This window comes from Plantactinospora sp. KLBMP9567, from assembly GCF_033446045.1.
Taxonomy (GTDB): Bacteria; Actinomycetota; Actinomycetes; order Mycobacteriales; family Micromonosporaceae; genus Plantactinospora.
In genome coordinates this window covers 113861-169239 of sequence record NZ_JAWQRR010000021.1, presented here as the reverse complement: position 1 = coordinate 169239, position 55379 = coordinate 113861, and the positions used below count along the sequence as shown (strand labels likewise).

Genomic DNA, 55379 nt, shown 5'->3' with positions numbered 1-55379 from the left:
CGACCCGGACATGGCCAAGGTGGTCGCCGAGGCGGGCTGCCCGTGGATCCTGATGCACTGGCGCGCGCACGCCAAGCGGATGCAGGAACTCGCCCACTACACCGACGTGGTCACCGACGTACGGGCCGAGCTCGCGCAGCGAATCGAGGACGCCCTCGCCGCCGGGGTCGCCGCCGACCGCATCGTGATCGACCCGGGTCTCGGCTTCGCCAAGCGGCCGGCCGACAACTGGCAGCTCACCGCCCGGCTGCCGGAGCTGCTGGCGCTCGGCTATCCGCTGCTCTTCGGAGCCAGCCGCAAGTCGTACCTGGGCACGCTGCTGGCCGAGCCGGACGGCACGCCACGGCCGACCGATGGGCGTACCGCCGCCACGGTCGCCACCAGCGTGCTGGCGGTCGCGGCCGGTGCCTGGGGGGTACGGGTACACGACGTGCGGGAGACCGTGGACGCGCTCGCGGTCTGGGCCGCCAGTGGCCGGCCCCGGCTGGCGACCGGGGAGGTGGCCCGATGACCGGGCCAGCCGGCGAGGGCGGTCGGCCGGGCGAGCCCGCCGGGCCACTCGGGCCGGGGACCGACCGGATCGTGCTGACCGGGTTGCGGGCGCGTGGCCGGCACGGCGTCTACGACTTCGAGCGCGCCCAGGGGCAGGACTTCGTCGTCGACGTGGTGCTGGAACTCGACCTCACGATGGCGGGCCGCTCCGACGACGTGGCCGACACCGTGCACTACGGCGAACTCGCCGGGCGGCTGGTCGCGATCGTGACCGGCGAGCCGGTCAACCTGATCGAGACGCTGGCCGAGCGGCTCGCCGCCGCCTGTCTCGCCGATCCACGGGTACTGGTCACCTCGGTCACCGTGCACAAGCCGCAGGCGCCGATCCCGCACGACTTCGCCGACGTGGCGGTGACCGTGACCCGGCGGAGGTGGACATGACCCGGGCCCTGCTCTCGCTCGGCAGCAACCTCGGCGACCGGCTCGGACACCTGCGCACGGCGGTGACCGGGCTGCGCGACGTACTCCTGGTGGCCTCCGGGGTCTACGAGACGCCGCCGTGGGGCGACCCGGACCAGCCGGCGTACCTGAACGCCGTCCTGCTGGTCGCGGACGACGCGGCCGGCCCGCGCGACTGGTTGGACCGGGCCCGGGCCGCCGAGACGGCCGCCGGACGGGTCCGTGACCCGGAGCGCCGGTTCGGGCCGCGCAGCCTCGACGTGGACGTGATCGCGGTCTGGTCGGCCGACGACGAGCCGGTGCGCAGCGACGACCCGGAGCTGACCCTGCCGCACCCCCGGGCCCACCTGCGGGCGTTCGTGCTCCGGCCGTGGATCGACATCCAGCCGTACGGGCGGCTGCCCGGCCACGGCTGGCTGACCGACCTGATGTCGACCGAGCCGGTCGCCACCGACGTGCTGGACGTGCGCCCCCGTCCGGATCTGCGGATAGAGTCGGATTGACGGTGGCCGCGGTGCGGACCGGACGGTCCGCCGACCTGCGGGTTCCGGTGCCGACGAGCGGAGTGAGGAAGAGTTGTGACCGAGCGCAGACCCCCGACGCGCGGCCCGGCCCCCGAACCCGGGCGGATGGGTCCGACCAGACCCGCCTCCCTGGTGGTGGCCGGACTCGCCTCGGCGGCCCTGGCCTGGTTGCTGGTCAGCAGCTTCTACAGCCACATTCCGCCGCTGCCCTGGCTGCCCATCGTCACCCTGCTCGCGCTCGCCGCCCTGGAGGGGTACGCCGCCGCGAACACCAGGGCCCGGATCGAGCGCAAGCCCGGCCGGGATCCGGTCGACCCGCTGGCGGTGGCCCGGTTCGTCGTACTGGCCAAGGCGTCGGCGCTGGCCGGGGCGATCTTCGCCGGCTTCTACGCCGGGCTGGACGTCTGGCTGCTGATCGAGCGGACCCGGGCAGCCGCCAACGACGTACCGGCGGCCAGTGCGGGACTGGGCGCGTCGCTCGCCCTGGTCGGCGCGGCGCTCTGGTTGGAGCGCTCCTGCCGGGTGCCCGATCGTGATGATCAAGATTCGCAGAGTGATGATCTGGGTCGGCGCGACGAGCGCTGAGCAGGTCGCGCACCGAATCGACGCGCACCGGGGGTGACGGCCGGGCGTGCGCGCGGGTACGGTGCCTCCGACCGGGCCAGATCCGTCCGCTTCGCTGGATCAGGCCCAGTCCGACCGCTCCGGTCCCGGACGCCGCCCCGGGTCGGAGCCTGTTCGGCGGGACGGAACAGGAGGCGCGCGCAAATGGCGTACGACGATTCGATCTATCGGCGACGGGACCCCGGAACGGATCCGGTGGGTACCAGCGAGCGGGAGGATCCCCGGTACGGCGGTGACCCCGGATACGACGCCGACACCCGTACGTCATCCAGCCCGCTGACCGGACGGTTCATGGGTGGTGAGCCCGGTGTCGGGGCCGACCCGGAGCCGGTCGAGCCGACCCGGCGGCGGAACGTCTCGCCGGCCGCGTTGGAGAACGTCTTCGACGATCCCGCGCACGGCGAGCCCGGCCGGGACCGGATCGCCGTGCACCTGCTGTGGGAGCTGGTGCTGCTGGTCGTGGTGGCGGCGCTGCTCTTTCTGTGCAACCGCGACTATCCCGACCTGCTCCGTGGCGCACAGCGGGAGAGCCTGCTGGTCTTCGGTACCGCGATCGGGCTGCTCACCCTCGGCGCCGGGCTGACCCTGCGGATCGCCGCGCCCAACCTCGCGCTGGGTCCGGTCGCGGTCGCCACCGCGCTGCACTTCGCGGAGAACTCCGACCGGGGTGTCGTCCAGACGATGCTGCCGGCGCTGGTCGCCGGGGTGGCCGTCGGGCTGGTGATCGCCGTACTGGTGGTGGGCTTCCACGTGCCGGGCTGGGCGGCCAGCCTCGCCGCCGGACTCGCGGTGATCGTCTTCATCGAGCGGCGGAGCGCCCCGGTCGACGTGCAGGGCGAGTACGACCCGACCCAGCACGCGGTCTACCTCTTCGCCGGCTTCGCCGCCGTCGCCGTGCTGGCCGGTCTCTTCGGCACCGTCAAGACGGTACGCCGGGCCGTCGGCCGGTTCCGGCCGGTGGGCGACCCGGCGCTGCGCCGGGGCGGGGGCGCCGGAGTCGTCGTCACGCTCGGTCTGGTGCTGTCGACCGTCTTCGCGGCCGCCGCGGGGATGCTGCTCGCGGCCGGCGGTACCGGGCCGGTGGCGCCGACCACCGGCATCGAGTGGACCGGTCTGGCCATGGGTGCCGCGCTGCTCGGCGGTGCCAGTGCCTTCGGGCGGCGGGGCGGGATCGCCGGCGGGCTGCTCGCGACCGTCGCGCTGGCCCTGTTCATCCGGTACGCCGACGAGCGCAACCTGGACATCGCGCCGACCGCCCTCGCCGCCGTGCTGGTGGCCGCCGGTCTGGTGGTGACCCGGCTGATCGAGGCGAACGGCCGCCCCCGGGCACACGCCGAGCGGGAGCGCGACTGGGTGGAGGAGCCGGCGAGGACGAGCTGGGACACCACCCAGGCCCAGCCGCCGGAGCCGTGGACCTCCTCGCTGCCCGGCCAGCCGACCGACCGCTGGGGCGGCGACCGCTGGGACGCTCCGGACCGGTGACCCGGCCGGCTGCCGGTCGGGAGCCGTCGTCCGACTGACCGCTGGGACGCTCCGGACCGGTGGTCCGGCCGGGGCGGGCGGTGCGGCTTGCGGCGGTTCGGGCGGATAGGCTCGGCGTTATGACGGAATCCGGTCCCGAGTCTCGCACCACGCCGACCTTTGCCGACCTGGACGCGCTGTCCACGGAGGAGTTGCGCGAGCGGGCCTTCGCGCTGGCCCGGGAACGGCGGGACATCGGCTTCTTCTGGTCGGTGATCCGGCACCTGCCGAACGCGGACGAGGCGGCGGCGCTGGACGGCTCGCCGAACGCGGCCGGACCGACCGTGGACGAGGCGGTCGCGCTCTGGCGGGAGTTCACCGGTCACGGCTACGAGGAGACCGCGCCGCTGCTCCGGGCCGCGTTCATCGACTATCTACAGAAGCACTGACCGGGATGCCGGCCGGGCGGATCCGCCGGCCGGAACGAGTCCGGTAAATCGCGCTATCGGTACGCCAATGGCGTGCATCGGGTTGAAGTAAAGCGCATTCCGGGAAATCCGGCACCGGGTTTCGCGATCAGATTCCGCTGGGAACTACCCCCGGCATGGCTCTCAGCAACAGGTACAAGACGGCCACGGGTGCGGGTACGCTCGCCGCACTCGTGCTGGTCCTGGTCTTCGGCGGCCCCTGGTACGCCGACTGGGCCCGGGACGAGACCGACCCCGCCACGGCGGGTGGCTGGTTTCTCCGGCTGCTCGCCTGGCCGGCCTGGCGGTTCGACTCGGACGAGACGGTCCAGAACGTCATCGCCGCCGATCTCAAGGCCATCCTGGTGGTGGTGCTCACCTGGGTCTTCCTCTACCTGCTGCCCGGCTCGCAACTGGCCCGGGCCCGGGGCACCCTCAGCCAGTTCCTCGCGGGCTGGTCGGCGTACGTCTTCGCCGGTGCGTTCGCGGCGCTGTTCGCCACGCTGATCGGCAGCAACCCGTCACTGCTGGGCGCATTCCAGGCCGCCGGCAGTGGTGCCGCGTACGGCTTCTTCGTCGGCTGGATCATCGGCCTGGCCACCCTGGGCGGCTGGCGCGGCCGGCACTGAGTTCGCGGCAGTACCCGGGCACGACCTAGGCCCCTCCCCGAGCGGGCGAACGGCCCCGCTCGACGGCGCCCGGAGTGACCGTTCGCTCCCTCCCGTGACCGGCTCACTCCGGGTGTCGTGCCGCGTGTTGGCGATGCCGGTGGTGTGCGCGCCGGTCGACCGGGGATGCCCTCGGCGGGCGATGTCGGCCTGCCCGCCGCCGTGCAGAGGTGGGCCGGGCCGAGCCATCCGCGCGGGGCGCCGCGGCGCGGCTATCCGCCGACCGGGTCGGCCGGGTAGTCGATGCTGAGGATCTGGTGCCGGCTCACCGTGCCGACCGGCTCGCCGCGCTCGTCGGTCACCCGGGCGTCGTCCGAGTTGGTCCGCAGCAGCACCGCCAGCGCGTCGTAGAGCGACGACCCGAGTGGCACGGTCGGCAGCCCGGCGGTGGCGGCCGGGTCGACCGGCAGCGGACGCAGCAGGTCCTGGGTGACCGGGGTGACCGCGAGGCGCCGGATCGCCCGGTCGGTCCCGACGAACTCCCGGACGAAGGCCGAGGCGGGCTCGCCGAGCATCGTCGACGGGTTGGCGTACTGCTCCAGCCTGCCGCCCTGGGAGAGCACCACGATCCGGTCACCGAGCCGGACCGCCTCGTCCAGGTCGTGGGTGACCAGCACGATCGTCTTGCGTACCTCCGCCTGGAGCCGCAGGAACTCTTCCTGGAGCCGGGCCCGCGCGATCGGGTCGACGGCGGAGAACGGCTCGTCCATCAGCAGCACCACCGGATCGGCGGCCAGGGCCCGGGCCACCCCGACCCGCTGCCGCTGGCCACCGGAGAGCTCGTGCGGATAGCGCGGGCCGAAGGTGGCCGGGTCGAGACCGACCAGGTCCAGCAGTTCCGCGGCGCGTTGCGCGATCCGGGCCTTCGGCCAGCCGAGTAGTCTCGGCACGGTGCCGACATTCGTGGTGATGGTCTGGTGCGGGAAGAGCCCGACGTTCTGGATCACGTAGCCGATCCGCCGCCGGAGCCGCACCGGATCGGCCCGGGTGACGTCCTCGTCGCCGAGCAGGATCCGCCCGGAGGTCGGCTCGATCAGCCGGTTGATCATGCGGAGCACGGTCGACTTGCCGCAGCCGGACGGCCCGATCAGCACGACCAACTCGCCGGCCTTGACCTCCAGACTCAGCTCGCCGACCGCCACCGTGCCGTCGGGATACTGCTTGCGTACCTGGTCGAGGGTTATCGCGGCGGCACCCGTGGTGCCGGCGGGCCCGGTGGAGCCGGCCTCCGGGGTAACGTCCACGTATGTCCTTCCGGGTGATCGACCGGGCTGACCCGGGTAATCCGTGGTTCTCCTGGGACTATGTGCAGGGCAATTCGGAGACGATCCTCGCCGCACTGCGGGAGCACGCCTCCCTCACCGCCCAGGCCGTGCTGATCGCCGCCCTGGTGGCGATCCCGCTCGCCGTGCTGGCGTACTGGTTCCGGCCGCTCACCGGCCCGATTCTCGCACTCTCCGGTGTGCTGTACACGATCCCGTCGCTGGCGCTCTTCGCCTTCGTCGCACCGTACCTCGGGACGGGGACGGCGACGGTGCTGCTCGGGCTGGTCCTCTACGCCCTGCTGCTGATCATCCGAAACGCGCTCGCCGCCCTGAACCAGGTGCCGGAGGAGGTCCGGGACGCGGCCCAGGGCATGGGGTACGGCCGGTTCGCCCGACTGCTCCGGATCGATCTTCCGCTGGCGTTGCCGGGCATCTTCACCGGCCTGCGCCTGGCGACCGTCTCCACGGTGGCGCTGGTCACCGTCGGGGTACTGGTCGGGCATGGCGGGCTCGGACAGCTCATCCTCGGCGGGTTCCGGAACAACTTATTCAAGGCCGAGATCATGACCGGAACGCTACTCTGCGTACTTCTGGCCCTGGTGCTGGATCTGGTCCTCGCCGGCCTCGGTCGGCTGCTCACCCCGTGGGCACGACGTCGGGGAGCGGCGGGGTGAGCGCGAGGAGTGAGCCGGTGTTGCGAGCCCCGCAGTCGCGAACCGGAGGGGGGCAGGGGTGAGCGCGAGGAGTGAGCCGGTGTTGCGAGCCCCGCAGTCGCGAACCGGAGGGGGGTGGGGATGAATCCGATCGAGCAGGCCGTCGTCTGGCTCAACGACCCGCTGAACTGGACCAACCCCGGTGGTGTGCTCGACCGGCTGGTCGAGCATCTGGGCATCTCCGCCGCCGCCGTCGCGCTCGGCTGCCTGGTCGCCTGGCCGCTCGGGCTCTTTCTCGGACACACCGGCCGGGGCGGTGGCATCGTGGTGCTGGTCTCCAACGTCACGCTGGCCATCCCGACCATCGCGCTGCTGACCATCCTGCCGCTGACCGCGCTCCGCTTCGGCAAGCCGCCGGTGATCATCGCGTTGGCGGTCTTCGCGGTGCCGCCGCTGCTGGCGAACGCGTACACCGGGATCCGGCAGGTCGATCCGGAGGTGCGGGACGCCGCACGCGGGATGGGGCTCTCCGGCGGGCAGTTGCTGCGCCGGGTGGAGCTGCCGCTCGCGGTGCCCTACCTCGCGGCCGGGTTCCGTACCGCCGCCGTGCAGGTGGTGGCGACCGCTGCGCTCGCCTCCTTCGTGAACGGGGGTGGGCTGGGCCAGATCATCAGCGCCGGGTTCGGGCTGGGCATCTCGGTCGGCGGGGGTCAGATCCTGGCCGGCGGGCTGCTCGTCGCCCTGCTCGCGCTGCTGGTCGAGCTGGTCTTCGCGCTGGTGGAACGGCTGGTCACGCCTCGGCCGCTGCGCCGCGCCCGACGCCGGATCAACCGGCGGGCCGACCAGCGGGCAGCGGCGGCGATCACCGGCTCCTGACCGCTCGGCGGGTGTGGGTTCAATCACCTGCCGCTGGCCCGATCCGGCCGCCCCGCACGCGTGACTGTCACACACAGTGGTCACCTCTGCGCGAATCGTGCCTCTTTGCGTGACGATCCGGTGACGAAGCGCGCCGCAGATTGTCGTACCTGACGAGAGGATGTTTCGTGAGAGGTCGCGGGCGACCGTCCTGACACGTCGCCCGTCGGACACGCGGCCGGCCCACCCCGGGCCGCGCCGGGACACAGGAGGCGGGCGTTTTCATGCGTACACGTTCACGTCTGGCAGTCGGCGCCGTCGGTGCCGTCGTCGCGGCCGGTTTTCTCGCCGGCTGCGGTGGGGCCGGCTCCTCCGGCACCCAGGCCCCGGCCACCGGGGCGCAGGGCGCCGGTTGCGCACCGGTGGCCGGGTCGAGCCTGGTCGTGCTCGACGACGACAAGAAGCTCCAGAACACCGACAACATCATTCCGGCGATCAACAGCAAGGCGGCCCAGCCGCAGTTGGTCGCGGCCCTGGACAAGGTCTCGGACAGCCTCGACACCAGCAAGCTGATCGGCCTGAACAAGGCGGTCGACGTCGAGCGCAAGACCCCGAAGGTGGCCGCCGAGGAGTTCGCCTCGGCCAACAACCTCACCGCGGGCATCCCGACCGGCGGCACCGGCAACATCACGGTCGGCGCGGCCAACTTCAGCGAGAACCAGACCCTGGGCGAGCTGTACCGGATCGCCCTCACCGCCGCCGGCTACCAGGTCAAGGTCCAGCAGATCGGCAACCGCGAGCTCTACGAGCCGGCGCTGGAGAAGGGCGACATCCAGGTCGTTCCGGAGTACGCCGCGACGATGGCGGACTTCCTGAACAACAAGGTGAACGCGAAGTCCGGGGCCACCCCGCCGCCGATCTCCTCGCCGGATCTCAACCAGACGGTGACCGGGCTGAAGGCGGCCGGTGAGAAGGTCGGCATCACCTTCGGCAAGCCGTCGGCCGCCCAGGACCAGAACGCGTTCGCGGTCACCCGGGAGTTCGCCGACAAGTACGGCGTGCGGACGCTCAGCGAGCTGGCGGCGAAGTGCTCCGGCTCGGCGACCGTGCTCGGCGGACCGCCGGAGTGCCCCCAGCGGCCGAAGTGCCAGGCCGGGCTGGTGCAGGTCTACAACTTCAACGCGGGTCGGTTCGACTCGCTCGACGCCGGTGGCCCGCAGACCAAGTCGGCGCTGACCACCGGCACGATCAGCGTCGGGCTGGTCTTCTCGTCGGACGGCGCGCTGGCCGCGAGCTGACCATCGGCGCGGGGCGAAACCTTCCGCGCGAGGAGCGGAGCTGACCGAGGGGTCGGTGGACGTCACCGTACGTGGCGTCGACCGGCCCCGCTTTGCCGGCCGCCGCCATTTCGGTCCCCGGTAAGTGTGGGTAGGCTCGACTGCCATGTCAGCCCGCGAGGCCCCTGAGGAAACCCGCCGTAGGCCGCTGCTGACCATCCTCTTCTGGGTCGGGGTGGGGCTGGCTCCGCTGGCCGCCCTGTTACTCCTGGTCGGACAGGGCAACGGGCCGCTCCGGATCGCGGCGGTGCTCGCCGTGCTGGCGGTCGTACTCATCGGACTGTCGATCACGTTGCGTGGCGACTCGGAGGGTGTCCGGCTGGACCTGGAGGAGACCCTCATCGAGGAACTCGACGACCTAAGGGGTGAGCTGCGCAACGACATTGCCACCGCCGCCCGGGCCACCCACAAGGCGTTCGGTGAGAAGCTGGAGGTCGTACGGGGCGACGTCGAAGCGTTGCGTGGCCAGCTCGACGCGGTCCGGGCCGGCGCGGCGGCGCCGGTCACCTCCGCTTCCGCCGCGCCGGCCGCCACGACCGGTCCGGTCGGTGCCGCGGCGGTGGTCGGCGGCGCGGCGGTGGTCGGCGGCGCGGCGGTGGTCGGCGGCGCGGCGGTGGTCGGCGGCGTGCCCGCCGGACGGGCGTCGGCCGAGCCGGGCCAGAGCGGCTGGGCACCAGCCACGGATCCGGGCCGGGCCGCCCGGGGGCCGGAGGAGCCGGCCCCGGCGGGCTGGGCGCCGCCGGGCGGACCGGTTCGGGACGGCTCCGGCTCCCGCCCGGACGGGCCACGCCGGGCTGGCGGGGGCGCGGCCCCGGCGCACGCTTCGGCTCCGGCGCACGCTGCGGACCAGGGCGACACCGGCGAATTCCACGGCCGGTCCGGCGGCGCCTACCAGGGCGGCAGCTACCAGGCGAGCGGCCATTCCGACGGCGGCCGGGCCGGGGCGGGCCGGGGACGGTACGGCCGTGACGACGGTACAGCGGGTGAGCCCGGGCAGTACGGCCACTCGTGGGCGCAGGGCGCCCGGCCGCATCGGGGCGGGCCGGCGGGAATGCCGGGCAGTCCCGGAGGCGTGTCCGGGCCACCGCTCGGCCGGGGCATCGTCCGGCACACCGAGACCGTGCAGGTGACCACCCGGCAGACCATCGTCGGCGGCCACGAGGACGACGACCACGGCGCCGGTTACGGCGGCGGGACGTACGGCAGCGGGACCTACGGCGGCGGCGTCTACGGCGGCGCCCATTCGGGCGGCTACGGCAACGGCACCTACGGCGCCGGTGGCCAGGCCGGCGGCACCTACGGCGCCGGTGGCCAGGCCGGCGGCACCTACGGCGGCGGGGGTACGTACGGCGGGGGCGGCTACGGCGGTGCCGAGGAGCGGGCTGGCGGTCCGGGCCGGGGCCCCGATGAGCGCCGGTCCGCTGGCGGTTACGGCGGTGACGAGCGTGGCGCAGGCGGTTACGGCGGTGGCGACGAGCGTGGCGCAGGCGGCTACGGCGGGGAGCGCCGTGGCCCCGGCGGCGACGGTGGGACCGGTCACGGCGGCGACGACGGGGCTGGTTACGGCCGCGGCGACGATCGTGCCGGCTACGGCGGTGGTGAGCGTCGCGGTTACGGAGCCGGCGACCAGGGCGGGGGCCACGGCGGCGGTACGTACGGCGGTGGCAGCTACGGGGGCGGCGGTCGCGAGCGGGACGGGCGCGACGAGGACCTGGCCGACCCGCAGGCGGCGCGGGGTCGGCGGTCCGCCGAGCCCGCCGACGAGGGGCGGGACGCCCGGTCCGGCGGCGGCTGGCGTGGCCGCGCGGCCGACCCGGAGCCGGAGACCGGCGACCCGGCCGACGACTCGTACTGGGCCGAGCTGCGGGCCGGCGACCGCTGGGCCTCGGTACGCAGCGACGACCGGGGCCGGGAGGTCCGGATGGGCGAACGGCGGGCGTCGATGCGGTCCGACGAGTCGGGTACGGAACTCCGGGTCGAGGACCGCTGGGCGGAGATGCGCCGGGAGGAGCCGAGGCCGGACGAGGGCCGGCGGGCCGGCCGCCAGTGGTCGGAGTCCCGGAGCGACGACCGGCGGTCCGACGGTCAGTACGACTCCGGCGGTTGGTCCGGCGGCGACGCTGCCCGACGCGGCGGTGGCGGCGACCCGGGCGACGGCCGGGACTGGGAGCCGTCCGGCGGTGCTCCGGCGCTGCCCGCCGGAGGTGTGGACCCGGCCTCCGTCTGGGGTCCGCCCCGGCAGGAGCCGGAGCCGGAGCCGGCCCGGCGGGGGCGGCGGCACCGGGAGGACGAGGAGTACGGCTACCCGCCGCTGGACGAGTCGCCCCGGGCCGGCGGCACCCGGCGGTCGGAGTACGGCGGCTACCCCGCCGACGGCGACTGGCGCTGACCACCGGCCCCGCGCCACCCTGTCCGGGCCTATCCGTTCGCGCCACCGATCCGCGGTCGGTTGTCCGCGGCTACTCGTCGGCAGGCACCTGGCGGCGCTATTTGTCGATGTCCCCGACGACGAAGAACATCGAGCCGAGGATCGCGATCAGGTCCGGCACCAGGCAGCCGGGGAGCAGCGTGGCCAGGGCCTGGACGTTGGCGTACGAGGCGGTGCGCAGCTTCATCCGCCACGGGGTCTTGTCGCCCCGGGACACCAGGTAGTAGCCGTTGATCCCGAGCGGGTTCTCGGTCCAGGCGTAGGTGTGCCCCTCCGGGGCCTTCACCACCTTGGGCAGCCGCACGTTCACCGGACCGCTGATCCGGTCGACCTGGTCCAGGCAGCGTTCCGCGAGGTCGAGTGAGACGTACACCTGGTCGAGCAGGACCTCGAACCGGGAGTGGCAGTCACCGGCGCTCCGGGTGACCACCGGCACCTCCAGCGACCCGTACGCCAGGTACGGCTCGTCGCGGCGCAGGTCGAGGTCGAGTCCGGAGGCCCGGGCGACCGGGCCGGAGGCGCCGTACGCGGCCGCGTCGGCGGCGGAGAGCACCCCGACCCCGACGGTACGGGCCAGGAAGATGTCGTTGCGCCGGATCAGGTTGTCCAGGTCCGGCAGGCGGCGGCGTACCTCGCCGATCGCCGCCCGGGCCCGCCGGGTCCAGCCGGCCGGCACCTCCTCCTTGAGCCCGCCGACCCGGTTGAACATGTAGTGCATCCGGCCGCCGGAGACCTCCTCCATCACCGCCTGGAGGGTCTCGCGTTCCCGGAACGCGTAGAACATCGGGGTGATGGCGCCGATCTCCAGCGGATAGGAGCCGAGGAACATCAGATGGTTGAGCACCCGGTTCAGCTCGGCCAGGGCGGTACGCAGCCAGACGGCCCGCTCCGGCACCTCCATCCCCATCATCCGCTCGACCGCGAGCACCACGCCGAGTTCGTTGGAGAACGCCGACAGCCAGTCGTGCCGGTTGGCGAGCACGATGATCTGCCGGTAGTCGCGTACCTCGAAGAGCTTCTCCGCGCCCCGGTGCATGTAGCCGACGATCGGCTCGCAGGAGATCACCCGCTCGCCGTCGAGCACCAGCTTGAGCCGGAGTACGCCGTGGGTCGACGGATGCTGCGGCCCGATGTTCAGCACCATGTCGGCGGTGTCGAGACCCGCCCCGGTGCCGACGGTCAGCTCCCGCAGCGCCCCGGTGTCGGCAGTCATGCCCGCCATCGTGCCACGATCCGCCCGGCCGCATCGCCGGCCGAGTCGACGGGGTTCCGTGACCGGCCGTCCTGCACGGCGACCGCAGCTACGCGGTCATCTCGCGGTCCGCCCGGGTGCCGGTCCAGCGGGTTCTGGGCTGAGCCATCCGGACGGTCCCGGATCGACGCCGACCGGTTGGAGCAGCCACCAGTGGCCGCCGAGGCCGGCCGGATCGGTCAGTTCGGCCGCCGTGGAGGCCCGGGCGAGCGCCCGGACGTAACCCGTCGGGTCGGTCGAGGCCAGCGCCAGCGCGGGTCGCCGCCCGTCGGCCCCGAGCGCGTGCAGTGCCGTGTGCTGCTCGACCAGGGTGTACGGCCGGCCGGCCCGCGCCGTACCGGCCGCCGCCACCGAGTCCATCGCGACGTGCGCGGTCAGGTCGCAGCTCCCGTCCGGTACCGGGTGCACCTGCCGGCCACTCCGGAACCCGGTCAGCGTGCCGTGCGGCGGGCGGGTGTCCCGCAGGTGTCCGTAGTCGACGGCGAGGGCCAGCCCCCGGTGCAGACTGCCGACCGCCTCGGCCCAGGCGACGTCCCGGGGCAGCCCGATCTCCACCCGGCCCGGCAACGGCAGGTCCGGCTCGACCCGGCCCGGCAGCGCCGGGTCCGGCGGGGTCGGCCACCAGCGGGCCAGCCACGCGGTCTCGGCCGCGTCGAGCGGGCCACCGGGCGACTCCGTACCGGTGCCGGGGTCGACGAGTACCCGTCGCCAGCCGGCCGGGCCGGGTTCCGCGACGTCCAGCGGTACGTTGTCCAGCCACTCGGTCGCGAGCAGCAGCCCGACGACCCGCTCCGGCAGGTCCGAGCGCCAACCGATCGTCTCCGGCAGCGAGTCCGGGCGAGCGGCCAGCTCGACCGCGGTCAGCCGGAGCCGGGCAGCGAGTTCCGGCGGGGCGAGCCGGGCCAGCGTGCCGAGCAGTTCACCCCGGCCGGCGCCGACGTCGACCACCTGCAGCGGGTCCGGCCGGCCCAGCGCGGCGTCGAGCCGGTCCAGCAGCCGCAGCAGGGCGCCGCCGAGCACCGGTACGGCGTGCGTGCTGGTCCGGAAGTGCGCGGCCGGCCCGGCACCGCTGACGAAGAACCCGTGGTCACCGTAGAGCGCGGTGGTCATCGCAGCTCGCCATCCGATCGGCACCGGCCCAGGTTATGTGGCGCAGATCCCCCGGGTTCACCCGACGTGCGGCGGCTGTCACCGGCAAGGGTGTTGGTTTTCACAACCCGTTGGCCCCGAACTGGCCGGCCGGCGCATAATTGCGATCGACCGGTACCACTTATCGAGGACTGGATCACCGCTATGAGCGCTTCCGCGCGCCCGCGTACCGCCGCCTCCGGCGGGTCGGCCCGGCCGACGGCCGCCGCACCGAGCCGTGACCGTGCCGGCCAGGGCCAGGGCCAGTCGCATCCTTCGTTCCCCCGCCAGCTCACCGTCGGCGTGATCGGTGCCGGTCGGGTCGGCGCCGTGCTCGGTGCAGCGCTGGGCCGTGCCGGGCACCGGGTGGTCGCCGCCGCCGGGGTCTCGACCGCCGCCCGGGACCGGATCGACCGGCTGCTGCCGGGCACCGCCGTACGCCCCGCCGACGAGGTGGCCCGGGCCGCCGCCGACCTGCTGCTGGTCGCCGTACCGGACGACGCGCTGGCGCCGGTGATCGCCGGGCTGGCTTCGACCGGCGCGCTCCGGTCGGGGCAGGTGGTGGCGCACACCTCCGGCGCGCACGGGCTCGACGTGCTCGCCCCGGTCGTCGCGGTCGGGGCGTACCCGCTGGCCCTGCACCCGGCGATGACCTTCACCGGTACCGCCGAGGACCTGCACCGGCTGGCCGGCATCTCGTACGGGGTGACCGTCCCGGAGTCGCTGCGTCCGTTCGCTGTCCGGCTCGTCGCCGACCTCGGCGGGGTACCCGAGTGGGTGGCCGAACCGGACCGCCCGCTCTACCATGCCGCTCTCGCGCACGGGGCGAACCATCTCGTCACGCTGGTCAACGAGGCGGCGGACCTGCTCCGCGCCGCCGGGGTGGCCCAGCCGGAGAAGGTGCTCGGTCCGCTGCTCCGGGCCGCCCTGGACAACTCGCTGCGACTCGGCGACGCGGCGCTGACCGGGCCGGTGTCCCGGGGTGACGCCGGTACGATCGCCCGGCACCTGGACCGGCTGACCGCCACCGCCCCGGAGTCGGTGCCCGGTTACCTCGCACTGGCCCGCCGCACCGCCGACCGGGCGATCGCGGCCGGTCGGCTCCGTCCGGCCGACGCCGAGTTCCTGCTGGGCGTGCTGGCCGACCGGTACCGGAAGGTCGCCGCCGCGTGACCGGGGGAGTGGGAGAGCCGAGATGACCACGGTGTTGCGTACCCGGGCGGAGTTGGCGGCCACCCTGGGTCCCCTGCCCGGGAAGCTGGCGGTGGTGATGACCATGGGCGCCCTGCACTCCGGGCACGAGGCACTGCTGCGGGCGGCCCGGGAGCGGGCCGACACCGTACTGGCGACGATCTTCGTGAACCCGCTCCAGTTCGGCCCGAACGAGGACTTCGACCGGTACCCCCGGACCTTCGAGGCCGACGTGGCGCTCTGCCGGGCGGCCGGGGTCCGGTACGTCTTCGCCCCGTCCCGCGAGGAGTTGTATCCGGACGGCGAGCCGATGGTCAGGGTCGATCCGGGCAGCCTCGGCGAGGAGTTGGAGGGCGCCAGCCGCCCCGGCTTCTTCACCGGGGTGCTGACCGTGGTGGCGAAGCTGCTCAACCTGCTCCGGCCGGACGTCGCGTTCTTCGGCGAGAAGGACTACCAGCAGCTCACCCTGGTCCGCCGGATGGTCCGTGACCTGGAGTTGGACGTGGAGATCGTCGGCGTGCCGACCGTACGCGAGCCGGACGGGCTGGCGCTGTCCAGCCGCAACCGCTACCTCTCCGCCGAGGAGCGGACCTCGGCGCTGCGGCTGTCGGCGGCACTGCGGGCCGGCAGCGACGCCGCCGGGGCAGGTCGGGGTGCCGACGGTGCGCTCGCCGCCGCCTACCGCGCCTTCGGCGAGGGTACGACCGGCGCCAAGCTGGACTACCTGGTGCTGACCGCCCCGGACCTGGGCCCGGCACCGGCCGCCGGATCGGCCCGGATGCTGGTGGCCGCCTGGGTCGGCTCCACCCGACTGATCGACAACATGCCGGTCGACCTGGCCCCGGTTTCCACGCCGGGCGGCTGAGCCGCCGACCGCCCGAGAACCCTGCGCTAGGGAGGATGTACCCGATGCTCCGCACCATGCTCAAGTCGAAGATCCACCGGGCCACGGTGACCCAGGCGGACCTGCACTACGTCGGTTCGGTGACCGTCGACGCCGATCTGCTGGACGCCGCCGACCTGCTCCCCGGCGAGCAGGTCGCGATCGTGGACGTGACGAACGGGGCGCGGCTGGAGACGTACGTGATCGTGGGTGAGCGTGGCAGCGGCGTGATCGGCATCAACGGCGCCGCTGCGCACCTGGTGCACCCCGGCGACCTGGTCATCCTGATCTCGTACGGCCAGATGGACGACGCCGAGGCGCGGGCGTACCAGCCGCGGATCGTGCACGTCGACGCGGAGAACCGGATCCTCGACCTGGGCGCCGACCCGGCGGGCGCGGTACCCGGGATGGTCGGCGACCCGGTCCGGGGTGACCTCGTCGCCGCCGGCTGATAACGGCGGGCGACCGGTCGCTGGCCTGTCTACCGCCGGCGCGTCTACCGCCGGCGCGTCTACCGCCGGCGCGTCTACCGCCGGTCCTCCCCGGAGCGACCCGCCGGAGGGATGATCTCGCCGTCCGGATGACCCCGCCGGTTAACGTAGGGTGCAGCCATCCGGACCGATGGTCGCCCTGGGGAGGACGCGATGCGCCGTTGGACGAGCGCCCTGGCGCTGGCCGGGGCAGTGCTGCTCGGCGTCGCCGGCTGCGCGCCTCCGGGCGGCACGGACGGCGACCTCACCAACGCCTGGGCTCCGGTCGGCGAGCCGACGGTCTTCACCCCGGCGGCCGAGACCTGCCATTCGGCGGACTTCTCCGAGACGGTCTACCTGTCGTCGTACGTGCCGGTGGACTGCACCACCAACCATCGGCTGGAGACCGTGCACGTGGGCACGTTCGCCGGGGCGGCGGGCGAGGCGGAGAAGCCGCCGGCACCCGGCTCGCCCCAGTTCACCACCGCGTACGCCGAGTGCGACAGCCGGGCGCGCGGCTTCCTCGGCGCGGACTGGCGTACCGGCCGGCTCTGGCTCGGGGTGGCGGTGCCCTCGCCGAAGGGCTGGACGGCCGGGGCCCGGTGGTTCCGCTGCGACATGACCGAACTGTCCAACGTGGAGGAGAACGGTGAAGCGGTCAGCCGGACGGCGAGCCTGAAGGGCGTGTTGCGCGAGGCCGGACCGCTGCGGCTGGGCTGCTACGCCACCACCCTGACCCGGACCGAGACCATCGACCGGATGCCCCCGGTGGAGTGCTCGGCCCGGCACAACACCGAGTTCGCCGGGGTGTTTCGGGCACCGGCGACCTTGAAGTACCCGACGGCGGAGCGCGACTGGCAGCCCTTCTACGACGGCTGCTACACCGTCGCCGCCCGGTTCGTCGGGGTGTCGCAGAGCACGATCCGGTTCCGTACCGGCGTCGTGACGCTGCCCGGCGGGCGGGACGACTGGACGTCGGGCAACCGGGGTGTCCGGTGTTACCTGTGGGTCTCGGACGGCAAGTTCACCCGCTCGCTGAAGGGCGCCGGCGCCGCCGGCCTGCCGATCCGGACCGGCTGATCCCGGTCGATCAACCCGCCTGACCCGCACCGGCACGGCCGGGCACCCCGGTCGATCGGAGTGCGCCGTCCCGGCCGCCCGGCCGCCCGCTCTGGAGCGGACGGCCCTTACGTCCGGATCGGGGAGCGTCGTAGGCCACTTCTCCCGGCCCCGGGCCGCCCGACCCCACCGGTACGCGGTTGACTGGAGTGATGCAGTTTCCGACCGTCGACCTGCCGGTGGTACCCCGGCTGCTGGCCGCCCCGGCACCCGGCTGGGTGGAGACGACCGACGTGATCGTGATCGGGTCGGGCATCGCCGGGCTCACCGCCGCACTGCACCTGCGCGAGGCGGGACTGCACGTGACCGTGGTGACCAAGGTCAACATTGACGACGGCTCCACCCGGTGGGCCCAGGGCGGCATCGCGGCCGTACTCGATCCGCTGGACACCCCGGCCGCGCACGCCTCCGACACCGAGCTGGCCGGGGTCGGGCTCTGCGACCCGGCGGCGGTCCGGGTACTGGTGGAGGAGGGGCCGACCCGGCTGCGGGAGCTGATCCGGGCCGGCGCCGAGTTCGACCGCAACCCCGACGGCTCGCTGATGCTGACCAGGGAGGGCGGGCACCGGGCGGACCGGATCGTGCACGCCGGTGGCGACGCGACCGGGGCCGAGGTGCAGCGGGCGCTGCACGCGGCGGTCGGTCGGGACCCCTGGATTCGGCTGGTGGAGCACGCTCTCGTCCTCGACCTGCTCCGGGCCCCGGACGGCGGCTGGGCCGGTCCCGGCCGGGCCTGCGGGATCACCCTGCACGTGCTCGGCGAGGGCAGCGAGGACGGGGTCGGTGCGATCCTGGCCCGGGCGGTGGTGCTGGCCACCGGCGGGATGGGGCAGGTCTTCGCCGCCACCACCAATCCGGCGGTCTCCACCGGGGACGGTGTCGCGCTGGCGATGCGGGCCGGTGCCGCCGTGACCGACCTGGAGTTCGTCCAGTTCCATCCGACCGCGCTGATGGCGCCGGCCGTACCCGGGAACGGCGGCGCCCCGGCCCGGGCCGCACAGCAGCCGCTGGTCTCCGAGGCGCTGCGCGGCGAGGGGGCGCACCTGGTCGACGCGGACGGCAAGCGGTTCATGGTCGGCCAGCACGAGCTGGCCGAGCTGGCGCCCCGGGACGTGGTGGCCAAGGGGATCCACCGGGTACTGCTGGCCACCGGTACCGACCACGTCTTCCTGGACGCCCGGCACCTCGGCGCGGAGTTCCTGGCCCGGCGCTTCCCCACCATCGTCGCCTCCTGCCGCTCGGCCGGGATCGACCCGGCCGAGCAGCCGATCCCGGTCGCCCCGGCCGCGCACTACGCCTCCGGCGGGGTACGCACCGACCTGCACGGCCGCACCTCCATCCCCGGCCTGTACGCCTGCGGCGAGGTCGCCTGCACCGGCGTGCACGGCGCCAACCGGCTGGCCAGCAACTCGCTGCTGGAAGGGCTGGTCTTCGCCCGCCGGATCGCCCAGGACATCGCCCGGGACCTGCCGGCACAGGCCGAGCCGGCTCCGACCGGGGCGTGGCGGGGCGGCGAGGGCGCGACGGTCGATCCGGCAGTGCGGGAGCACCTGGCCCGGGCGATGACCCGGGGTGCCGGGGTGCTCCGTTCCGCCGACTCGCTCCGGGCGACCGCCGCCGAGCTGGGCACCCTCGGTGCGACCCGGGGTGCGCCGCGTACCGCGAGCTGGGAGGCGACCAACCTGGTCACGGTGGCCGCGGCGCTGGTCGGCGCGGCGTACGCCCGGCAGGAGACCCGGGGCTGCCATTGGCGCGAGGATCACTCGGAATCACGCGACGATTGGCTCGGGCACCTGGTCGGGTCGATCGGTCCGGCGGGCAACCTGCAACAGGACTGGGAGGCACTGTGCTGACGGACTCGACCACGTGGGCGCTGCGCTCCGCCGGACTCGACCCGGCGGAGGTGGAACGCATCGCCCGGGCGGCGCTGGACGAGGACCTGGGGCCGGAGCGGCTGGACGTGACGAGTGTGGCCACCATTCCGGACGACCAGGTCGACACCGCCGACGTGGTGGCCCGGGCCGACGGGGTGGTGGCCGGGCTGGCCGTGGCGGCGGCCGTCTTCGAGCTGGCCGCCGGCCCGGCCGTACGGGTGCTGCCGGTGGCCACCGACGGTGCCGAGGTCGCCCGGGGGGACGTGCTGGCCACGGTGACCGGGCCGACCCGGGGACTGCTCACCGCCGAGCGGACCGCGCTGAACCTGCTCTGCCGGATGTCCGGGGTGGCGACACACACCCGGGCCTGGGTGGCGGCGCTGGGCGGCAGCAAGGCGACCGTGCTGGACACCCGGAAGACCACTCCGGGGCTGCGCCCGCTGGAGAAGTACGCGGTCCGGGCCGGTGGCGGCGCCAACAAGCGCCTCGGGCTGTACGACGTGGCGATGATCAAGGACAACCACAAGCTGGCGGCCGGCGGCATCGCCGCGGCGTACCGGCGGGTGCGGGAGGCGTTCCCGGCGGTGCCGATCCAGGTCGAGGTGACCACGGTCGCCGAGGCGCTGGAGGCGGTGGAGGCCGGTGCCGACTTCCTGCTCTGTGACAACATGTCCCCGGCGCTGCTGACCGAGGTGGTCGCGGCGGTGGGCGACCGCGCCGAGCTGGAGGCGACCGGCGGGCTGACCCTGGAGACCGCAGCCGAGTACGCGGCCACCGGTGTCGACTACCTCTCGGTTGGGGCGCTGACGCATTCCTCGCCTATCTTGGACATCGCACTGGACCTCCGCTCGCGCGCCGCGTAGCGGCGGGACGCGCCACGACTCGGGGTTCGGGACTGACGACATGCTGCTCTGTATCGACATCGGCAACACCAACACCGTGCTGGCGACCTTCGAGGGCGAGAAGCTGGTGCACTCCTGGCGGATCAAGACCGATGCCCGGTCCACCGCCGACGAGCTGGGTCTGAAGCTGCGCGGCCTGCTGGCCGGGGACGCGGTGGAGATCACCGGGGTGGCCGCCTGCTCGACCGTGCCGGCCGCGCTGCGCTCGCTGCGTACGATGCTGGCCCGCTACTACGCCGACATCCCCAACCTGGTCGTCGAGCCGGGGGTGAAGACCGGGGTGCAGTTGGCGATCGACAACCCGAAGGAGGTCGGCGCCGACCGGGTGGTCAACACCCTGGCGGCGTACACCCTCTACGGCGGGCCGTCGATCGTGGTCGACTTCGGCACCACGACGAACTTCGACGTGATCAGCGGCCGGGGGGAGTTCCTCGGCGGCGCGTTCGCGCCCGGCATCGAGATCTCCTTCGACGCGCTGGCCGCCCGGGCGGCCCAGTTGCGCAAGGTCGAGCCGGCGGTACCCCGTTCGGTGATCGGAAAGAACACCGTGGAGTGCCTCCAGGCCGGGATGTACTTCGGCTTCGCCGGCCAGGTGGACCGGATCGTCGAACGGATGATCGGGGAGCTGGGCGAGGTGCGGGCGGTGATCGCCACCGGCGGGCTGGCGCCGCTGGTGATCGGCGAGTGCCGGACGATCACCCACCACGAGCCGATGATCACGCTGATCGGCCTGCGAATGGTCTACGACCGCAACCGCTGACACCCTCCGCGGCTCGGCCGCCGCCGGCCGGCCCGGCGGCCGGCGGGAGAGCCCAGCGTCCGGCGGCCCACGGGAGAGTCCAGCGTCCGCCGATTCCGGGAAGCACCCGGCGCCCGGGGAAGAGCCGGCCGGCTCAGCGCCGCCGGCCCCGGAAGACCAGCGTCCGGTACGGCAGCGCGAAGCTCTCCCGCCCGGCCAGCTCCGGATGGCCGGCGGTCAGCTTCCGGATGGCGGCCGCCACCTCCCGCTGCCGCTGCGGGCTGGCGGTGAGGTAGTGCGAGCGGGTGCTGATCATCCCGACCAGGCTCTCCGGGGTGAGCGTCACGCTGTGCCGGAACTCGTTCCGTTCGACCGGCGCGAACTCCCGGCCGTAGCCGTCGACGTCGGGTCCGTCGTCCCGGGCGCCGCGCCCGCCGAGCAGTTCGACGGTGATCGCGGTCAGTTCGGCCACCCAGGGCACCGACTCGTCCCGGTGGTTGAAGATCGCCGCGTACGTCCCGCCGGGGCGCAGCAGCCGGGCCCCCTCCGCGTGCGCCACCGGATGGTCGAACCAGTGGTACGCCTGCCCGGCGACGATCGCGTCCACCGATCCGTCCGGCAGCGGCACCCGTTCGGCCGAGCCGGCCCGGGCCACCGTGCCCGGAGTGGCGGTGTCGAGCCTGGCCCGCATCCCCGGGTCCGGCTCGACCGGCGTCACCCGGTAGCCGAGCCGCAGCAGTACCCGGGTGAGGATGCCGGTGCCGGCGCCGAGGTCCAGCACCTCGGCCGGGGCGGGACGGTCGACCGCCCACTCCACCGCCGGCTCCGGGTAGCTCGGCCGGTACCGGTCGTAGCTCTCGGCCGCGGCACCGAAGGAGAGGGCGTGGAACTGGTCGACCATGCCTGGAGGTTATCCAGTGCCCCGCCGCCGGCGCACTTGAGTACGCTCGGGGCCGAACTCCGCCGACAATTCCCGAGGAAGCATGCCGTGAGCCAGCAGATCCCGAACCCCACCGACCCCGTGGACGACCTTCCCGAGCAGATGCGGGTCCGTCGGGAGAAGCGGGACCGCATGCTCGCCGAGGGCGTCGAGCCGTACCCGGTGGGATATCCGCGTACCGCGACTCTCGCCGAGATCCGGGCCCGTTACGCGGACCTCCCGACCGACACCGCGAGCGGGGACGCCGCCGCCGTCACCGGCCGGGTGATCTTCGTACGCAACACCGGAAAGCTCTGTTTCGCCACCCTGCGGGACGGCGACGGCACCGAACTCCAGGCCATGCTCTCGCTCGACCGGGTCGGTCCGGATCGGCTCGACGCCTGGAAGCGGCTGGTCGACCTCGGCGACCACGTCGGGGTGACCGGTGAGGTGATTACCAGCCGGCGCGGGGAGCTTTCCGTGCTCGCAGATTCCTGGGAGCTGACCGCGAAGGCGCTCCGGCCGCTGCCGGTGGCGCACAAGCCACTTAGCGAGGAGGCCCGGGTCCGGCAGCGTTATGTCGATCTGATCGTGCGCCCCCGGGCCCGCGAGATGGTACGCACCAGGGCGGCGACGCTGCGTAGTCTGCGCGATTCGCTGCACGCCCGGAGTTTCATCGAAGTTGAAACCCCCATGCTGCAGCCGCTGCCGGGCGGGGCCACGGCCAGGCCATTCGTGACGCACAGCAATGCGTTAGACACGGATCTGTATCTGCGAATCGCCCCCGAGCTTTTTCTCAAGCGGGCGGCGGTCGGCGGCATCGACCGGGTCTTCGAGATCAACCGTAACTTCCGCAATGAGGGGGTCGACTCTTCGCACTCCCCGGAGTTCGCCATGCTCGAGGCGTACGAAGCGTACGGTGACTACGACACCATGGCGACCCTCACCCGTGACCTGGTGCAGGCCGCCGCGCTCGCCGCGGCCGGGTCGCATGTGGTGACGCACGCCGACGGCGCCGAGTTCGACCTCGGCGGCCAGTGGCCTTCGGTGACCCTCTACGGCACCCTTTCCGAGGCGCTCGGCGAGGAGGTCACCGTCCGCACCGGCATGGCCGACCTGCTGGGATACGCGGAAAAGGCCGGTCTCGCGGTCGACCCGAAGTGGGGCCCGGGCAAGCTCGCCGAGGAGCTTTTCGAGGAACTGGTCGTACCGACGTTGCGCCAGCCCACCTTCGTCCGGGACTACCCGGAAGAGACCAGCCCGCTGGTCCGGGCGCACCCCGACGAGCCGGGGCTCACCGCGAAATGGGACCTCTACGTGCTCGGTTTCGAGCTGGCCACCGGCTACACGGAGCTGGTCGACCCGGTGGTGCAGCGGGAGCGGTTGGTGGCCCAGGCCCAGCGCTCGGCCCGGGGCGACGACGAGGCCATGCGGCTCGACGAGGACTTCCTGCGGGCCATGGAGTACGGAATGCCGCCGCTCGGGGGCATGGGAATGGGAATCGACCGGCTGCTGATGGCCCTCACCGGCCTCGGAATTCGGGAAACCATCCTCTTCCCGATGGTCCGCCCGGAGTAGTTGCCGCCGAGCGGCTTGTCGCGTAGTTTCGCCGTCCTATTGACGGAGCAAGCATCTAACGGGCTATTGTGCTCTTGTTTGCGGCGAACCTGCTCGAAAGGATAGCGACACGTGGCCAAGCAGATCATTCACAAGCTGGTCGATGACCTGGACGGCGGAGACGCGGACGAGACCGTCAAGTTCTCGCTCGACGGCGTGCAGTACGAGATCGACCTGTCGGACAAGAACGCCGGCAAATTGCGGGAGCTATTCGCCCCGTACGTCGCGGCCGGCTCGAAGGTGGGCCGGGGCGGCGTGGTGGTCGGCGGTCGTGCCGCACGGGGGCGGGGTGGCGCCACCGCCGACCGCGAGCAGAACAAGGCGATCCGGGCCTGGGCCAAGAAGGAAGGCAAGGAGATCTCCGACCGCGGGCGGATTCCGCAGGAGATCGTGGACGAGTACCACGCCAAGGCGGGCCGCTAGGCGTCGTGCTTCCTTGATCCCTCGCGCGGGGTGGTGGACGAGCACGTGTCCACCACCCCGCGCCCTTTTGCCTGTTTCGAGTGGTATGAGAAGATTAGTCTGAGTGTCCGCTTCGTCGACGGTCGGTGATCCCGGTCGCTCCCCCGCCCGCCGCGTACTGCTCCCGCAGGCGTTCTCCCGCGTGGCTCGCCGGTCCGGGCAACGATCATGCCGACCGGGGAACATCCTGGCGGCCCCGGCGTTGTCCACAACCAGTGGACGAAGTTGTCCACAGCCTGTGGATGACGCGGGGTCGCGTCGCCCGGGCAGGGGCTCGAATTTCGCTCTGCGCGTACAGCGGATGGTCTGGGAAGCATCGCTGAGCGTGGGCGGTTGGGAAAAACGTCGCGTACGTGGCTCATTCCGGGAACACACGACCTCAGGAGAGTCGGCTCGCGGCGATAGAGTAAGGGAGCACGGTCGTCCGCCCCGGACGTCCGGGTGGTGGCCCCGCCACGATGCTTGGACCATCAAGATCGAGTGCGCACGGCACGTGAGGAGCACGAGGGCATGTTCGAGCGGTTCACCGACCGAGCGCGGCGGGTTGTCGTCCTGGCCCAAGAAGAGGCCCGGATGCTCAACCACAACTACATCGGTACGGAACACATCCTGCTAGGTCTCATCCACGAGGGTGAAGGCGTCGCGGCGAAGGCCCTGGAGAGCCTGGGGATCTCGCTGGAGGGCGTCCGCCAGCAAGTCGAAGAGATCATCGGCCAGGGCCAGCAGGCGCCGAGCGGGCACATCCCGTTCACGCCGCGGGCCAAGAAGGTGCTGGAGCTGTCGCTGCGTGAGGCGTTGCAGCTCGGCCACAACTACATCGGTACGGAGCACATCCTGCTCGGCCTGATCCGCGAGGGCGAGGGCGTCGCCGCCCAGGTCCTGGTCAAGCTCGGCGCCGACCTCAACCGGGTCCGCCAGCAGGTGATCCAGCTTCTCTCCGGCTACCAGGGCAAGGAGCCGGCGGCCGCCGGTACCGCGCCGGGTGAGGCCGCGCCGTCGACCAGCCTCGTGCTGGACCAGTTCGGCCGCAACCTGACCCAGGCGGCTCGGGAGGGCAAGCTCGACCCGGTCATCGGTCGGGAGAAGGAGATCGAGCGGGTGATGCAGGTGCTCTCCCGCCGTACCAAGAACAACCCGGTCCTGATCGGCGAGCCCGGGGTCGGCAAGACCGCGGTCGTCGAGGGGCTGTCCCAGCGGATCATCAAGGGCGAGGTGCCGGAGACGCTCAAGGACAAGCAGCTCTACACGCTTGACCTGGGCGCCCTGGTCGCCGGCTCGCGATACCGCGGCGACTTCGAGGAGCGCCTCAAGAAGGTGCTCAAGGAGATCCGTACCCGCGGCGACATCATCCTGTTCATCGACGAGATCCACACCCTGGTGGGTGCGGGTGCCGCCGAGGGCGCGATCGACGCGGCGAGCATCCTCAAGCCGATGCTGGCCCGCGGCGAGCTGCAGACCATCGGCGCGACGACGCTGGACGAGTACCGCAAGCACCTGGAGAAGGACGCCGCCCTGGAGCGGCGGTTCCAGCCGATCCAGGTGGGTGAGCCGTCGCTGACGCACACCATCGAGATCCTCAAGGGTCTGCGGGACCGCTACGAGGCGCACCACCGTGTCTCGATCACGGACGCGGCGCTGGTCGCGGCGGCGACGCTGGCCGACCGGTACATCTCCGACCGGTTCCTGCCGGACAAGGCGATCGACCTGATCGACGAGGCCGGTGCCCGGATGCGGATCCGCCGGATGACCGCGCCGCCGGACCTGCGTGACTTCGACGAGCGCATCGCCCAGGTGCGCCGCGACAAGGAGTCCGCGATCGACGCGCAGGACTTCGAGCGGGCCGCCCAGCTGCGGGACAAGGAGAAGCAGCTCCTCGGCCAGAAGGCGCAGCGGGAGAAGGAGTGGAAGGCCGGCGACCTGGACGTGGTGTCCGAGGTCGACGACGAGCAGATCGCCGAGGTACTGGCGAACTGGACCGGCATCCCGGTCTACAAGCTCACCGAGGAGGAGACCTCCCGGCTGCTCCGCATGGAGGACGAGCTGCACAAGCGGGTCGTCGGCCAGGAGGACGCGGTCAAGGCGGTCTCGAAGGCCATCCGGCGTACCCGGGCCGGCCTGAAGGACCCGAAGCGGCCGTCCGGCTCGTTCATCTTCGCCGGCCCGTCCGGCGTCGGTAAGACCGAGCTGTCCAAGGCGCTCGCCGAGTTCCTCTTCGGCAGCGAGGACGCGCTGATCCAGCTCGACATGTCCGAGTTCCACGACCGGTACACCGTGTCGCGGCTGGTCGGGGCGCCCCCCGGCTACGTCGGCTACGACGAGGGTGGCCAGCTCACCGAAAAGGTGCGGCGCCGGCCGTTCTCGGTGGTCCTGTTCGACGAGATCGAGAAGGCCCACCCGGACGTCTTCAACACCCTGCTCCAGATCCTGGAGGACGGGCGGTTGACCGACGGCCAGGGCCGGATCGTGGACTTCAAGAACACGGTCATCATCCTGACCACCAACCTGGGCACCAGGGACGTGGCCAAGGCGGTCTCGATGGGCTTCCAGGCCTCCGAGGACTCCGACTCGAACTACGAGCGGATGAAGCAGAAGGTCAACGACGAGCTGAAGCAGCACTTCCGGCCGGAGTTCCTCAACCGGATCGACGACACGATCGTGTTCCACCAGCTCAACCAGACCGAGATCCTCTCGATTGTGGACATCATGATCCAGCGGATCGAGACCCAGCTCCGCAACAAGGACATGGGCCTCGAGCTGACCGACAACGCCAAGAAGTACCTGGCGAAGAAGGGCTTCGACCCGGTGCTGGGCGCCCGGCCGCTGCGGCGGACGATCCAGCGCGACATCGAGGACAACCTGTCGGAGCGGATCCTGTTCAACGAGCTGACCCCGGGCCAGATCGTGGTCGTGGACTGCGAGGGCGACCCGGACAATGTCGACAAGTCCAAGCTGGTGTTCCGCGGCGCGGACAAGCCGGTCCCGGTGCCCGACGCGGTGCCGGCCGACCTCGGCAACACTGCCGCCGCCGGCGCGGACGAGTAGCCGAGCGGCAGCTCAGGTAGCAAACGGTTCGGCCCGGTGGCAGTCGCCACCGGGCCGAATTCGTTCACGCGTCGGGGCGGCCCTCGCCGGCCAGCACGCAGGTGTCGTCGACCATCTCGACCAGGCCGTCCTCGATCAGCCCGGCCAGCGCCCGGGAGCGTTGCAGGTCGTCCGACCAGACCAGGTCCAGCCGGGCCCGGGGCACCGGGCCGGTCGCCTCGCGGAGTACGGCCAGCAGCTTGCCCCGGACCTGCCGGTCGGTGCCGGCGTACCGCTGCGGGCGGCGGGTCGGGCCGGCCGGCGCGATCCGCCCCGACACCCGCCAGGCGCAGCGGGCGGCCAGTGGACAGTCGACGCACCGGGGTGCCCGGGCGGTGCAAACCAGCGCCCCCAACTCCATGAACGCGGCACTGGCCCGGGCGGCCCGCTCCGGTACCGCCGGCAGCAGCGCCTCGGTGGCGACCAGGTCGGCCGGACGGGTCGCCGGCCCCGCATCGGGCTCTCCGGCGACGGCTCGGGCCACCAGCCGGCGTACGTTGGTGTCCACCACCGGGTGCCGCTGCCCGTACGCGAACGCCGCCACCGCCCGGGCCGTGTAACCGCCGACGCCGGGCAGCGCCAGCAACTCCGCCAGCCCGGTCGGCACCTCGCCGCCGTGCCGCTCCAGCACGGCCACCGCGCACTCGTGCAGCCGCAGCGCCCGTCGGGGATAGCCGAGCCGCCCCCACATCCGGATCGCCTCGGCCGGGGTGTCGGCGGCCAGGTCCGCCGGCCGGGGCCACCGGGTCAGCCAGGCCCGCCAGGCCGGTAGCACCCGTACCACCGGGGTCTGCTGCAACATGACCTCGCTGACCAGGATCGGCCACGCGCCGATACCGGGCTCCCGCCAGGGCAGGTCACGGGCGTTCTCGTCGTACCACCGGATGGCGTCGGCGGCGAGCTGTGTTGTCGACATGGCACTGTCGATCCTGTCATGCCGGCCCGGCCCGATGCCGCGACGGGCGCCGGGCCCGGGGCCGTGACGGGCCCGGTCGTGGGTTCGTCCCGGAGCGTGGTTCGGGTGCCGGAGCCCGCGGCGCAGGGCGGCTGGTGTCTGCCCGTCCCGGAGCGTGGGCCGGATGCCGGGTCGGGCCGCGGACGGAGCGGACGATCGGGCAGACTGCCCGGATGAACGAGCTCGCGATCACCGTCATCGGTCCGGACCGGCCCGGCATCGTGGCCGACGTGACGGAGGCGCTCGCCCAGGTCGGGGCCAACCTGACCGACTCGACCATGACCCGGTTGCGCGGGCATTTCGCGATGACGCTGATCTGCGTCGGTCCGTCCGATGTCGACGCCGAGGCCGCGCTCGCCCCGGTCGTCGCCGACGGCCCGCTGCTGGCGACGGTCCGGCAGGTCGGCGCCGAGGCGACGAGTACGCCGTTCGGCGAGCCGTACCTGATGGCCGTGCACGGCGCCGACCGGCTCGGCATCGTCGCCGCGTTGACCCGGGTACTCGCCGAGGCCGGCGGGAACGTCACCGACCTGACCACCCGGCTGACCGGGCCGCTCTACGTCCTCCTCGCCGAGGTGGAGCTGCGGCCGGACACGGCCGAGGAGGTCGCCGCCCGGCTGGCCGAGGCGGCCGCCGGGCTGGACGTGGAGGTCACCCTGCGGCGAGCCGACTCGGACCTGCTGTGACGGCGAAGGACGATTCCGGGATGGCCGAGGACTGCGGCCTGGGCGACTGGAGACCCGAGCTGCTCGGCGACCAGGGCACGGTACGCCCGGTGGTGACCGCGCCGGCCGGCGTGTTGAGCCGGATCGGTGCCACCGTCGACCCCTGTGCCGACGAGGTGGTGCGGCTCGCCGCCGACCTGGTGGCCACCATGCGGGTCTCGCCCGGCTGCGTCGGCCTGGCCGCGCCGCAGCTCGGGGTCGGGGCCCGGGTCTTCGCGGTGGACGTGACCGGGCATCCCAAGACCGTCACCTCGCACGGCACCTTCGTGCTCTGCAACGCCGAGGTCGTCGAGGCGAGCCGTTGGCGGCCGGGACGGGAGGGTTGCATGTCGGTACCCGACCTCACCGGCGACGTGAAGCGGGCCAGCCGGGTGGTGGTGCAGGGGGTCCTGCCCGGCACCGGGGCGGCGGTCCGGCTGGTCACCGACGGCTTCGAGGCGCGGGCGCTCCAGCACGAGATCGACCACTGTGCCGGCCGGCTGTTCCTGGACCGGGTGGCCGGTGCGCACGCGGTCTACCAGCGCAAGGTCTATCTTTGAGCGGCAGCGCCGACACGGCGTGCTGGGCCTCCGGCGCGTCGCGGGGATCTGGGCCACGCGTGCCGATACGGTGAAACCATTATGCGTCTGACGGTTGGCCCCCTTCCGCCCGCCGTGTATTGGCGGCGTCGAGCCGTCGTGCTCGGCGCCATGTTGCTCTTCCTGATCGTGCTGCTCTACTCCTGCATCAACACAGGTGGGGCGGACGACTCCGGAAGGGATAAGACCGCCAACCCTGGGCCGTCGCCGACCCTCACCCCGCACGTCGACCCGTCGGCGTCCGGCCCTCCCGACTCGGGCGCCCCGGAGTCGGGAGCCCCGGGCGGCGGCGAGCCGTCCGACGTGCCTCCGGGGGACGGGGAGGAGACCTCCGTCGAGCCGGCGGGCGGCGGTCAGGTGCCGACCGCACCGCCGCCGGTCGACAACGAGTGCACCGATCAGGAGATCTCGGTGACTCCGGTGCCTTCGCAGACCTCCGCGCAGCGGGGCGAGCCGATCGAGCTGCGACTCAAGATCAAGAACGTGTCCGACCGGACCTGCAACCGGAACGTCGGCGCCGACCTCCAGGAGCTCTACATCAAGTCCGGGGCCCGCAAAGTCTGGTCGTCGGACGTGTGCAACGAGGTCCGGTCCAACGACATACGGCCGTTCCCGCCCAGCCACGAGAACGAATACACCGTCTCCTGGAACGGGCGGGAAAGCTCCAAGTGCGCCAACCAGGTCGCCGCCGGGCCCCATCCGGTGGCTGGCACTTACCAGCTCTTCGGCCGGCTCGGCAACAAGCTCAGCAGCCCGGTCCGGATCACCATCACCGGCTGACCGGCGGCACCGCCGCACCGGCCGGTACGGATCGATCCGGTCGGTGCCGGCGTCAGGGTCAGACGTACCGCTCCAGGATGGACGCTTCGGCCAGCCGGGACAGCCCTTCCCGTACGCCCCGGGCGCGGGCGTCACCGACCCCGTCGACGGCCTGCAGGTCCTCCACGGTGGCGCCGAGCAACCGTTGCAGGCTGCCGAAGTGGCCGACGAGCCGGTCGACCACCAGCCCGGGCAGCCGGGGCACCTTGGCGAGCAGCCGGAAACCGCGCGGGCTGACCGCCGCGTCCAGTGCGTCGGAGGCACCCGGATAGCCGATCGCCTTGGCGACCGCGACCAGGTCGATCAGCTCGGTGGCGGTGAGCAGGTCCAGTTCGACCAGCGCCTCGTCGAGGGTCCGGGCCTTGCGCCCGCTGGGCAGGTAGTCGCGGATCACCAGGGTCCGGTCGGCGTCCACCCCGGCCATCAGTTCGTCGAGTTGGAGGGCGAGCAGTCGGCCGTCGGTGCCCAACTCCACCACGTAGCCGGCGATCTCGTCGGCGATCCGGCGGACCATCTCCAGCCGCTGCACCACGGCGACCGCGTCCCGTACGGTGACCAGATCCTCGATCTCCAGCGCGGAGAGGGTGCCGGAGACCTCGTCGAGGCGGAGCTTGTAGCGCTCAAGAGTGGCCAGCGCCTGGTTGGCCCGGGACAGGATCGCGGCCGAGTCGTCGAGCACGTGCCGCTGCCCGTTGACGTAGAGGCTGATGATCCGCATCGACTGGCTGACCGAGATCACCGGGAAGCCGGTCTGCCGGGCGACCCGCTCGGCGGTGCGGTGTCGGGTGCCGGACTCCTCGGTCGGGATCGTCGGGTCGGGCATCAGGTGCACGGCGGCGCGGACAATCCGGGTGCCGTCACTGGAGAGCACCACAGCGCCGTCCATCTTGCACAGTTCCCGGACCCGGGTGGCGGAGAACTCGACGTCGAGCGGGAAGCCGCCGGTGCAGAGCGTCTCGACGACCCGGTCGTAGCCGAGCACGATCAGGGCGCCCGTCCGGCCGCGCAGGATGCGCTCCAGCCCGTCCCGCAGCGCCGTGCCCGGCGCCATCAGCGCCAGGTTGGCCCGCAACGGGTCGCCGGTCGGCCCCGTTCCGTTCATGGTCACGCCGACGCCGACGGGGCGGGCCGAGGCGCCGGCGGTGGTGCGGACAGGAGAAGCCGCGCTGGCGGTTCGGTTCGCGTCGCGGTCGATCGGCACTCGGACATTCTACGGACCGCCCTGCGTTCGGTGCTGTCGCGGTTACTGTGACGTGCCACCGTGCCTGCTTCCTCCCATCGGCGCGTCGTCGGTACCGTCTGGGACCCGCCGCGTAGTGTCCAGTTTGTAGCTGATTGGCAAACCTTGCCGGCCGTGGCCGGCCCGCCTTGGTGCAGGTGGCAACGGCCGTAAGCATGCCACGCGCTGGCCAACAGCAGCACGGTGTGACTGTATGGTTACTCAGCCGACACCCGGGCCACGGACTGCAGCGCCGATCGTACGTCGGTGACTTCCATCACCCGCATGTTCTCCGGAGCCACCCCGCTGGCGCTCGGCCCGCAGCCGTTCGGCACCAGGGCGTACCTGAAGCCGAGCCGGGCCGCCTCGGCCAGCCGGCGGGGCACGGCGGCGACCCTGCGCACCTCACCGGTCAGCCCCACCTCGCCGATCGCCACCAGGTTGGGTGCGATGGCCAGGTTGAGCCCGCCGGAGGCGACCGCCAGGGCGACGGCGAGGTCGGCGGCCGGCTCGACCACCCGGATCCCGCCGACGGTGGCGGCGAAGACCTCCCGGTCGTGCAGGGTCAGCCGCTCCGTCCGGCGTTGCAGCACCGCCAGCACCATCGCCAGCCGGGCGCTGTCCAGCCCGGAGACCGTCCGCCGGGGCGACCCGGCCACCGTGGCGCCGATCAGCGCCTGCACCTCCGTGACCAGTGCCCGCCGGCCCTCCATCGCCACCGTCACGCAGGTGCCGGGGACCGGGTCGGCGGAGCGGGTCAGGAACAGCCCGGAGGGGTCGGCGAGGCTGCTGATCCCGCCCTCGTGCATCTCGAAGCAGCCAACCTCGTCGGCGGTGCCGAACCGGTTCTTCACGCCGCGCACCATCCGCAGCGAGGAGTGCTTGTCGCCCTCGAAGTGCAGCACCACGTCGACCAGGTGCTCCAGCACCCGGGGGCCGGCGACCTGGCCGTCCTTGGTGACGTGCCCGACGAGTACGGTCGCGATGCCCCGCTCCTTGGCGACCGCGACCAGGGCGGCGGTGACCGCCCGGACCTGGGTGACCCCGCCCGGCACCCCCTCGGTGCCGGGGGTGGAGACGGTCTGCACCGAGTCCAGCACCAGCAGGCCCGGCTTGACCGCGTCGAGGTGGCCGAGCACGGCGGAGAGGTCGTTCTCGGCGGCCAGATAGAGCTGGTCGTGCAGGGTGCCCATCCGTTCGGCCCGCAGCCGGACCTGGCTCACCGACTCCTCGCCGCTGACCACCAGAGACGGGCTGCCGGCGCCGGCAGCCCACTGCTGGGCCACGTCGAGCAGCAGCGTCGACTTGCCGACCCCGGGCTCGCCGGCGAGCAGCACCACCGCGCCGGGCACCAGGCCGCCGCCGAGCACCCGGTCCAGCTCGGGCACGCCGGTCGGGCGGGCCCGGGCCGGGGCGGCGCTGATCGTGGCGATCGGCCGGGCCGGCTCGGCGGGCGCCCGGGAACTCACCACCCGACCCGAGACGGTGGGGCCGGTGAGCGTCGACTCGACCACCGCGCCCCACTCGCCGCACTCCGGGCACCGGCCGACCCACTTGGGCGGCTGGTGCCCACAGGCGTCGCACTCGTAGGCGGGGCGGGGGTCGCGGCTCGCGGCTCGGCCGCGCCCGGTGGCGGGGCGTGGCGTGGCTCGGCTGGTCGTCACCCGAGCACGCTAACCAATCCGTACGACGGAACCGGAACGACTCGGCCGGACGTCATGCCGGGCCGGGTCGTGACGTGCCGGGGGCTACTCGTGCTCCTCGTCCTCGCCGACGACCGGCGTACCGACCGGAGCCGGCGTCAGCGGCACCGCGACCGGGGCCCGTACCGGCACCTGGGTGCCGCCGAAGTCGAAGATCAGCTCGACGTCGGTGCCCGGCCGCAGCGGCTCGGTCAGCCCGGAGAGCTGGAGCCAGTTGCCGGTGGTCTCGTCCAGGAGCACGAACCCGCCGGCCGGGATCCGGATCTCGGCCGGCAGCGTCGGGGACGCCGTGGGGGACGGAGTGGCGGCGGCACCATCGGTCGGGGCCGCCGACGGCGAGCCGCCCGGCTCCGGGCTGCCCGAGGTGGCCTCCGGGGACGGGCTGCCGGTGGTCGGCGACGGGCTCGGCGAGACGGTGCCGGCCGGGGTCGGCGCGGCCGAGGCGCCGGCCAGCACCACCGCACGGGCACCGGCGGAGCTGATCCGTACCGTGACGGTCTCGCCGGAGTCGTTGAAGAGGGCGACGTTCATCGGCGCGTCGGCGCCGGCCGGATAGCCCTGGATGCCCGGGTAGTCGATCGACAGGTTGCGGACCTTGAAGGTGTTGTCGGCCGACTGCGCGTTGGTGCCGACGCTGGTGGGCACCTTGGCGGCGGTCTCGGCGATCTGGCCCGCACCGCACCCGGACAGCAGCAGGGTGGCGGCGGTGGCCGTACCGGCCAGCACCGCAGCGGCTCGCCGAGCCCCCCTGATCGAGCGCGTCACCTGGTCCTCCTCTGTGCGATCCCGGTCGCCGTCGCGATCCCCGGGTCGGCGGAACGGGCACCGTGGCCGTACCCGGGCCCAACGGGCTCCAGGGTAGTGGGCGGTGATCGGCTCCCGTACGCCGACCCGCTATCCCGGCCCGGCCCGCGCGGGCGGTACCGGCCGGTGCAAGGGATCGGTCAGACCACCCGACCGCTGGTCACCAGCAGCACCACATCGATCAGCGCGACGAGCATGACGGCCCGGAAGACGGCCACCGGACGGTCACCCCGGGCGGTGGCGGCCCGGCTGGCGTACCAGCCGAGCGCCGGGACCACGGCGGCGACCGCGACCGCCGTCAGGCCGGCCCAGGAGGGCGGCCCGGGCGGCCCGACCACCAGGGTCGCGGTGGCCGCGAGCAGCAGCCCCGCGGCGGCCAGCCGGGAGCCGGCCGGGCCGAGCCGGTGCGGCAGGCCGCGCACCCCGGTCCGCTCGTCGTCGGCCAGGTCCGGCAGCACGTTCGCGAAGTGCGCACCGGCGCCGAGCAGCGCGCCGGCCGCGACCAGCCAGGCCGGCGGGGCCGGCGCGCCGGGCAGCCCGAGTACGACGACCGCCGGCAACGTCCCGAACGAGACCGCGTACGGCAGCACCGAGAGCGGGGTGGACTTCAGCGGCCAGTTGTAGAGCAGCGCGGAGACCAGGGCGAGGGTGGCCGCCCCGGCGGCGGCGAGGTTGAGGGTGAGCGCGGGCAGCGGGGTGAGCACGGCGGCCAGCACCCCTACCGTGCCGACCAGCCGCCGGCTGATCATCCCGCTGGCCACCGGCTTGTCCCGGCGCCCGACCGCGGCGTCCCGGTCGGCGTCGAGCCGGTCGTTGACCCAGCCGATGGCGAGCTGGCTGGCCAGCACGGTGAGGGCCACCGCCGCGATGCCGCCGGGCGGGTGGCCCACGCCCCAGGCGAGCAGGGCCGAGACGGTGGTCACCGCGACCGCCGGCTCGGGGTGGCTCGCCCGGATCAGCCCTAACACCACATGCGACATATGGGAAGTCTGGTTGTTACCGCTCGGTCGTGCCAGGCTCGATCACATGCGGACAGCGGGGACCAGGGAAGACGCCGAGGGCGTCGTGCCCGGCGTCCGGGTCCGCCGGCTGCCCCGCAACGATCCCCGGCAGTACGACGACCTCGCCGACCAGTGGTGGCAGCCGGACGGTGCCTTCGCGATGCTGCACTGGCTGGCCGACGCGCGGGCCGCGCTGGTGCCGCCGGCCGCCCGCCCCGGTGCGGTCCTGGTCGACCTCGGCTGCGGCGCCGGGCTGCTCGCCCCCCGGGTCGCCGGCAAGGGCTACCGGCATGTCGGGGTGGACCTGGTCCGTTCCGCGCTCGTCCAGGGCGCCGCGCACGGGGTCACCCCGGTGAACGGGGACGCCGGGGCGGTGCCGCTGGCCGACGGCTGTGCGGACGTGGTGGCCGCAGGCGAGGTGCTGGAGCACGTACCGGACTGGCGGCGGGTGGTGGCCGAGGCCGCCCGGCTGCTCCGGCCCGGCGGCACGCTGGTGCTGGACACCCTCAACGCCACCGCGCTGAGCCGGCTGCTGGCGGTACGGGTGGCCGAACTCTTCCCCGGGGTACCGAGGGGGATTCACGACCCCCGGCTCTTCGTCGACGCCCGGGAGCTGGTCCGCGAGTGCGCCCGGCACGGGATCGCGCTGCGGATCCGGGGCGTCCGTCCGGCGGTCTGGGGGACGGCACGCTGGCTGCTGCGCCGGGCCGTCCGGCGCGTCGGCCCGGCCGGCGGAAGCACGCCACGGATCGTGCCGACCTGGTCGGCGGCGGTGCTCTACCAGGGGTGGGGCGCCAGGCAGGGGTAGGGCGGGCGACAGCACCGGCCGCCCGGCCGGTGCGGGAGGGACACATATGACGGTGGACGCGCTCGCAGCCGCACGCCGGGTGGCGCCGAGATTCGCCGCCCGGGCGGCCGAACACGACCGGGACGGCACGTTCCCGGTCGAGGACTTCGCCGACCTGCGGTCGGCCGGGCTCCTCGGGTTGATGGTCCCGCCGAGGCTGGGCGGTCTCGGGGCCAGCTTCGCCGGGTACGCGGCGGTCGCCACCGAACTGGCCCGGGGCAACGGCGCGACGGCCCTGGTGTTCAACATGCACGCCTCGGTGACCGGTGCGCTCGGCGCGCTGACCGAAGAGCTGGCCGAGGCGCTCGGCGTACCGTCCGAGGCGCTGGCGGCCCGGGACCGGCTGCTCGCCGAGGCGGCTGCCGGCGCCTGGTACGCGGTGGCGATGAGCGAGCGCGGGGCCGGCTCCCGGCTGTCGAGGCTCACCACGACGTACGAGCCGGTGGACGGCGGCTACCACATCAAGGGGGCCAAGACCTTCTGCTCCGGGGCGGGGCACGCCGACGCCTATCTGGTGGCCGCCCGCAGCGTCGCCGACCAGTCGGTGGTGTCGCAGTTCCTGGTCCCGGCCGAGCCGGACGGGCTGCACGTCGAGCCGACCTGGGACGCGCTCGGGATGCGGGCCACCGCCTCGCACGACCTGCACCTGGACGTGACCGTGCCGACCGACCGGCTGCTCGGCGGGGTGGAGGGGCTGGCCCTGGTGGTCGCCCAGCTCATGCCGCACTGGCTGGTGGCCAGCTACGCGGCCGTCTACGTCGGGGTGGCCCGGGCGGCGATCGACGCCGCCGTCGAGCACCTCACCGCACGCGGGCTGGACGGCCTGCCGGCGGTACGCGCCCGGGTCGGCCGGGCCGACGCGGCCACCGCCGCCGCCCGGCTGGTGGTGACCGAGGCGGCCCGCCGGGTCGACGAGGCACCGGGCGACGCCGAGACGAACCGCTGGGTGTGGCGGGCGAAGCTGCTGGCCGGGACGACCGCGGCCGAGGTGGCGGCCTCGATGGTGGAGGCGGCCGGCACCTCGGCGACCCGGCGCGGCCATCCGCTCGAGCGCCTCTACCGGGACGCCCGGTGCGGGTCGCTGCACCCGGCGACCTCGGACGTCTGCGCGGACTGGCTCGGCATCGCCGCGCTCGGCGGCGACCCGGACCGGGACGCCGCGATCCCCAGGTGGTGAGGCGGCCGGTGATTGCGCCTCTTTCCACCTGAACCGCGCGGCGCTCACGCACCGCGTCCGACTTGCGGTCCGCCGGGCCGCAAGGGGAGGTTGGAAAAGGTTCAGTGGGTACTGATGGTGCGCGAGCCGGCCGCCCGGCCACCACAGGTCGGGTCGGGCCGTACCGCGATCGGGCGCGTTCGCCTCGATGCGAGTCCCGAGGTCACGCTCGGGGGTTGGGCTCGGTGGGCGCGTAGAGCGTGCAGGGGTGCACGGTGTCGCGATCGGAGGACGGCATGGGAAGCGGAAGCGGGCGGGACGGCTCAGGGGTGATCGTCGGCGTGGGTGTCGCGCTGCCGCCCACGGCCAGCCAGCAGGAGCTGTGGGCGGGCTTCTTCGCGGGGCACTTCTCCGGGGCCACCCGGGCGCTCGCCGAGCGGATCTTCGCCAACTCCGGGGTACGGCACCGGCAGGCGGCGGTGAATCCGCTGCTGGAGGACGTCTCGGACTGGCCGACCGAGCGTCGGATGCGTCGGTACCAGATAGAGGCGCTGCCGCTGGGCAAGGAGGCGGTCGGCCGGGCGCTGACCGACGCCGGCCTGTCGGCCGGGGAGATCGGCCTCTTCGTGGTCTGCTCCTGCACCGGGTACGCCACTCCGGGGCTGGACATCCTGCTGGCCCGGGACATGGGAATGGCCCCGGACACCCAGCGGATGTTCGTCGGCCACATGGGCTGTTACGCGGCGCTGCCCGGGCTGGCCGCCGCGAACGACTTCGTCACCGCCCGGGGCCGCCCGGCGCTGCTGCTCTGCGCCGAACTGACCAGCCTGCACATCCAGCCGTCGACGGCCCGGATGGATACCCAGCAGATCATCTCGCACGCGCTCTTCTCCGACGCCGCCGTCGCCGTCGTGGTCGCCCCGGGCAACCGTCCCGGGTACGCCGTCCGCGAGGTCACCGCCGTCACCGACACCTCGACGGCCGACCACATGACCTGGGAGCTGACCGACACCGGCTTCCGGATGGGACTGTCGCCGAAGGTGCCGCAGGTACTCGCGGCGCACGTCCGTGACCTGGTCACCGACCTGCTGGCCCGGCACGGCCGGCGGATCTCGGAGGTGGACGGCTGGGCGGTGCACCCGGGCGGCCCCCGGATCCTCAACGTGGTGGAGACGGAACTCGGCCTGCCGCCGGAGGCGATGGCCGCCTCCCGGGCGGTACTCGACGAGTCCGGCAACTGTTCGTCGCCGACGTCCCTGCTCATCCTGGAACGACTTCGGCGGGCCGCCGTTCCACCCCGTACCGTGGTGATGCTCGCATTCGGACCCGGGCTGACCCTCTACGCGGCACTGCTGGACCGGCGGCCCGGGGCGGCGCGGGCGGACGGCACGCGGCCGGCCCACGAGGTCGGCCGGGGTGGCTCCTAGAGAGATCTCCGCCGGACCGGCAGGAGGAGGCGACCGGTGCGCAGGGTGGCGTTGACGATGGCAGCGGTGCTGCTGGTCGGGATCGGCGGCTGGTGGTCGGTCCGGTCGGCACCGGAGCCGGCCCGGCCGGGGCAGACCCGGGTCGGCGCACCGGAGGTGGCGCCCGGGATCGGTGGGGCGGACCTGGCCGGCGAGCGGAGTGGAAGTGCGGGCGGGCAGAGCCTGCCGCGTTTTCCGGACACGGTCTGGCGGGAGACGGCGACGCTGAACCAGCGCCGGTTCGTCACCTGGTCGATCGATACCCGGCCGGCTGGCCGCTACCTGCTCCAGTACGTCTGCCTCAGCCCGGGCGAGCTGCACATCCGGGTGCTCCGGGGGGTGACGGGGAGCTGGTCGAAGTCGGTGAGCTGCCCGGGACCGTTCGGCAGTGTGCAGCTCGTCGCGGCCGGTGACGAGCTGTCGATTGGCGCCCGGCGGCTGAACCACCGGCACGTGGAGATCGCCCTCCAGGTGGTGGCGCTGTCCTGACCGGGATCGTGACGCGCCTGACGGGGGATCGTGACGCTGCCGGCTCGGGCCGGTTCGGGTGGGCGGCTCAGGCGGCGGTCAGCAGGCGGGGCAGGTCGGCCTGGTAGTCACCCGGTGAGCTGAGTTCCGGCACGGTCCGGAGGAGCTGCCCGGACCGGCTGGTCAGTACGGCGGCGGGTCTGCCCTCCCCGGTACCCAGGCGCAGCGCGGTCCGCAGCTCGGAGGTCGGGTCGGTCAGGAAGCGCGGCACCCCGCCGCCGGGCGGTGGCATGGTCCGGGTGCCGGGTTCGGTCCGGCGGGTGCTGACCGCCACCACGGTGACTCCGGGCGGTACGGCCCGGACGGCGGCGTCGAGATGATCGTCGCAGGCGCAGCCGTCGATCAGGATGATCACGGCGGGCAGCAGGCTCCGCAGCGGGACCACCCGGCCGTTCTCGCCCACCAGGTCGAGTGCGGGCAGGGACTGCCCTGCGGCGGCCGTCGGGCTGCCCGGGTTCGTCGAGGTGGCCGGGTTGCCGGGGGTGCTCCGGCCGGTGGTGACCGGCCGGTGCGGGCTGGGCCAGGTGATGGCGAAGAGGCTGGTCAGGGTGGCCAGCAGGGCGACAGACATGATCAGCAGGGAGAGGCGCAGCGGGGCGGGGCCGGCGGTGGTGGTGGGCAACCCGAGCCGCCTGCGCCATCCGTCGCGGCGGACCTGTAGCCGCAGCTCGCGGCGCACCTGCGCGGCTTCGGCCGCCAGCTCGGCGGGATCGTCGGGGATGACGATCCGGCCCCAGTCGGCGGGTAGGTCGGGCACGCCGTCGAACGGGCCGTTGTCCGGGCGGCCGTCGCCGTCCGCCGACGTGCTCATGGCGCACCCCCTGGCTGCTCACCTGAGGTGTGAATCGGGCTCCGCTCCAGCCTCCCCCACCGGGGGTCGTACCGCCAGTGGGCGGCGGTGCCGTGTGCCGAAGAGATATGCTGGTGGGACCGCAACGCCCTACATCCGATTTTTCCGATCCGCCTTGTCGGCCGGTGATCCGTGTGTCACGCAGTGTGCCTAAATCCATGGATCGCTGCCGTGTCAAGCCGAAGAAAGACCTCTCACAGGGCCTCTGAGCTGCGCTAACGGTCAGGACTGCGGTGGGACATCGGTGCCTGAGCGTGTTACCCTAGACACAGCGAAAGGGGTTTCGAACCTATGGTTTTCAGTGTCGGCGAGACCGTTGTTTACCCCCACCACGGGGCCGCACTCATCGAGGCAATCGAGACTCGGGTCATCAAGGGCGAGCCCAAGCAGTACCTCGTCCTCAGGGTCGCTCAGGGTGATCTGACGGTCCGGGTGCCCGCCGAGAATGCCGAGATCGTGGGCGTGCGCGAAGTGGTCGGCGAAGAGGGCCTGGGCAAGGTCTTCGATGTCCTCCGTGCCCCGCACACCGAGGAGCCGACCAACTGGTCGCGGCGTTACAAGGCAAATCTGGAGAAGCTCGCCTCCGGTAACCCCCTCAAGGTGGCTGAGGTTGTCCGCGACCTCTGGCGCCGGGAGCGGGAGCGGGGTCTGTCGGCGGGCGAGAAGCGAATGCTCGCCAAGGCCCGCGACATCCTCGTCGGTGAGGTCGCACTCGCCGAAAAGAGCACCAAGGACGAAGCGGAAACTCTGCTCGACAAGGTGCTCACCGAGGCATAGCCCCCACGCTGGCACTTTCCGCCGGTGCCCGCGAAGTACCCCGAAGAAAGTCCGAGGACCGCGACGTGACCGCGCAGCTCAATCCGCGCGGTGACGTCGCGGTCCTCGTTCCGGCTGCGGGTGCCGGCGTGCGGCTCGGGCCGGGCGGCCCCAAGGCGCTCCGCCGGATCGGTGGCGAACCGCTGCTGGTGCACGCCGTGCGGCGGATCGCCGCCGCACCCTCCGTGCACACCATCGCGGTGGCGGCGCCGCCGGGCGACGAGGACGCCGTCCGGGAACTGCTCGCCTCCGTCGCCGAGTTGACCGTGGTGACCGGCGGAGCCACCCGGCAGGAGTCGGTCGCCGCCGCGCTGGCGGCGGTGCCGGCCGGGCCGGAGATCGTCCTGGTGCACGACGCGGCCCGGGCGCTGACCCCGACCGCCCTGGTCGAGTCGGTGGCCGAGGCGGTCCGCGGCGGCGAGGACGCCGTGATCCCGGTGCTCCCGGTGGTCGACACGGTCAAGGAGGTCTCGGCCGCCGGTGTGGTGCTCGGCACGGTGGACCGGTCCGCGCTGCGGGCCGTACAGACGCCGCAGGGCTTCCGGCGGGCGGTGCTCGCCGCCGCGCACGCCGCCGCCGTCGATCCGCTGACCGACGACGCGGGCCTGGTCGAGAAACAGGGGGTACGCGTCGCCTGCGTCCCCGGCTCGGAATACGCGCTGAAGATCACCCGCCCGTTCGACCTGGCCCTGGCCGAGCACCTGCTGGGCGCCGTGCCGCTCGCCGGGCACCACTGATCGCCTACGCTTTCGCACGTGATCCTTCCCCTGGTCGGTGTCGGTACCGACGTGCACGGGTTCAAGGCGGGCCGGGCCTGCTGGGTGGCCGGCCTGCACTGGCCCGGCGTGGACGGACTGGCCGGGCACTCCGACGGTGACGTCGCCGCGCACGCCGCGTGCGATGCGCTGCTCTCCGCCGCCGGCCTGGGCGACCTGGGCAGCAACTTCGGGGTGGCCGAGCCGGAGTGGGCCGGCGCCGCCGGGGTGGCGCTGCTGGCCGAGACCGCCCGCCGGGTCCGGGCCGCCGGCTTCGAGATCGGCAACGTCTCGATCCAGGTGATCGGGGTACGCCCGAAGATCGGTCCCCGCCGCGACGAGGCGCAGCGGGCGCTGACGGCGGCGGTCGGCGCCCCGGTCACGGTCTCCGGCACCACCACCGACGGTCTGGGGCTCACCGGCCGGGGCGAGGGGCTGGCCGGCATCGCCGTCGCGCTCATCCACCGGCGGTCCTGAGCCGGGCGCCCCCGCCGTTCCTGGTGGCGCACCGTGGATTCTGTTGTGACGGGTAACTACCATCACCTTCGATGGGCCGCCGACGTCGTGGGTGGGTGCCGTGACCTATGTGAAACCCAAGTCGCTGGACGGAAACGCGAACACGCTGATCGAGTTGGCGGGCCTGCTCCAGGCCGGGCGGCCGGAGCTGACCCTGTCGGGCCGGGTCGCGACCCCGAACGCGCGCGAAGAGGTGGCCGACCGGACCAGGGTCTTCGCCGACTACGCGCACGACCAGTACCAGGACGTGGTGGCGTTGCTGTCGGCACTGTCGACGAAGCTCAAGGTCGCGGCCGGCGGCTACGTCAACGCCGACGCGTCGATCCAGCAGAAGGTCGACTCCTTCATCACCAACTCCACCTTCCGACGGACGTGACGCCGTGGCGTACCGCGCGGAGGTCAGGTACATCGAGGCGATGAAGCCGCACCTGGTCGACATGGCGGCCGAGGACTTCACGCGCGTCGTCCGGCTGATCGAATCGGCCCTGCCGACAGTGGAGCGGGGCAAACGCGGGACCAGGTGGGCCGGCACCGGACGGGAGCTGTTCGACCGCCGCCTGAAGGAAGCCGACCTTCCACCAGCCCGCTACCGACCCCAACGCCCGCCGGCCCGGCGCGGCGGTGATGGCCGAGTACCAGGTCGTGGAGGACCCCAACCGGGACAAGTTCCCCGATCCGCCGTTGAGCTGGGTCGTGGACCAGCGCCGGCTCACGGCGTCCGAGGCGGGGATCCTGCGGGAGTTGCAGCAGACGCGCGGCCTGCTGGGGCTACAGAAGTTCAAGGACATCCACGACGAGGCGTTCGCGGTGGCGGACGCGCGTTTCGCCTCCCCGGACCGGAACGACGACCACAACGACGCGTTCCGGCACGCGTACTGGAAGCTCACCATCCCGGACACGGGCCAGCCAGCCAACACGACCCTGCCGGGGCATCCCCAGCCGCAGAAGAAGACCGGATCGTGATCCGCAGGCGGACGATGTTGGTGGCGGCACTGGTGCTGCTGCCGGTTTCCGCCGTGGCGGGCTGTGCGAAGGAGAGCCGGACGATGACACCGCAGTTCGACGAGGACCTCGATGCCAGGTTCGCCGAGTTGCGGGCCAGTGGCGGCTCCGCGCCGCTGCGCACGCTGACCTCGTTCGACTGGGACGCCGTCTACTGCTACTACGAGGGCGCGACGGCCAGCGAGGTCAACGGCGACGTCGGCGCGGCCGTACTGGAGCCCGGCAGCCGGCTGATGGTCTCCGGCGCGCGGCCGTGTTCACCAACGGCGGCGAGGTGGTCAAGGCCCTGGTCATCCCCGAACTCACCTTCATGCCAGGCAGACAACCCGCCGGCACCACCACCGTCGTTGACAAGGGAATGACCCTGGCGTCCCCGAACTAGGTTTCGCGAGCGCGGAAGCCGAGGCGGGCTCGGGTGCGGGAAGCCGTCCGACCAGGTAACCGGGGGCGTTAAGGGACCAAGCCTGACGCCACGGGGGGAGCGCCAGGCTTGGTCCCGTCTACGGTACCGCGCATCGGGCGGCATGGGGAGTGGGCATTCGGCGGGTCGTCGGTCAACTGGCCGGTGGCGGCCCGTCAACTGCCCGGGGAGTGCGTGTTCGGCGGGTCGGGCGTGGAGATCGGGCGGGACAGTGCCGGATAGGCTCGGCCCGTGTCCAGCGACGCCGATTCCGACCAGTCCTCCTCCGCCGAAGGGTACGTCCAGCGCGCCGAACTGCTCGCCGAACTCGGCCGGTACGACGAAGCTGCCGCCGAAGTCGGGTTCGCGATCGCGCTCGACCCGTCGAACGTGCGTGCGCTGGTCATGCTCGCGATGGTCAAGCTCGCGGCCGAGAAGCCGGAGGAGGCGCTGAGTGCCGCCGACTCGGCCGTGGCCGCCGCCCCGGAGCTGATCCATCCGCTGGTGATCCGGGGACATGCCCTGGCCGACCTGCGCCGGTTCAAGGAAGCGGCGGCGACGGCCGACGAGATCCTCGCGCTCGGGCCGGACGACGCGTACGCCCAGCGCAGTGCGGCGGCGATCCTGGGTGAGTCGCGTAACGGACAGCAGGCGCTGAACGCCGCGTGGCGTGGTGTCGAGCTGGCGCCGGAGGATCCGCAGGCACACCTGGTGCTGGGCCTGGTGGCGGCCAGGATGCAGATGTTCGACCTGGCCGAGCGGGCGTACCGGGAGGCGCTGCGGCTCGACCCCGAGCTGGCGGCGGCCCAGCACAACATCGGAGTGATCCGGCTGGAGCAGCGGCGCTACTCGGAGGCGCTGGAACACCTCGCGGACGCGGCGGCACTGGAGCCGACCAGCCGGGACGGCGCCCGGGCGATCGGCGGCGGACTGCGCCAACTCCTGATGTACGGCGCCGGCTACACCATCGTGGTGTCGGTGCTGGTGGCCTGCCTGGCGGCGGCGAACCCGGTGTCGTCCCGGCTCTGGGCCGGACTCGCGGCGGTGACCGGCGGCATCCTGGTCTGGCGGTTCGCCAAGCGGGTGCCGAACCTGGGCCGGGGACGACTGCCCGACCTGATCCGTTCCGACCGGCTGCTCGCCTTCGCCGTCTACGGCGTGATCGCCGGGCCCTGCCTGATCCTGCTCTACGCGATCCTCGGCGCCCCGTGGCCGCTGGTACTGGCGATCGCCGCTACCGCCGCGACCGAGCTGGCGGTGCTCTTCGGCTGGTCGCCCGACCGAGACTGACGGCATGATCCGTTCGGACGGCGTGGCTGAACAGGTAGAGTCCGGGACAGTACAGAACATCCCACTTCTTTTCGGCTCGCCCGTGCCGACCGGACGATCGGGGGTGCGATGGCTCCGCAGTGGACCCAGCGGTGGGGTCGCCGGCTCGGTGTGACGGTATGCGGGGTGCTGGTGCTCGCCGGCTGTACGGAGGAGACCGGGCCGGAACCCCCGGCGCCCAAGGTCACCGCCCAGGAGGTCGAACAGCGACTCACCGAGCATCTGTCCCGCGCCGTGAACGGGGCGCTGGAACCCGAGGCGCAGGCGACCGCGCCGACCCGATCCCGCACGGTGGGGTGCGGCGACCTTCCCGGGGGCGGCCCGACCTGGGGTGTCCGGCCGCGAGCGGAGCTGACGGTCTCCGCCGGCGAGAGGGCCGGGAAGTACCTCGACGACGTGGACACGTGGATGATCCGCGAGGGTTTTGGTGAACGTACCAAGCGGTGGCGGGTCGACACGCCCGCCGACGTCCAGGAGATCACCGGCGAGCACGACGACGGCACCGAGTTGCTCATGGAGATGGCTCGGGACAGTGGGAAGTTCACCGTCGGATTGACCGGACCGTGCACCTGGCCGCCGGATCGGCCCGGCGGCCCGCCGTCCTCCGGGCAGCTCCCACCCCTGCCGGCGCCGTCCGGTCCGACGTCGACCCGCAGCGAGGATTCTGTCGACCCGTGCCGGTCGCCGAAGCTCTACGTCTACAACCTCACCTCCCGACCCTTCGCGGGCCGGGGCCCGCACCTGATGGCGATGGTCGGGTACTCCGACGAGAAGGAGATGGAGTACGCCGAGATCCTGCTGCCCAGGGCCTGGGAACCCCGGTACGAGCCGGGCACCTCGGAACGGAACCTCGACCAGGTCCAGCTCCTGGTCTGCGTACGGGTGGCGGCGACCCGGGACTCGCGGCAGGACGTCACCTGCAACTACGCGAGTGAACAGGCGCTGCTCGGCGGCGGCAGGCCGTTCACCTTCGACCTGTTCGAGAGCGTCTACCGCGTGACGGTGCGGGAGGCACGCAGCGGCAAGGTGGTCAGTGAGTTCACCGTGCCGGGGCGGCAGGGCGCCGAGGATAGCTGCCCGTTTCGGATGAACTACAACCGGAAGCTGGCCCGGGGCATCGACGAGACGGCCTTCCAACGCAAGCTCCGGCCCCTGGTCGAGGCACGCCGGTGACGGGGCCGCCGCCGCGCCAGGGCTCAGCCGGTGGTACGGCCGGACCAGGTCCAGGCGTACCCGGTGTCCTCGCAGGACAGTGCCGGACCGCAGAGGTCGAGCGGGCGGAAGGTGTCGACCATGACGGCCAGTTCGTCGAAGCTCTCCGCCCCGATCGCCCGCTCCGGGGCGCCGGGCTGCGGGCCGTGGGTGAAACCGGCCGGGTGCAGCGAGATGGAGCCCTGCTCGATCCCGGAGCCGCGCCGCGCCTCGTAGTTGCCGCCGGTGTAGAAGAGCATCTCGTCGGAGTCGACGTTGTGGTGGTTGTACGGCACCGGAATCGCCAGCGGGTGGTAGTCGACCTTGCGAGGCACGAAGGAGCAGATCACGAAGTTCGGGCCCTGGAAGGTCTGGTGCACCGGCGGGGGCTGGTGGAGCCGGCCGGTGATCGGCTCGAAGTCGTGGATGGAGAACGCCCACGGGTAGAGGTGGCCGTCCCAGCCGACCACGTCGAACGGGTGGTTGGCGTACACGTGCCGGGTCCAGCCCCGGCGGTGCTGGACGTAGACCTCGACGTCGGTCTCCTCGACCAGTAGCGGCGCCTCCGGGCCGCGTACGTCCCGCTCGCAGTAGGGGGAGTGTTCGAGGAACTGGCCGCGTACCGAGAGGTAGCGCTTGGGCGGGCCGATGTGCCCGGACGCGGAGATGGCGAGCATCCGCAGCGGCTCAGGGGCGACCGGCACGATCCGGTAGACCACCGAGGTCGGGATGATCACGTAGTCGCCGGCGGTCACCCCGAGTACCCCGAAGCTGGACTCGACCCGGGCGGCGCCGGACTCGACGTAGAGGCACTCGTCGCCGACCGCGTTGCGGTAGAGCGGGGAGGGCTGGTCGGCGACGACGTACGAGATCCGTACGTCGTCGTTGGCCAGCAGGTGCTGCCGGCCGAGGATCGCATCGGCGCCGGCACCGCCGTCGAGCTTGTGGGTACGCAGGTGGCGGGGCTTGAGCGGCAGGTTCGGTACCCGCTGCCAGGCCGGCGGGGTGAACTCCTCGGCGGCGACGATCGCGGTCGGCAGATAGCGGTGGTAGAGCAGCGACGAGTCGGAGGAGAAGCCCTCCTGCCCCATCAGCTCCTCGGCGTAGAGGCTGCCGTCGGGCTGCCGGAACTGGGTGTGGCGCTTCCGGGGAACCTCGCCGACGCTGCGGTAGTACGGCATGATCGCCTCCCTTTTGTCCCAGTCACCGGCCGAGAACGTCCGATAATCGGACGGTGTTGTCCGCTAGTCGTAGCGTCCCGTAAGTTCTCTGTTCGTGTCAACGCAGCTACCCCGGCTCTTCGCCGGGCTGGTCGACGACGCCGCCGTCTTCCCGCCCGGCAGCGCCACGCTGCCCGAGGCGGTCGCCGCGCACCGCCGGCACCGGGGCGCCTGGTACGCCCCGCTGGTCGGTCCCCTGCTGCTGCCGGCCTCGGCGTTGCCCGAGCTGCCGGCCCTGCTCGGCGACGACGAGCCGATCGACGTCGGCGTGATCGGCGATGTACCCGTGGCGGAGCTGTACCCGCTGCGCGACCGCACCGACCCGCGGATCCGGATCCGCCAGGTCGAGATGGCGGTGGCCAAGCGGGGCGAGGACCCGCTGCCCGGGCTCGCCGCCCTCGCCCGGCTCCCCGCCCACCTGGACGACGCCGACGTCTACGCCGAGATCCCGCTCACCTGGGGGCTGCTCGGCGCGCTCGACCGGCTCGCCGACGAACGGGCCGCCGGCAAGCGGATCGCGGCCAAGTTCCGCACCGGCGGGCTGGCCGCCGAACTCTTCCCCACCCCGGTCGAGCTGGCCGCGGTGATCGGCGCCTGCCGGGACCGGGAACTGCCGTTCAAGCTCACCGCCGGGCTGCACCACGCGATCCGGCACATCGACCCGGAGACCGGCTTCACCCACCACGGCTTCGTCAACATCCTGGCCGGTACCGCCGTGGCCTGCTCCGGCGCCGAGGTGGCCGAGGTGGCCGAGACGCTGGCCGCGACCGACCCGCTGCCGCTGGTCGAGGCGGCCCGGTCCCGGCGGGAGCAGAACCGTCCGCTCTGGATCGGGTTCGGCTCGTGCAGCGTGCTGGAACCGCTGATCGACCTGGTCCGGCTGGGACTGGTGAACGGAGGCTTCGAGTCGTGACAGTGAGGGAGCGCGCGTGACCTGGGTGGCGGAGGCGGCGGGATCGGCGTACGGGGTGCACAACCTGCCGTACGGAGTCTTCCGGTCGGCGGGGCGGGCGCCCCGGATCGGCGTACGGGTCGGGGATCTCGTCCTCGACCTCGACGGCGCGGAGGCGGCCGGGCTGGTACTGGCCGGCGGCGCGCTGCGGCAGCCGACCCTGAACGCGTTCCTGGCACTCGGCCGGGCGCAGTGGACCACCGTCCGGGCCAGGATCGTGGGGCTGCTGACCGACGAGCGGCACCGGGCGGCCGTGACCCCGCTGCTGGTCCCGCTCGACCGGGTGGAGCTGGTGCTGCCGTTCGAGGTCGCCGACTACGTCGACTTCTATTCCTCGGAGCACCACGCCAGCAACGTCGGGAAGATCTTCCGGCCGGACGGGCGGGCGCTGCTGCCGAACTGGCGGCACCTGCCGGTCGGCTACCACGGCCGGGCCGGCACGGTGGTGGTCTCCGGTACCCCGGTGGTCCGCCCGACGGGCCAGCGCGGTACCCCGGACGGGCCGGTGTACGGGCCGTCGACCCGGCTGGACATCGAGGCCGAGGTCGGCTTCGTGGTCGGCGTACCGTCGCCGCTGGGCGAGCGGGTCGGGGTGGACGACTTCGCCGCGCACGTCTTCGGGGTGGTGCTGCTCAACGACTGGTCGGCCCGGGACATCCAGGCCTGGGAGTACCAGCCGCTCGGGCCGTTCCTCGGCAAGTCGTTCTGCACCTCGGTCTCGCCCTGGGTGGTACCGCTGGAGGCGCTGGCCGACGCCTGGGTACCGGCCCCGGCCCAGGAGCCGGCGGTGCTGGACTACCTGCGGGACGTACCGCGCCTCGGGCTGGACCTGCGGCTGACGGTGGACTGGAACGGCACCCGGGTCAGCGAGCCGCCGTTCGCCGGGATGTACTGGACGCCGGCCCAGCAGCTCGCGCACCTGACGGTGAACGGGGCGGCGCTGCGTACCGGCGATCTCTACGCCTCCGGCACGGTCTCCGGCCCCCGCCGGGAGCAGGTCGGCTCGTTCCTCGAACTGACCTGGGGCGGGGCGGAGCCCGTGACGCTCTCTGACGGTTCGACCCGGACCTTCCTGTCCGACGGTGACACGGTCAGTATCGGCGCCACCGCGCCGGGACCGGACGGCAGCACCGTCGGCCTCGGTGAGGCCGTCGGGACGATCGCCCCGGCCCGCCCCGACTGAGGCTCGGGGTCCGCACAGCCGGTGTCCGGCCGGCGTTCAGCCGGGTCCCGCACAGCCGGTCGGACGGAGTGTGCGATCGACCGGCCGAGGCGAGTAACAGGATTGCTCATCGCGCGTTGACTTACCCGGACGGGGACAAACCCGTCATCAAGTGTGATTCGGCTTGAAAGGGTACAAAGATGTTCAACGCGGAAGTTGCTCGCTGGCGCAAGAGCAGCCGTTCCAACGACCAGGGGCTCTGCATCGAGGTGGCCGACAACCTGCCCGGCGTGGTCGGCGTGCGTGACTCGAAGGACCCCGACCCGGTGCTGTCGTTCGAGCCGGCCAGTTGGGCGGCGTTCGTGGCCGCGACCAGGACGGGCGCGTTCGGGAGCTGATCGAACCGCGCGGTTCCGAGCGTTGCCGGGACCGCGCGGTCACGGGGAATTCCGCGCCCATGTCCGACTGGCGTTCGCGCGTTCCGTCCCAGGCGGCGCCGGAGGGCGCCGCGGCCCGGATACCTGGTTCGCCCCCTGTCGAGTTGGGTGCACAGACGGGGCGGTGGCGCGCCGACCCGGAGACGTGGGGGCGGGCGGACCGTCCCCCGCCGCCGGACGGGGTTGTCGGTGGGTGCACAGGCGGGGCAGCTCGACAGTCTCGTCCGCAGACACTGTCCGACCGCCGCGGAGGCACGTCGGGCAGTCACGTTCTGATCACTCTGCGGCGGTCCGGGCTGTGATCGGCCTCTTCCGCGCCGTACCGTGGTGTCGGGGAGGTGCCCAATGTCGACGGTGGCGTTCAGCCGATTGATCGAGGCACCCGCCGACGAGCTGTGGCGGGTCTTCACCGACCTGCCCGCCCGCCCCCGATGGCTCTGCCAGGTCGACGAGGTCGAGGTGCTGGATCCGGCCGGGGCGCCGGCACCGGGCGGGGCCACCACGCCGCCCGCGAGCGGCGGACGATCGGCCGCCGGGCCCACGTCGACCACCGGGCCTGGGACGGGTGCCGAGTTCGGAACGGGCGGCGAGTTCGGGACGGGCGGCTGGTTCGGGGTCGGTACCGTCTGGCGGGAGAGCCGGATCGGGCCGGACGGGACCATGATGGTCGAGGAGTTCACGGTCCAGGAGGCGTCACCGCCCCGGCGACTCGTGGTCGGCTCGTCGGGCAACGGCGTGGACTACCTGACGACGTACACCTTCGTTCCGGTGCCGGCGCGGCGGCCGGGCCGGGGTCGGACCGTGGTGACGGTCAGCCACGAGGGTGTGCCCACCGCCCGGTACGGCCGGCTGCTGGCCGTGGTCTTCGGCGGGCTCGCCGCGCGGGCCGGCGAGGGCGCGCTGCGCCGGGACCTCGCCGACCTGGCCACCGCCACCACCACCGGCCCGAGCGGCCCGGCCGTCGCCGCCTGACCGATCGCGTGCCCGCCCGGTACCGGATCGCGCACCTGCCAGGCGGCGGCCGTCCGGCGGTCGATAAGGTTCCGGCGGAGGTGTCCGGGCATGGCAACGCCGAACGGCGCGCGGAACTGGCCGCGGACGGCGGTCGCCATCGTGGTGGCGGGACTGCTCCTGGTCGGGTCCGCCGTGATCGTCTACCGGGTGCTGGCGCCCGCCGAGGTGAGCACGCCGGCCCGGGCCGACTATCCGGCCCCGGCGACCGCCCGGCCGGGCGTGGTCGGCACCCTGAACGCGGCGCCGCTGGTCGTCGACGACCGGATCAGGGTCTACGCCACCACCCGGCAGATCCGGGCCGACGGGCCGGTCGACGCACCGACCCGGCGCACGCCGTACTGGTCGTACCGGCGCTGGCCCGCGCAGGTGGCGGGGTTGGTGGCCGAGGGTGGCACGGTGGTGACCCGCTGGTCGGACGGCGAGCTGGTGGCGCTGGATGCCCGTACCGGCACGGTCCGCTGGCGGGTCGCCGGACCGCGCCCGGGGCACGGCTATCTCGGCCGGCGCACCGGAGCCGCCACCGTCTACGCCCCGACCGGCCTCTACACCGCCCGCACCTCGACCGGCCGCCCGGTACTGGTGGTCGGCGAGACCGCCGACCGGCGCGGGATCGACCTCGACTCCGGGCGGGAACTGTGGCGCCTCGCCGTCGTTCCGACCTGCTCCGACCGTGGCCCGGACGGCGAGGCCGCCGCCGGGGCGGGTCAGGGACTGATCACCACGGACGGGTTCTTCGCCGTCCTCGACGGCTGTGCCGGGTCGGTCGAGGTGAAGTTCCACGACGTGGCCACCGGCACCCTCGCCGGTCGCTGGCGTCCCGACGGCTCAGAGCGGCCGGTGCAGGTCAGCCCGGCCGGTTGCACCGCCGGCCGGTCCGGCTGCCGGGCCCTGCGGACGGTCAGCGGAGGCGTGACCCGGGGCTGGCTGGTCGAGGGGACCCGCCCGGTGCCGGCCCCGGCCCTGGATGCGCCCGCGGCGGTACTGGTCGACGACGTCGCGGTGGCTCCGGGCGGGACCGGGCTGGTGGGCCGGTCGGTGCGGACCGGCGCCGAACTCTGGCGCTGGTCCGGGGCCGGACAGAGCCGGCTGATCGCCGCCCAACCGGGCCGGGTGCACGTGCGTACCGCCGGAGGTGACCTGGTCACCCTGGACGCCGCCACGGGGGTGGAGCGGTCCCGGTTCCCGTTCACGTACGGGCGGGACTCGACCACCTGGTCGCCCGGGTTCGCGTACGCCGCAGGCGGCTTCGTGGCGGTGGAGCGGCTCGCCGAGCCGGTGGATCCGGCCGCCGGGGACGACCGCTACTATCTGGCCGCCCAGCCGGTCATCCTGGCCGGCACCTGACCCGGCCGGAGCGGCGCCGCGCCGGGCGTGGGCCGGTGGAGTCTACGAGCCGGTCTCCGCCCGGACGTTGCGACGCCGGTGTACCCGGCGGGCGACGACGAAGAGTCCGCCGGCCACGATCAAGCCGGCGACCAGCGAACTTCCGAGGATCCCCTGCGGCGTGCGCAGCGGCGCGAGGAGTTCGCTCGGCTCGCCCACCTCACCGGGGTCGGGGAAGGTGATCCTTCCGGTGCCGGACTGCCGCACCGTGCCGCTCTGGAGTTCGATGTCGATCTTCCACGGGCCGTTGGGTAGTTCCCGAGGGAACCGTACGCCGACCGAGCCTGACGTACCGGGTGCGAGGGTCGTCCCCTCGATCACGTCGAACGGGCCGGCGCGCGTCCCGGCGGGGCCCTCGGAGAGCGACACCGTTCCACCCAGGTCCAGGGCCCGCCCGCCGGTGTTCTGCACCCGGATGCCGACCGACGGTACGCCCTGCGCGTCCCGCGCCGGCACCACGTCACCGATCCTGAAACTGGACGGAGGCTCACCGCCGACCCCGATGTCGAGATAGACCCGTACGCCGACCCGGTGGATCTGGTTGACGTTGGCCGACTCCTTCGGCGGCGACTTCGTCGAGGCCCAGATGACGGCGTACCGCTCACCCATCGACGTCGGCGGTGGCACGTCGAGGGTGGCCCGGACCCGGGTCCGGGCGCCCGGCGGGAGATCCAACCGGTCCTTGCCGAGGGTGATCCAGGAACTCAGCTCGTTCTGGGTCCGGCCCTCGCCGAACCGGAACCGGCCCTCCTCGACGGTGGCCGCCGCCGCGTAGAGGTCGATCCGCTGGGTTCGGGAGGTCTTGTTCACCACCAGCAACTGCCGCCGGATCACGGTGCCCGGCGGCAGGTGGTCAACGATGTAGCGCAGCGCCCGTGGGTCGCCACGCCGGTCCACCGGTGCCTCCAGCAGTTGGATCCCGATGCTCTCCGCGTCGGGATCCCGTCCGGCCGCGCCGGCCTGGGCGGGTGGCAGACCCAGGCCGACGAGGCAGGCGAGGAGCAGTGGTGCCCAGCCCGCCGGTCGTCTCCGGGGACTACGCCACCGAATGCGTCACCGTCCCGGTGTAGGTGCCGGCCTCGGCGTCCAGCGGCACGTTGATCGAAAGCCCCGGGTTCCAGGTGGCGGAGTTGTTGCCGGTGCCGCCGACGTGGGTGAACGCGACCACCGGTGTCGTGGTGTCCAGCGGTACCGCGTCGCCGGAAGTGGCCTGGCCGGGCGTGAAGGTGCCGTTGCCGGTCGAGGTGACGAGCGGCCCCGACCAGTACTCGACCTCGGCGGCGAGGACGGTCTGGCTCGGCGTACCGGTGCCGGTGGTGAAGTCGGTGGACGTCACGCTCGCCGTCCAGGAGGCGTCGGCCGAGGCGCGGGCGTCGGTGACGGTGACCGCTCCGAGGGAGCCGTCGATGGTGGTGCCCGGTGCGCCGGAGCCGATGTCGGCCGCGGTGGGCGCGTCGATGTCCAGGGTGCCGGCGGTGACGTCGAAGGTGACGGTGGTGGTGTCGGTCGGCGCCGCCACGGCGGGTGCGGCGGCGAGTCCCACCGCAGCCGTGGCGGCTACCCCGATCACCAGCATTCTGGCAAGTCGCACGGACAGTACCTCACGTTCTCGAATGGATCCTGTGATCTCGGGAGCCGGACCAGCACCGGCCCCCATTCGAGAAGATAGGGGTTATTGTCCTATTTCGTCCTTAAAGCAGGGCAATTGCCATTTTGTTCGTGTTCCTACTGATTGCCGAGCTGGTCGGCAACGGCCAGGAAGGCATCGTTCTCCGCCGGGGTCCCGATGGTGACGCGCACGCCCTCGGCGGCGAAGGGGCGGACGATGATCCCGCGCGCCTCGCACGCCTGCGCGAACGGCACCGACCGGTCGCCCAGCGGCAACCAGACGAAGTTCGCCTGGCTGTCCGGCACCGTCGCGGTCGGCCCGGCCGGCAGCCGCTTGCGCAGCGCCTCGGTGACCCGGTCCCGCTCGGTGACCACCAGCGCGCAGCGCCGCCGTACCTCGTCGGCCTGGGTGAGCGCAGCCAGCGCAGCCGCCTGGGCGGCCAGGCTGGTGGAGAACGGGGTTACCACCTTGCGTACCGCCGCGGCCACCTCGGGCTGGCCGACCAGGAAGCCGATCCGCAGCCCGGCCAGCCCCCACGCCTTGGAGAAGGTGCGCAGCACCACCACGTTCGGCCGGTCTCCGTAGACCGCGAGGCCGTCCGGCACCTCGGGGTCGGTGACGAACTCCCGGTACGCCTCGTCGAGCACCACCAGCACGTCGTCCGGTACCGAGGCGAGGAACCGGTCCAGCTCCGCGCGGCGCAGGCTGGTCCCGGTCGGGTTGTTCGGGTTGCAGACCAGGATCAGCCGGGTCCGGTCGGTCACCGCCGCCGCCATCGCAGCCAGGTCGTGCCCGTGGCCGGCGTCGTTGGGCACCCGCACGCTGGTCGCGCCGCTGGTCGCCGCGATGATCGGGTACGCCTCGAAGGAGCGCCACGAGTACACGACCTCGTCCCCGGGCAGGCAGGTCGCCCGGACCAGGTGCTCGGCCAGCGCCACCGAGCCGCAGCCGGTGGCGATCCGGTCCGGGTCCACGCCGTGCCGCTCGGCGAGTGCCGCCCGCAGCGCCAGTACGCCCATGTCGGGGTACCGGTGTGCCTCGGCGACCGCCTCGGCGACCGCCTCGACCACCCCGGGCAGCGGCCCGTACGGCACCTCGTTGCTGGCCAGCTTGATCGCTTCCGGCAGGCCCAGCTCCCGGGCCAGGTCCGCCGGGCTGCGCCCGGGCACGTAGTTCGGCAGCGCGTCGAGATCGGCGCGGGTCAGCCGGGGAGCCCGGGGCCGCCGGTCGGGGCCGGCGGTGGAACTGGTCGGACCGGTCATGACGCGGGGCCTCCAGAGCGATCGTTCGGGGTGCCGGTGTGCTCGGCCGGGGGACCGGCCGGTGAGGCGAGCCGGACGACCACGGTCTGGCCCCGCTTGTCGTGCAGGGCCTGCCGCAGCGGCCGGTCGAAGAACGGAAGCGCGCAGTCGACGAGCTGGATCAGGAAGCCGATGCCGCAGCAGCTCCAGAGGAAGACCGGCAGGCCGAGCATGTTGAACCGCCGGAACGAGCGGCCGAAGCCCAACTGCTCGGTCTCGGCCAGCGGTACGACCTTGATCCGCATCACCCGCTTGCCGAAGGTCTGCCCGGTGTTGGCCACCGACGGCACCTCGTAGGCGAACCAGAGCGCGACGGCGATCAGCAGGATGACCACCTGCAACCCGTCGGCTTGGGCGCTGGCCTGCGGCAGGCCCTCGGTGGTCGACTCGCCTGCCAGGGCACGCCGGAAGATCTCCCGGGTGACCGGCTCGATCTCCTGCACGAAACGCCAGACGAACCAGCCGTTCACCACCACGTTGAGCAGCAGCACCAGGCTGATGTCGATCAGCCGGGCGACCACCCGGGCACCGAGCGGCGCCAGTTCCAGCCCGTGCGGTCGGGGCGGTGGCGCGGCCCAGTACGGGTGCGGCCAGCCTGGCGGCGGCCCGTACGGCGGTATCCCGGGCGGCGGCCCGTACGGCTGACCCGCCGGGCCGGCGCCGGGCCAACCGGGCGGGGCTGGCGGACCGGAGGCCGGCGGTCCGCTCGGTGGTGCGCCACTGACCGGTGGCGCGCCACCCGGCGGCGGAGCGCTGACCGGTGGCCCACCC

55 protein-coding genes and 1 pseudogene (2 of these 56 running past the window's edge) are annotated in these 55379 nt (G+C 73.0%); 41 read left to right on the top strand and 15 right to left on the bottom strand.

The annotated features are described in order from the left end of the window. The 7 genes from folP to R6Y94_RS16990 all read left to right on the top strand — a co-directional run. A protein-coding gene (gene folP / locus R6Y94_RS17020) for a dihydropteroate synthase (RefSeq protein WP_318396956.1) crosses the window boundary here: on the top strand, positions 1–511 show its 3' portion. The gene continues 311 nt to the left of window position 1, outside the view; the window shows 511 of its 822 coding nt (coding positions 312–822); its start codon lies off the left edge, out of view; the stop codon is at positions 509–511. Then, positions 508–933: a dihydroneopterin aldolase gene (gene folB / locus R6Y94_RS17015; RefSeq protein ID WP_318396836.1), complete on the top strand. Its 426-nt coding sequence runs from the start codon at positions 508–510 to the stop codon at positions 931–933. The genes folP and folB overlap by 4 nt, the downstream gene beginning before the upstream one ends. Further along, on the top strand, positions 930–1454 hold the full coding sequence (gene folK, locus R6Y94_RS17010; RefSeq protein WP_318396835.1) for a 2-amino-4-hydroxy-6-hydroxymethyldihydropteridine diphosphokinase: 525 nt from the start codon (positions 930–932) through the stop codon (positions 1452–1454). Before folB ends, folK begins: the two co-directional genes overlap by 4 nt. A 126-nt stretch (positions 1455–1580) precedes the next feature. Further along, positions 1581–2060 carry a DUF3180 domain-containing protein gene (locus R6Y94_RS17005; RefSeq protein WP_318396834.1) on the top strand — a complete coding sequence of 160 codons (480 nt, stop codon included), beginning with the start codon at positions 1581–1583 and terminating at the stop codon, positions 2058–2060. A gap of 183 nt (positions 2061–2243) precedes the next feature. After that, entirely contained in the window at positions 2244–3581 is a 1338-nt protein-coding gene (locus R6Y94_RS17000) for an ABC transporter permease (protein WP_318396833.1), read from the top strand. Between the two features lie 119 nt (positions 3582–3700). Continuing rightward, entirely contained in the window at positions 3701–4009 is a 309-nt protein-coding gene (locus R6Y94_RS16995; RefSeq protein WP_318396832.1) for a hypothetical protein, read from the top strand. A gap of 155 nt (positions 4010–4164) precedes the next feature. Continuing rightward, positions 4165–4656, top strand: coding sequence for a hypothetical protein (locus tag R6Y94_RS16990; protein ID WP_318396831.1), 492 nt, complete (start codon positions 4165–4167; stop codon positions 4654–4656). A gap of 251 nt (positions 4657–4907) precedes the next feature. Here R6Y94_RS16990 and R6Y94_RS16985 read toward each other — a convergent pair whose 3' ends face one another. Continuing rightward, entirely contained in the window at positions 4908–5939 is a 1032-nt protein-coding gene (locus R6Y94_RS16985; RefSeq protein ID WP_318396830.1) for an ABC transporter ATP-binding protein, read from the bottom strand. 2 nt (positions 5940–5941) lie between these two features. Between R6Y94_RS16985 and R6Y94_RS16980 the strand changes: the two genes are divergently transcribed. The 4 genes from R6Y94_RS16980 to R6Y94_RS16965 all read left to right on the top strand — a co-directional run bounded on the left by R6Y94_RS16980 (position 5942) and on the right by R6Y94_RS16965 (position 11194). Next, on the top strand, positions 5942–6634 hold the full coding sequence (locus tag R6Y94_RS16980; protein WP_318396829.1) for an ABC transporter permease: 693 nt from the start codon (positions 5942–5944) through the stop codon (positions 6632–6634). 120 nt (positions 6635–6754) lie between these two features. Then, positions 6755–7489 carry an ABC transporter permease gene (locus tag R6Y94_RS16975; protein WP_318396828.1) on the top strand — a complete coding sequence of 245 codons (735 nt, stop codon included), beginning with the start codon at positions 6755–6757 and terminating at the stop codon, positions 7487–7489. A gap of 263 nt (positions 7490–7752) precedes the next feature. Then, the gene (locus R6Y94_RS16970) at positions 7753–8766 is read left to right on the top strand and encodes a glycine betaine ABC transporter substrate-binding protein (RefSeq protein WP_318396827.1); all 1014 of its coding nucleotides are present in this window, start codon (positions 7753–7755) and stop codon (positions 8764–8766) included. Positions 8767–8911: 145 nt separating this feature from the next. Beyond that, complete coding sequence (locus R6Y94_RS16965; RefSeq protein WP_318396826.1) at positions 8912–11194, top strand: hypothetical protein; 2283 nt, start codon at positions 8912–8914, stop codon at positions 11192–11194. Between the two features lie 97 nt (positions 11195–11291). Here R6Y94_RS16965 and R6Y94_RS16960 read toward each other — a convergent pair whose 3' ends face one another. Both R6Y94_RS16960 and R6Y94_RS16955 read right to left on the bottom strand, forming a co-directional pair. Continuing rightward, positions 11292–12455 carry an NADH-quinone oxidoreductase subunit D gene (locus R6Y94_RS16960; RefSeq protein WP_318396825.1) on the bottom strand — a complete coding sequence of 388 codons (1164 nt, stop codon included), beginning with the start codon at positions 12453–12455 and terminating at the stop codon, positions 11292–11294. Positions 12456–12542: 87 nt separating this feature from the next. Beyond that, positions 12543–13619 carry an SAM-dependent methyltransferase gene (locus tag R6Y94_RS16955; protein ID WP_318396824.1) on the bottom strand — a complete coding sequence of 359 codons (1077 nt, stop codon included), beginning with the start codon at positions 13617–13619 and terminating at the stop codon, positions 12543–12545. A 159-nt stretch (positions 13620–13778) separates the two neighbouring features. Between R6Y94_RS16955 and R6Y94_RS16950 the strand changes: the two genes are divergently transcribed. The 7 genes from R6Y94_RS16950 to R6Y94_RS16920 all read left to right on the top strand — a co-directional run bounded on the left by R6Y94_RS16950 (position 13779) and on the right by R6Y94_RS16920 (position 20812). After that, entirely contained in the window at positions 13779–14786 is a 1008-nt protein-coding gene (locus R6Y94_RS16950; protein WP_318396823.1) for a DUF2520 domain-containing protein, read from the top strand. A gap of 22 nt (positions 14787–14808) precedes the next feature. Further along, entirely contained in the window at positions 14809–15669 is an 861-nt protein-coding gene (gene panC, locus R6Y94_RS16945; RefSeq protein WP_318396822.1) for a pantoate--beta-alanine ligase, read from the top strand. A gap of 44 nt (positions 15670–15713) precedes the next feature. After that, on the top strand, positions 15714–16139 hold the full coding sequence (gene panD / locus R6Y94_RS16940; RefSeq protein ID WP_318396821.1) for an aspartate 1-decarboxylase: 426 nt from the start codon (positions 15714–15716) through the stop codon (positions 16137–16139). 192 nt (positions 16140–16331) lie between these two features. Further along, positions 16332–17237, top strand: coding sequence for a septum formation family protein (locus R6Y94_RS16935; protein ID WP_318396820.1), 906 nt, complete (start codon positions 16332–16334; stop codon positions 17235–17237). 191 nt (positions 17238–17428) lie between these two features. Next, a complete protein-coding gene (locus R6Y94_RS16930; RefSeq protein ID WP_318396819.1) occupies positions 17429–19129 on the top strand; it encodes an L-aspartate oxidase in 1701 nt (566 codons plus the stop codon). Further along, positions 19126–20013, top strand: a complete 888-nt coding sequence (nadC, locus tag R6Y94_RS16925; RefSeq protein ID WP_318396955.1) for a carboxylating nicotinate-nucleotide diphosphorylase — start codon at positions 19126–19128, stop codon at positions 20011–20013. The genes R6Y94_RS16930 and nadC overlap by 4 nt, the downstream gene beginning before the upstream one ends. A gap of 40 nt (positions 20014–20053) precedes the next feature. Continuing rightward, positions 20054–20812, top strand: coding sequence for a type III pantothenate kinase (locus R6Y94_RS16920; RefSeq protein WP_318396818.1), 759 nt, complete (start codon positions 20054–20056; stop codon positions 20810–20812). Positions 20813–20945: 133 nt separating this feature from the next. On the opposite strand, the gene R6Y94_RS16915 is transcribed toward R6Y94_RS16920, so the two are convergent. Next, positions 20946–21692 (bottom strand): class I SAM-dependent methyltransferase, encoded by a 747-nt coding sequence (locus tag R6Y94_RS16915; RefSeq protein ID WP_318396817.1) that lies wholly within the window; start codon positions 21690–21692, stop codon positions 20946–20948. A gap of 141 nt (positions 21693–21833) precedes the next feature. On the opposite strand from R6Y94_RS16915, the gene lysS reads away from it, so the two are divergent. From lysS to R6Y94_RS16900, 3 genes are all read left to right on the top strand, one after another. After that, positions 21834–23288 carry a lysine--tRNA ligase gene (lysS, locus tag R6Y94_RS16910; RefSeq protein ID WP_412102790.1) on the top strand — a complete coding sequence of 485 codons (1455 nt, stop codon included), beginning with the start codon at positions 21834–21836 and terminating at the stop codon, positions 23286–23288. Between the two features lie 111 nt (positions 23289–23399). Then, a complete protein-coding gene (locus tag R6Y94_RS16905) occupies positions 23400–23750 on the top strand; it encodes an Lsr2 family protein (RefSeq protein WP_318396815.1) in 351 nt (116 codons plus the stop codon). Between the two features lie 549 nt (positions 23751–24299). Next, complete coding sequence (locus tag R6Y94_RS16900) at positions 24300–26831, top strand: ATP-dependent Clp protease ATP-binding subunit (protein ID WP_318396954.1); 2532 nt, start codon at positions 24300–24302, stop codon at positions 26829–26831. Positions 26832–26895: 64 nt separating this feature from the next. On the opposite strand, the gene R6Y94_RS16895 is transcribed toward R6Y94_RS16900, so the two are convergent. Beyond that, the gene (locus R6Y94_RS16895) at positions 26896–27786 is read right to left on the bottom strand and encodes an A/G-specific adenine glycosylase (RefSeq protein ID WP_318396814.1); all 891 of its coding nucleotides are present in this window, start codon (positions 27784–27786) and stop codon (positions 26896–26898) included. 212 nt (positions 27787–27998) lie between these two features. Here R6Y94_RS16895 and R6Y94_RS16890 point away from each other — a divergent pair, with 212 nt between their 5' ends. The 3 genes from R6Y94_RS16890 to R6Y94_RS16880 all read left to right on the top strand — a co-directional run bounded on the left by R6Y94_RS16890 (position 27999) and on the right by R6Y94_RS16880 (position 29908). Then, on the top strand, positions 27999–28511 hold the full coding sequence (locus R6Y94_RS16890; RefSeq protein ID WP_318396813.1) for a glycine cleavage system protein R: 513 nt from the start codon (positions 27999–28001) through the stop codon (positions 28509–28511). A gap of 20 nt (positions 28512–28531) precedes the next feature. After that, positions 28532–29089: a peptide deformylase gene (locus R6Y94_RS16885; protein ID WP_318396953.1), complete on the top strand. Its 558-nt coding sequence runs from the start codon at positions 28532–28534 to the stop codon at positions 29087–29089. 150 nt (positions 29090–29239) lie between these two features. Then, positions 29240–29908, top strand: a complete 669-nt coding sequence (locus R6Y94_RS16880; RefSeq protein WP_412102779.1) for a hypothetical protein — start codon at positions 29240–29242, stop codon at positions 29906–29908. A gap of 58 nt (positions 29909–29966) precedes the next feature. Here the strand turns inward: R6Y94_RS16880 and disA are convergent, their stop codons facing one another. From disA to R6Y94_RS16860, 4 genes are all read right to left on the bottom strand, one after another. After that, positions 29967–31148 (bottom strand): DNA integrity scanning diadenylate cyclase DisA, encoded by a 1182-nt coding sequence (gene disA, locus R6Y94_RS16875; protein ID WP_318396811.1) that lies wholly within the window; start codon positions 31146–31148, stop codon positions 29967–29969. Positions 31149–31384: 236 nt separating this feature from the next. Next, positions 31385–32830, bottom strand: a complete 1446-nt coding sequence (gene radA / locus R6Y94_RS16870; RefSeq protein WP_318396810.1) for a DNA repair protein RadA — start codon at positions 32828–32830, stop codon at positions 31385–31387. A gap of 84 nt (positions 32831–32914) precedes the next feature. Beyond that, entirely contained in the window at positions 32915–33634 is a 720-nt protein-coding gene (locus R6Y94_RS16865) for a hypothetical protein (RefSeq protein ID WP_318396809.1), read from the bottom strand. Between the two features lie 179 nt (positions 33635–33813). Next, the gene (locus R6Y94_RS16860; RefSeq protein ID WP_318396808.1) at positions 33814–34653 is read right to left on the bottom strand and encodes a UbiA family prenyltransferase; all 840 of its coding nucleotides are present in this window, start codon (positions 34651–34653) and stop codon (positions 33814–33816) included. A gap of 46 nt (positions 34654–34699) precedes the next feature. Between R6Y94_RS16860 and R6Y94_RS16855 the strand changes: the two genes are divergently transcribed. From R6Y94_RS16855 to R6Y94_RS16840, 4 genes are all read left to right on the top strand, one after another. Then, the gene (locus tag R6Y94_RS16855; protein WP_318396807.1) at positions 34700–35482 is read left to right on the top strand and encodes a methyltransferase domain-containing protein; all 783 of its coding nucleotides are present in this window, start codon (positions 34700–34702) and stop codon (positions 35480–35482) included. Between the two features lie 46 nt (positions 35483–35528). Then, positions 35529–36698, top strand: coding sequence for an acyl-CoA dehydrogenase family protein (locus R6Y94_RS16850; RefSeq protein WP_318396806.1), 1170 nt, complete (start codon positions 35529–35531; stop codon positions 36696–36698). A gap of 275 nt (positions 36699–36973) precedes the next feature. After that, positions 36974–38104 (top strand): type III polyketide synthase, encoded by a 1131-nt coding sequence (locus R6Y94_RS16845; RefSeq protein ID WP_318396805.1) that lies wholly within the window; start codon positions 36974–36976, stop codon positions 38102–38104. 36 nt (positions 38105–38140) lie between these two features. After that, a complete protein-coding gene (locus tag R6Y94_RS16840; protein WP_318396804.1) occupies positions 38141–38632 on the top strand; it encodes a hypothetical protein in 492 nt (163 codons plus the stop codon). 67 nt (positions 38633–38699) lie between these two features. On the opposite strand, the gene R6Y94_RS16835 is transcribed toward R6Y94_RS16840, so the two are convergent. Next, positions 38700–39482: a hypothetical protein gene (locus tag R6Y94_RS16835; protein ID WP_318396803.1), complete on the bottom strand. Its 783-nt coding sequence runs from the start codon at positions 39480–39482 to the stop codon at positions 38700–38702. 330 nt (positions 39483–39812) lie between these two features. On the opposite strand from R6Y94_RS16835, the gene R6Y94_RS16830 reads away from it, so the two are divergent. From R6Y94_RS16830 to R6Y94_RS16795, 8 genes are all read left to right on the top strand, one after another. After that, the gene (locus R6Y94_RS16830; protein ID WP_007073334.1) at positions 39813–40298 is read left to right on the top strand and encodes a CarD family transcriptional regulator; all 486 of its coding nucleotides are present in this window, start codon (positions 39813–39815) and stop codon (positions 40296–40298) included. A 65-nt stretch (positions 40299–40363) separates the two neighbouring features. Beyond that, entirely contained in the window at positions 40364–41074 is a 711-nt protein-coding gene (gene ispD, locus R6Y94_RS16825) for a 2-C-methyl-D-erythritol 4-phosphate cytidylyltransferase (RefSeq protein WP_318396802.1), read from the top strand. Between the two features lie 18 nt (positions 41075–41092). Further along, positions 41093–41569: a 2-C-methyl-D-erythritol 2,4-cyclodiphosphate synthase gene (gene ispF, locus R6Y94_RS16820; protein WP_318396801.1), complete on the top strand. Its 477-nt coding sequence runs from the start codon at positions 41093–41095 to the stop codon at positions 41567–41569. Between the two features lie 100 nt (positions 41570–41669). Next, positions 41670–41984, top strand: a complete 315-nt coding sequence (locus R6Y94_RS16815; protein WP_318396800.1) for a hypothetical protein — start codon at positions 41670–41672, stop codon at positions 41982–41984. A 248-nt stretch (positions 41985–42232) separates the two neighbouring features. Further along, the gene (locus tag R6Y94_RS16810) at positions 42233–42571 is read left to right on the top strand and encodes a DUF6973 domain-containing protein (protein WP_318396799.1); all 339 of its coding nucleotides are present in this window, start codon (positions 42233–42235) and stop codon (positions 42569–42571) included. After that, positions 42568–42972 carry a hypothetical protein gene (locus R6Y94_RS16805; RefSeq protein ID WP_318396798.1) on the top strand — a complete coding sequence of 135 codons (405 nt, stop codon included), beginning with the start codon at positions 42568–42570 and terminating at the stop codon, positions 42970–42972. The genes R6Y94_RS16810 and R6Y94_RS16805 overlap by 4 nt, the downstream gene beginning before the upstream one ends. A 290-nt stretch (positions 42973–43262) precedes the next feature. Continuing rightward, the gene (locus tag R6Y94_RS16800; protein ID WP_318396797.1) at positions 43263–44300 is read left to right on the top strand and encodes a tetratricopeptide repeat protein; all 1038 of its coding nucleotides are present in this window, start codon (positions 43263–43265) and stop codon (positions 44298–44300) included. 108 nt (positions 44301–44408) lie between these two features. Further along, positions 44409–45512: a hypothetical protein gene (locus R6Y94_RS16795; RefSeq protein ID WP_318396796.1), complete on the top strand. Its 1104-nt coding sequence runs from the start codon at positions 44409–44411 to the stop codon at positions 45510–45512. A 23-nt stretch (positions 45513–45535) separates the two neighbouring features. On the opposite strand, the gene R6Y94_RS16790 is transcribed toward R6Y94_RS16795, so the two are convergent. Then, positions 45536–46711 (bottom strand): homogentisate 1,2-dioxygenase, encoded by a 1176-nt coding sequence (locus R6Y94_RS16790; RefSeq protein ID WP_318396795.1) that lies wholly within the window; start codon positions 46709–46711, stop codon positions 45536–45538. Between the two features lie 94 nt (positions 46712–46805). On the opposite strand from R6Y94_RS16790, the gene R6Y94_RS16785 reads away from it, so the two are divergent. The 5 genes from R6Y94_RS16785 (at position 46806) to R6Y94_RS16765 (ending at position 51659) form a co-directional block, all read left to right on the top strand. Beyond that, a complete protein-coding gene (locus R6Y94_RS16785) occupies positions 46806–47663 on the top strand; it encodes a hypothetical protein (RefSeq protein ID WP_318396794.1) in 858 nt (285 codons plus the stop codon). 16 nt (positions 47664–47679) lie between these two features. Next, positions 47680–48885 (top strand): fumarylacetoacetase, encoded by a 1206-nt coding sequence (gene fahA / locus R6Y94_RS16780; RefSeq protein ID WP_318396793.1) that lies wholly within the window; start codon positions 47680–47682, stop codon positions 48883–48885. A 179-nt stretch (positions 48886–49064) separates the two neighbouring features. Beyond that, a complete protein-coding gene (locus tag R6Y94_RS16775; RefSeq protein WP_318396792.1) occupies positions 49065–49262 on the top strand; it encodes a DUF397 domain-containing protein in 198 nt (65 codons plus the stop codon). A 384-nt stretch (positions 49263–49646) separates the two neighbouring features. Beyond that, positions 49647–50273: an SRPBCC family protein gene (locus R6Y94_RS16770; RefSeq protein WP_318396791.1), complete on the top strand. Its 627-nt coding sequence runs from the start codon at positions 49647–49649 to the stop codon at positions 50271–50273. 90 nt (positions 50274–50363) lie between these two features. Continuing rightward, positions 50364–51659, top strand: a complete 1296-nt coding sequence (locus R6Y94_RS16765; RefSeq protein WP_318396790.1) for a PQQ-binding-like beta-propeller repeat protein — start codon at positions 50364–50366, stop codon at positions 51657–51659. A 42-nt stretch (positions 51660–51701) separates the two neighbouring features. Here R6Y94_RS16765 and R6Y94_RS16760 read toward each other — a convergent pair whose 3' ends face one another. The 4 genes and pseudogenes from R6Y94_RS16760 to R6Y94_RS16745 form a co-directional block, all read right to left on the bottom strand. Continuing rightward, positions 51702–52595 carry a hypothetical protein gene (locus R6Y94_RS16760; protein WP_318396789.1) on the bottom strand — a complete coding sequence of 298 codons (894 nt, stop codon included), beginning with the start codon at positions 52593–52595 and terminating at the stop codon, positions 51702–51704. 139 nt (positions 52596–52734) lie between these two features. Next, complete coding sequence (locus tag R6Y94_RS16755; RefSeq protein ID WP_318396788.1) at positions 52735–53289, bottom strand: hypothetical protein; 555 nt, start codon at positions 53287–53289, stop codon at positions 52735–52737. 134 nt (positions 53290–53423) lie between these two features. Continuing rightward, positions 53424–54569, bottom strand: a complete 1146-nt coding sequence (gene hisC / locus R6Y94_RS16750) for a histidinol-phosphate transaminase (protein ID WP_318396787.1) — start codon at positions 54567–54569, stop codon at positions 53424–53426. Between the two features lie 22 nt (positions 54570–54591). Then, positions 54592–55379: pseudogene (locus R6Y94_RS16745) on the bottom strand (RDD family protein) (its annotated part continues 311 nt past the right edge of the window); the annotation flags it as partial.

What these genes read in the sequence shown, in the direction of transcription:
- R6Y94_RS16995 (WP_318396832.1), top strand. Translation starts at nt 3,701, where the DNA reads ATGACGGAATCCGGTCCCGAGTCTCGCACCACGCCGACCTTTGCCGAC.
- R6Y94_RS16790 (WP_318396795.1), bottom strand. Translation starts at nt 46,711, where the DNA reads ATGCCGTACTACCGCAGCGTCGGCGAGGTTCCCCGGAAGCGCCACACC.
- R6Y94_RS16795 (WP_318396796.1), top strand. Translation starts at nt 44,409, where the DNA reads ATGGCTCCGCAGTGGACCCAGCGGTGGGGTCGCCGGCTCGGTGTGACG.
- R6Y94_RS16765 (WP_318396790.1), top strand. Translation starts at nt 50,364, where the DNA reads ATGGCAACGCCGAACGGCGCGCGGAACTGGCCGCGGACGGCGGTCGCC.
- R6Y94_RS16915 (WP_318396817.1), bottom strand. Translation starts at nt 21,692, where the DNA reads ATGGTCGACCAGTTCCACGCCCTCTCCTTCGGTGCCGCGGCCGAGAGC.
- R6Y94_RS16770 (WP_318396791.1), top strand. Translation starts at nt 49,647, where the DNA reads ATGTCGACGGTGGCGTTCAGCCGATTGATCGAGGCACCCGCCGACGAG.
- lysS (WP_412102790.1), top strand. Translation starts at nt 21,834, where the DNA reads ATGCGGGTCCGTCGGGAGAAGCGGGACCGCATGCTCGCCGAGGGCGTC.
- R6Y94_RS16810 (WP_318396799.1), top strand. Translation starts at nt 42,233, where the DNA reads ATGGCCGAGTACCAGGTCGTGGAGGACCCCAACCGGGACAAGTTCCCC.
- R6Y94_RS16920 (WP_318396818.1), top strand. Translation starts at nt 20,054, where the DNA reads ATGCTGCTCTGTATCGACATCGGCAACACCAACACCGTGCTGGCGACC.
- R6Y94_RS16970 (WP_318396827.1), top strand. Translation starts at nt 7,753, where the DNA reads ATGCGTACACGTTCACGTCTGGCAGTCGGCGCCGTCGGTGCCGTCGTC.
- R6Y94_RS16900 (WP_318396954.1), top strand. Translation starts at nt 24,300, where the DNA reads ATGTTCGAGCGGTTCACCGACCGAGCGCGGCGGGTTGTCGTCCTGGCC.
- folB (WP_318396836.1), top strand. Translation starts at nt 508, where the DNA reads ATGACCGGGCCAGCCGGCGAGGGCGGTCGGCCGGGCGAGCCCGCCGGG.
- panD (WP_318396821.1), top strand. Translation starts at nt 15,714, where the DNA reads ATGCTCCGCACCATGCTCAAGTCGAAGATCCACCGGGCCACGGTGACC.
- R6Y94_RS16980 (WP_318396829.1), top strand. Translation starts at nt 5,942, where the DNA reads ATGTCCTTCCGGGTGATCGACCGGGCTGACCCGGGTAATCCGTGGTTC.
- R6Y94_RS16835 (WP_318396803.1), bottom strand. Translation starts at nt 39,482, where the DNA reads ATGAGCACGTCGGCGGACGGCGACGGCCGCCCGGACAACGGCCCGTTC.
- R6Y94_RS16890 (WP_318396813.1), top strand. Translation starts at nt 27,999, where the DNA reads ATGAACGAGCTCGCGATCACCGTCATCGGTCCGGACCGGCCCGGCATC.
- R6Y94_RS16965 (WP_318396826.1), top strand. Translation starts at nt 8,912, where the DNA reads ATGTCAGCCCGCGAGGCCCCTGAGGAAACCCGCCGTAGGCCGCTGCTG.
- R6Y94_RS16860 (WP_318396808.1), bottom strand. Translation starts at nt 34,653, where the DNA reads ATGTCGCATGTGGTGTTAGGGCTGATCCGGGCGAGCCACCCCGAGCCG.
- R6Y94_RS16855 (WP_318396807.1), top strand. Translation starts at nt 34,700, where the DNA reads ATGCGGACAGCGGGGACCAGGGAAGACGCCGAGGGCGTCGTGCCCGGC.
- R6Y94_RS17005 (WP_318396834.1), top strand. Translation starts at nt 1,581, where the DNA reads ATGGGTCCGACCAGACCCGCCTCCCTGGTGGTGGCCGGACTCGCCTCG.
- R6Y94_RS16990 (WP_318396831.1), top strand. Translation starts at nt 4,165, where the DNA reads ATGGCTCTCAGCAACAGGTACAAGACGGCCACGGGTGCGGGTACGCTC.
- R6Y94_RS16880 (WP_412102779.1), top strand. Translation starts at nt 29,240, where the DNA reads ATGTTGCTCTTCCTGATCGTGCTGCTCTACTCCTGCATCAACACAGGT.
- R6Y94_RS16935 (WP_318396820.1), top strand. Translation starts at nt 16,332, where the DNA reads ATGCGCCGTTGGACGAGCGCCCTGGCGCTGGCCGGGGCAGTGCTGCTC.
- folK (WP_318396835.1), top strand. Translation starts at nt 930, where the DNA reads ATGACCCGGGCCCTGCTCTCGCTCGGCAGCAACCTCGGCGACCGGCTC.
- R6Y94_RS17000 (WP_318396833.1), top strand. Translation starts at nt 2,244, where the DNA reads ATGGCGTACGACGATTCGATCTATCGGCGACGGGACCCCGGAACGGAT.
- R6Y94_RS16960 (WP_318396825.1), bottom strand. Translation starts at nt 12,455, where the DNA reads ATGGCGGGCATGACTGCCGACACCGGGGCGCTGCGGGAGCTGACCGTC.
- R6Y94_RS16845 (WP_318396805.1), top strand. Translation starts at nt 36,974, where the DNA reads ATGGGAAGCGGAAGCGGGCGGGACGGCTCAGGGGTGATCGTCGGCGTG.
- R6Y94_RS16895 (WP_318396814.1), bottom strand. Translation starts at nt 27,786, where the DNA reads ATGTCGACAACACAGCTCGCCGCCGACGCCATCCGGTGGTACGACGAG.
- R6Y94_RS16775 (WP_318396792.1), top strand. Translation starts at nt 49,065, where the DNA reads ATGTTCAACGCGGAAGTTGCTCGCTGGCGCAAGAGCAGCCGTTCCAAC.
- hisC (WP_318396787.1), bottom strand. Translation starts at nt 54,569, where the DNA reads ATGACCGGTCCGACCAGTTCCACCGCCGGCCCCGACCGGCGGCCCCGG.
- R6Y94_RS16975 (WP_318396828.1), top strand. Translation starts at nt 6,755, where the DNA reads ATGAATCCGATCGAGCAGGCCGTCGTCTGGCTCAACGACCCGCTGAAC.
- R6Y94_RS16950 (WP_318396823.1), top strand. Translation starts at nt 13,779, where the DNA reads ATGAGCGCTTCCGCGCGCCCGCGTACCGCCGCCTCCGGCGGGTCGGCC.
- R6Y94_RS16830 (WP_007073334.1), top strand. Translation starts at nt 39,813, where the DNA reads ATGGTTTTCAGTGTCGGCGAGACCGTTGTTTACCCCCACCACGGGGCC.
- R6Y94_RS16885 (WP_318396953.1), top strand. Translation starts at nt 28,532, where the DNA reads ATGGCCGAGGACTGCGGCCTGGGCGACTGGAGACCCGAGCTGCTCGGC.
- R6Y94_RS16930 (WP_318396819.1), top strand. Translation starts at nt 17,429, where the DNA reads ATGCAGTTTCCGACCGTCGACCTGCCGGTGGTACCCCGGCTGCTGGCC.
- panC (WP_318396822.1), top strand. Translation starts at nt 14,809, where the DNA reads ATGACCACGGTGTTGCGTACCCGGGCGGAGTTGGCGGCCACCCTGGGT.
- R6Y94_RS16850 (WP_318396806.1), top strand. Translation starts at nt 35,529, where the DNA reads ATGACGGTGGACGCGCTCGCAGCCGCACGCCGGGTGGCGCCGAGATTC.